This window comes from Vibrio sp. D3 (assembly GCF_043995865.1).
GTDB classification, from domain to species: domain Bacteria; phylum Pseudomonadota; class Gammaproteobacteria; order Enterobacterales; family Vibrionaceae; genus Vibrio; species Vibrio diabolicus.
This window is the reverse complement of the sequence record NZ_CP171886.1, coordinates 634,386-692,056: the sequence shown is the minus strand read 5'-3', so window position 1 is coordinate 692,056 and position 57,671 is coordinate 634,386. Positions and strand designations below refer to the sequence as shown.

General features: G+C 44.9%; 50 protein-coding genes (1 of these 50 only partly in view). 25 read left to right on the top strand and 25 right to left on the bottom strand.

Annotated features, from left to right (window positions below):
- Positions 1-63: 63 nt before the first annotated feature.
- The 3 genes from ACHFJ9_RS02875 to secF all read left to right on the top strand — a co-directional run bounded on the left by ACHFJ9_RS02875 (position 64) and on the right by secF (position 3,451).
- Positions 64-543 (top strand): hypothetical protein, encoded by a 480-nt coding sequence (locus ACHFJ9_RS02875; protein WP_104973502.1) that lies wholly within the window; start codon positions 64-66, stop codon positions 541-543.
- Positions 544-707: 164 nt separating this feature from the next.
- On the top strand, positions 708-2,546 hold the full coding sequence (gene secD, locus ACHFJ9_RS02870; protein ID WP_258686634.1) for a protein translocase subunit SecD: 1,839 nt from the start codon (positions 708-710) through the stop codon (positions 2,544-2,546).
- Between the two features lie 2 nt (positions 2,547-2,548).
- Positions 2,549-3,451, top strand: a complete 903-nt coding sequence (secF, locus tag ACHFJ9_RS02865; protein ID WP_395355150.1) for a protein translocase subunit SecF — start codon at positions 2,549-2,551, stop codon at positions 3,449-3,451.
- Positions 3,452-3,513: 62 nt separating this feature from the next.
- Here secF and ACHFJ9_RS02860 read toward each other — a convergent pair whose 3' ends face one another.
- Both ACHFJ9_RS02860 and ACHFJ9_RS02855 read right to left on the bottom strand, forming a co-directional pair.
- Complete coding sequence (locus ACHFJ9_RS02860; protein ID WP_395355369.1) at positions 3,514-3,780, bottom strand: hypothetical protein; 267 nt, start codon at positions 3,778-3,780, stop codon at positions 3,514-3,516.
- A gap of 16 nt (positions 3,781-3,796) precedes the next feature.
- Positions 3,797-4,417 carry a LysE family translocator gene (locus tag ACHFJ9_RS02855; protein WP_046875887.1) on the bottom strand — a complete coding sequence of 207 codons (621 nt, stop codon included), beginning with the start codon at positions 4,415-4,417 and terminating at the stop codon, positions 3,797-3,799.
- A 1,006-nt stretch (positions 4,418-5,423) separates the two neighbouring features.
- Here ACHFJ9_RS02855 and ACHFJ9_RS02850 point away from each other — a divergent pair.
- From ACHFJ9_RS02850 to phaC, 4 genes are all read left to right on the top strand, one after another.
- Entirely contained in the window at positions 5,424-6,164 is a 741-nt protein-coding gene (locus ACHFJ9_RS02850; RefSeq protein WP_005398281.1) for an SDR family oxidoreductase, read from the top strand.
- A 12-nt stretch (positions 6,165-6,176) separates the two neighbouring features.
- Positions 6,177-7,385 carry an acetyl-CoA C-acetyltransferase gene (locus tag ACHFJ9_RS02845; protein ID WP_395355367.1) on the top strand — a complete coding sequence of 403 codons (1,209 nt, stop codon included), beginning with the start codon at positions 6,177-6,179 and terminating at the stop codon, positions 7,383-7,385.
- 44 nt (positions 7,386-7,429) lie between these two features.
- Positions 7,430-7,777: a phasin family protein gene (locus tag ACHFJ9_RS02840; RefSeq protein ID WP_005398278.1), complete on the top strand. Its 348-nt coding sequence runs from the start codon at positions 7,430-7,432 to the stop codon at positions 7,775-7,777.
- Between the two features lie 80 nt (positions 7,778-7,857).
- Positions 7,858-9,633 (top strand): class I poly(R)-hydroxyalkanoic acid synthase, encoded by a 1,776-nt coding sequence (phaC, locus tag ACHFJ9_RS02835; protein ID WP_395355147.1) that lies wholly within the window; start codon positions 7,858-7,860, stop codon positions 9,631-9,633.
- 203 nt (positions 9,634-9,836) lie between these two features.
- Here phaC and ACHFJ9_RS02830 read toward each other — a convergent pair whose 3' ends face one another.
- From ACHFJ9_RS02830 to napF, 6 genes are all read right to left on the bottom strand, one after another.
- A complete protein-coding gene (locus ACHFJ9_RS02830; RefSeq protein WP_005373546.1) occupies positions 9,837-9,971 on the bottom strand; it encodes a TIGR02808 family protein in 135 nt (44 codons plus the stop codon).
- An 11-nt stretch (positions 9,972-9,982) separates the two neighbouring features.
- On the bottom strand, positions 9,983-10,561 hold the full coding sequence (locus ACHFJ9_RS02825) for a NapC/NirT family cytochrome c (protein WP_395355145.1): 579 nt from the start codon (positions 10,559-10,561) through the stop codon (positions 9,983-9,985).
- A gap of 28 nt (positions 10,562-10,589) precedes the next feature.
- Complete coding sequence (locus ACHFJ9_RS02820) at positions 10,590-11,045, bottom strand: nitrate reductase cytochrome c-type subunit (RefSeq protein ID WP_031780699.1); 456 nt, start codon at positions 11,043-11,045, stop codon at positions 10,590-10,592.
- Between the two features lie 78 nt (positions 11,046-11,123).
- Positions 11,124-13,613 (bottom strand): periplasmic nitrate reductase subunit alpha, encoded by a 2,490-nt coding sequence (gene napA / locus ACHFJ9_RS02815; RefSeq protein WP_006741149.1) that lies wholly within the window; start codon positions 13,611-13,613, stop codon positions 11,124-11,126.
- A complete protein-coding gene (locus ACHFJ9_RS02810) occupies positions 13,610-13,918 on the bottom strand; it encodes a chaperone NapD (protein WP_005398456.1) in 309 nt (102 codons plus the stop codon). Before ACHFJ9_RS02810 ends, napA begins: the two co-directional genes overlap by 4 nt.
- A 41-nt stretch (positions 13,919-13,959) precedes the next feature.
- Positions 13,960-14,445 carry a ferredoxin-type protein NapF gene (napF, locus tag ACHFJ9_RS02805; protein ID WP_269043586.1) on the bottom strand — a complete coding sequence of 162 codons (486 nt, stop codon included), beginning with the start codon at positions 14,443-14,445 and terminating at the stop codon, positions 13,960-13,962.
- 247 nt (positions 14,446-14,692) lie between these two features.
- Between napF and narQ the strand changes: the two genes are divergently transcribed.
- Positions 14,693-16,429 carry a nitrate/nitrite two-component system sensor histidine kinase NarQ gene (narQ, locus tag ACHFJ9_RS02800; RefSeq protein ID WP_269043587.1) on the top strand — a complete coding sequence of 579 codons (1,737 nt, stop codon included), beginning with the start codon at positions 14,693-14,695 and terminating at the stop codon, positions 16,427-16,429.
- A complete protein-coding gene (locus ACHFJ9_RS02795) occupies positions 16,416-17,048 on the top strand; it encodes a response regulator (RefSeq protein WP_005398453.1) in 633 nt (210 codons plus the stop codon). The genes narQ and ACHFJ9_RS02795 overlap by 14 nt, the downstream gene beginning before the upstream one ends.
- Positions 17,049-17,137: 89 nt before the next feature.
- On the opposite strand, the gene ACHFJ9_RS02790 is transcribed toward ACHFJ9_RS02795, so the two are convergent.
- The gene (locus tag ACHFJ9_RS02790) at positions 17,138-17,311 is read right to left on the bottom strand and encodes a hypothetical protein (RefSeq protein ID WP_005373524.1); all 174 of its coding nucleotides are present in this window, start codon (positions 17,309-17,311) and stop codon (positions 17,138-17,140) included.
- A 261-nt stretch (positions 17,312-17,572) separates the two neighbouring features.
- Between ACHFJ9_RS02790 and ACHFJ9_RS02785 the strand changes: the two genes are divergently transcribed.
- Together ACHFJ9_RS02785 and pepT are read left to right on the top strand one after the other, a co-directional pair.
- Entirely contained in the window at positions 17,573-18,436 is an 864-nt protein-coding gene (locus tag ACHFJ9_RS02785) for a DUF6279 family lipoprotein (RefSeq protein ID WP_104970553.1), read from the top strand.
- A 170-nt stretch (positions 18,437-18,606) separates the two neighbouring features.
- Complete coding sequence (pepT, locus tag ACHFJ9_RS02780) at positions 18,607-19,836, top strand: peptidase T (protein ID WP_047008127.1); 1,230 nt, start codon at positions 18,607-18,609, stop codon at positions 19,834-19,836.
- Between the two features lie 87 nt (positions 19,837-19,923).
- On the opposite strand, the gene ACHFJ9_RS02775 is transcribed toward pepT, so the two are convergent.
- Positions 19,924-20,388 (bottom strand): dCMP deaminase family protein, encoded by a 465-nt coding sequence (locus ACHFJ9_RS02775; protein WP_005373515.1) that lies wholly within the window; start codon positions 20,386-20,388, stop codon positions 19,924-19,926.
- 416 nt (positions 20,389-20,804) lie between these two features.
- On the opposite strand from ACHFJ9_RS02775, the gene vmeY reads away from it, so the two are divergent.
- On the top strand, positions 20,805-21,932 hold the full coding sequence (gene vmeY / locus ACHFJ9_RS02770; protein ID WP_005396140.1) for a multidrug efflux RND transporter periplasmic adaptor subunit VmeY: 1,128 nt from the start codon (positions 20,805-20,807) through the stop codon (positions 21,930-21,932).
- Positions 21,933-21,940: 8 nt separating this feature from the next.
- On the top strand, positions 21,941-25,093 hold the full coding sequence (vmeZ, locus tag ACHFJ9_RS02765) for a multidrug efflux RND transporter permease subunit VmeZ (protein ID WP_046875892.1): 3,153 nt from the start codon (positions 21,941-21,943) through the stop codon (positions 25,091-25,093).
- Positions 25,094-25,184: 91 nt separating this feature from the next.
- On the opposite strand, the gene ACHFJ9_RS02760 is transcribed toward vmeZ, so the two are convergent.
- Together ACHFJ9_RS02760 and arfB are read right to left on the bottom strand one after the other, a co-directional pair.
- Positions 25,185-26,954: a methyl-accepting chemotaxis protein gene (locus ACHFJ9_RS02760; RefSeq protein WP_074190491.1), complete on the bottom strand. Its 1,770-nt coding sequence runs from the start codon at positions 26,952-26,954 to the stop codon at positions 25,185-25,187.
- 101 nt (positions 26,955-27,055) lie between these two features.
- Complete coding sequence (gene arfB, locus ACHFJ9_RS02755) at positions 27,056-27,469, bottom strand: alternative ribosome rescue aminoacyl-tRNA hydrolase ArfB (protein ID WP_104970554.1); 414 nt, start codon at positions 27,467-27,469, stop codon at positions 27,056-27,058.
- Positions 27,470-27,545: 76 nt separating this feature from the next.
- Between arfB and ACHFJ9_RS02750 the strand changes: the two genes are divergently transcribed.
- Entirely contained in the window at positions 27,546-28,148 is a 603-nt protein-coding gene (locus ACHFJ9_RS02750; protein WP_031780520.1) for a beta-phosphoglucomutase family hydrolase, read from the top strand.
- Positions 28,149-28,235: 87 nt separating this feature from the next.
- Here ACHFJ9_RS02750 and ACHFJ9_RS02745 read toward each other — a convergent pair whose 3' ends face one another.
- Complete coding sequence (locus tag ACHFJ9_RS02745; protein WP_006741142.1) at positions 28,236-29,228, bottom strand: OmpA family protein; 993 nt, start codon at positions 29,226-29,228, stop codon at positions 28,236-28,238.
- Between the two features lie 461 nt (positions 29,229-29,689).
- On the opposite strand from ACHFJ9_RS02745, the gene aroG reads away from it, so the two are divergent.
- From aroG to ACHFJ9_RS02730, 3 genes are all read left to right on the top strand, one after another.
- Positions 29,690-30,742 (top strand): 3-deoxy-7-phosphoheptulonate synthase AroG, encoded by a 1,053-nt coding sequence (gene aroG / locus ACHFJ9_RS02740; protein ID WP_005396134.1) that lies wholly within the window; start codon positions 29,690-29,692, stop codon positions 30,740-30,742.
- A gap of 142 nt (positions 30,743-30,884) precedes the next feature.
- Complete coding sequence (locus tag ACHFJ9_RS02735; protein WP_047008131.1) at positions 30,885-32,057, top strand: MFS transporter; 1,173 nt, start codon at positions 30,885-30,887, stop codon at positions 32,055-32,057.
- Positions 32,058-32,268: 211 nt separating this feature from the next.
- Complete coding sequence (locus tag ACHFJ9_RS02730; RefSeq protein ID WP_048624841.1) at positions 32,269-33,831, top strand: methyl-accepting chemotaxis protein; 1,563 nt, start codon at positions 32,269-32,271, stop codon at positions 33,829-33,831.
- 141 nt (positions 33,832-33,972) lie between these two features.
- Here ACHFJ9_RS02730 and tkt read toward each other — a convergent pair whose 3' ends face one another.
- Positions 33,973-35,964: a transketolase gene (gene tkt, locus ACHFJ9_RS02725; protein WP_145534636.1), complete on the bottom strand. Its 1,992-nt coding sequence runs from the start codon at positions 35,962-35,964 to the stop codon at positions 33,973-33,975.
- Positions 35,965-36,087: 123 nt separating this feature from the next.
- Positions 36,088-37,038, bottom strand: coding sequence for a transaldolase (gene tal, locus ACHFJ9_RS02720; RefSeq protein WP_395186425.1), 951 nt, complete (start codon positions 37,036-37,038; stop codon positions 36,088-36,090).
- 466 nt (positions 37,039-37,504) lie between these two features.
- Between tal and ACHFJ9_RS02715 the strand changes: the two genes are divergently transcribed.
- Together ACHFJ9_RS02715 and ACHFJ9_RS02710 are read left to right on the top strand one after the other, a co-directional pair.
- Positions 37,505-38,506: a sugar-binding transcriptional regulator gene (locus ACHFJ9_RS02715; protein WP_005396112.1), complete on the top strand. Its 1,002-nt coding sequence runs from the start codon at positions 37,505-37,507 to the stop codon at positions 38,504-38,506.
- 131 nt (positions 38,507-38,637) lie between these two features.
- Positions 38,638-39,930: a glycoside hydrolase family 18 protein gene (locus tag ACHFJ9_RS02710; protein WP_395355136.1), complete on the top strand. Its 1,293-nt coding sequence runs from the start codon at positions 38,638-38,640 to the stop codon at positions 39,928-39,930.
- Positions 39,931-39,955: 25 nt separating this feature from the next.
- Here ACHFJ9_RS02710 and ACHFJ9_RS02705 read toward each other — a convergent pair whose 3' ends face one another.
- From ACHFJ9_RS02705 to moeA, 7 genes are all read right to left on the bottom strand, one after another.
- The gene (locus ACHFJ9_RS02705; RefSeq protein WP_395355134.1) at positions 39,956-42,247 is read right to left on the bottom strand and encodes an EAL domain-containing protein; all 2,292 of its coding nucleotides are present in this window, start codon (positions 42,245-42,247) and stop codon (positions 39,956-39,958) included.
- Positions 42,248-42,268: 21 nt separating this feature from the next.
- Positions 42,269-43,099 carry a sulfurtransferase gene (locus ACHFJ9_RS02700; RefSeq protein ID WP_395355132.1) on the bottom strand — a complete coding sequence of 277 codons (831 nt, stop codon included), beginning with the start codon at positions 43,097-43,099 and terminating at the stop codon, positions 42,269-42,271.
- Between the two features lie 39 nt (positions 43,100-43,138).
- The gene (locus ACHFJ9_RS02695) at positions 43,139-43,435 is read right to left on the bottom strand and encodes a hypothetical protein (RefSeq protein WP_258651155.1); all 297 of its coding nucleotides are present in this window, start codon (positions 43,433-43,435) and stop codon (positions 43,139-43,141) included.
- A gap of 140 nt (positions 43,436-43,575) precedes the next feature.
- On the bottom strand, positions 43,576-44,025 hold the full coding sequence (locus ACHFJ9_RS02690) for a hypothetical protein (RefSeq protein WP_150916921.1): 450 nt from the start codon (positions 44,023-44,025) through the stop codon (positions 43,576-43,578).
- 10 nt (positions 44,026-44,035) lie between these two features.
- On the bottom strand, positions 44,036-46,147 hold the full coding sequence (locus ACHFJ9_RS02685) for an LruC domain-containing protein (RefSeq protein WP_124007727.1): 2,112 nt from the start codon (positions 46,145-46,147) through the stop codon (positions 44,036-44,038).
- 185 nt (positions 46,148-46,332) lie between these two features.
- Entirely contained in the window at positions 46,333-47,082 is a 750-nt protein-coding gene (gene moeB / locus ACHFJ9_RS02680; RefSeq protein ID WP_109168985.1) for a molybdopterin-synthase adenylyltransferase MoeB, read from the bottom strand.
- A 9-nt stretch (positions 47,083-47,091) separates the two neighbouring features.
- Positions 47,092-48,327 (bottom strand): molybdopterin molybdotransferase MoeA, encoded by a 1,236-nt coding sequence (moeA, locus tag ACHFJ9_RS02675; protein ID WP_006741128.1) that lies wholly within the window; start codon positions 48,325-48,327, stop codon positions 47,092-47,094.
- 287 nt (positions 48,328-48,614) lie between these two features.
- Between moeA and folE the strand changes: the two genes are divergently transcribed.
- Both folE and ACHFJ9_RS02665 read left to right on the top strand, forming a co-directional pair.
- Positions 48,615-49,268: a GTP cyclohydrolase I FolE gene (gene folE, locus ACHFJ9_RS02670; protein ID WP_006741127.1), complete on the top strand. Its 654-nt coding sequence runs from the start codon at positions 48,615-48,617 to the stop codon at positions 49,266-49,268.
- A 275-nt stretch (positions 49,269-49,543) separates the two neighbouring features.
- Entirely contained in the window at positions 49,544-50,782 is a 1,239-nt protein-coding gene (locus ACHFJ9_RS02665; protein ID WP_054868071.1) for an NRAMP family divalent metal transporter, read from the top strand.
- A gap of 45 nt (positions 50,783-50,827) precedes the next feature.
- On the opposite strand, the gene ACHFJ9_RS02660 is transcribed toward ACHFJ9_RS02665, so the two are convergent.
- Both ACHFJ9_RS02660 and clcA read right to left on the bottom strand, forming a co-directional pair.
- Entirely contained in the window at positions 50,828-51,775 is a 948-nt protein-coding gene (locus ACHFJ9_RS02660; RefSeq protein ID WP_074190502.1) for a TDT family transporter, read from the bottom strand.
- Positions 51,776-52,036: 261 nt separating this feature from the next.
- On the bottom strand, positions 52,037-53,440 hold the full coding sequence (clcA, locus tag ACHFJ9_RS02655; RefSeq protein WP_317397486.1) for a H(+)/Cl(-) exchange transporter ClcA: 1,404 nt from the start codon (positions 53,438-53,440) through the stop codon (positions 52,037-52,039).
- A gap of 491 nt (positions 53,441-53,931) precedes the next feature.
- Here clcA and ACHFJ9_RS02650 point away from each other — a divergent pair, with 491 nt between their 5' ends.
- Positions 53,932-54,510 carry a hypothetical protein gene (locus tag ACHFJ9_RS02650; RefSeq protein ID WP_395355127.1) on the top strand — a complete coding sequence of 193 codons (579 nt, stop codon included), beginning with the start codon at positions 53,932-53,934 and terminating at the stop codon, positions 54,508-54,510.
- Here the strand turns inward: ACHFJ9_RS02650 and ACHFJ9_RS02645 are convergent.
- Positions 54,491-54,904 carry a helix-turn-helix domain-containing protein gene (locus ACHFJ9_RS02645; protein WP_005396084.1) on the bottom strand — a complete coding sequence of 138 codons (414 nt, stop codon included), beginning with the start codon at positions 54,902-54,904 and terminating at the stop codon, positions 54,491-54,493. The two genes, ACHFJ9_RS02650 and ACHFJ9_RS02645, sit on opposite strands and share 20 nt — an antisense overlap.
- Before the next feature lie 95 nt (positions 54,905-54,999).
- Here ACHFJ9_RS02645 and ACHFJ9_RS02640 point away from each other — a divergent pair, with 95 nt between their 5' ends.
- The 3 genes from ACHFJ9_RS02640 to ACHFJ9_RS02630 form a co-directional block, all read left to right on the top strand.
- Positions 55,000-55,908 carry an aldo/keto reductase family oxidoreductase gene (locus tag ACHFJ9_RS02640; protein WP_395355125.1) on the top strand — a complete coding sequence of 303 codons (909 nt, stop codon included), beginning with the start codon at positions 55,000-55,002 and terminating at the stop codon, positions 55,906-55,908.
- 367 nt (positions 55,909-56,275) lie between these two features.
- A complete protein-coding gene (locus ACHFJ9_RS02635; protein WP_005396082.1) occupies positions 56,276-57,280 on the top strand; it encodes a response regulator in 1,005 nt (334 codons plus the stop codon).
- Positions 57,280-57,671, top strand: the 5' portion of a protein-coding gene (locus tag ACHFJ9_RS02630) for a PAS domain-containing protein (protein ID WP_005396081.1). 46 nt of this gene lie beyond the right edge of the window; 392 of the gene's 438 nt are visible here — the first part of the coding sequence; it begins with the start codon at positions 57,280-57,282; its stop codon lies beyond the right edge, outside the window. The genes ACHFJ9_RS02635 and ACHFJ9_RS02630 overlap by 1 nt, the downstream gene beginning before the upstream one ends.

The following is a 57,671-nucleotide window of genomic DNA, read 5'->3' as shown; positions in this document are numbered from 1 at the left end:
ATAGGAATACTATCATCGAGTCGAGTGAAAAAACTCGACTCGTTTTGTTTTTAGTGAGTTCTTATGTCTCAGATTTGCTTGAAAAAATTGCTTTTTATGCTGCTTGCGATGGTATTGCTACCAGCGCATGTTTTTGCTGCGCAAATCGATCAGAAAGCTCATTTACCTTACTTTTCTAAGCTGCAACCATTTGTTGCGAGTATTGCTTTTGCAAATACCTCAATCGATTTTTCTGAAGTCTCAGAAGAAACGACGCAGTCTCCGATTTCTGAAAGTCATGCAAGACTCGATACGCTAGCTCTATTTAACACTCAACGTTGGGTTTCTCACTTACGTGAAGGCCTCGATGATGAGCATGTTGACGTTGTTGGTGACCTAAACACGCCTTTCTATGTTGACGCAGGTTATGCCTACAGCCTGATGGATATCAATTGGCGTCAAAACCAGTACACTTTTTATCATTTCACAAGCGATCATCGCATTTCTGGTTGGAAAGAGACCAACGCAATGTACGTCGCACTCAATAGTCAGTTTTCTGCCTAAACACCATCTATTTGCACCATTGTGCACTCTTAACACGACGATTGTATTCAACAGGGCGTAACCGTCCTGAGCATTTCATACCCTGAATTTATTCTGGGGGCATCTGTCGTGTGTTAAGCCTTGTTATTAAAAGCTTCACTTCGTAGTGAAGGGATGATGTTTACATGAAAAAAACACCAAAGCAGCAAAAGAACAGAAAGCTGATGAATCACTATTCAGCTTGGAAATATGTCGTATTAATCACGACGGTCATTATCTTAACGTTAAGCGCGATTCCGACTTGGTTCGGTGAGCAACCATCGATCCAGCTAACGTTTTCAAACCAAAACAGCAGTGAAATGTCGGTTGTTCAGTTGAATCAACTACTGAAAACCAATCACATCTCAGCAGACAAAATCATCGAAAAAGATGGCAAAACGACCATTGTATTCGATGATGAAAATGCGCAAAGCAAAGCTCGTGCGTTACTAAACAATGAGCTAAATAAAGAAGACAGCATTACCTTCTCATATGTGTCTGTTGCTCCAGAGTGGCTGAATGAGATGGGGTTTAGCCCAATCAAACTCGGTCTTGACCTTCGCGGTGGGGTACAGTTCCTCTTGAATGTCGACGTAAATAAAGCATTTGAGGAGCAACGTAATGCTTTGATCGATGAGATCAAAGCAAGCCTGCGAGATCAGCGCGTGCGTGGTGTACAAATTCGCGCAGAAAGTGGTAACCGCATTGCGGTAAACAGTGAGAGTGATACCGCCCTGGCTGAAGTAAATAAATTCTTGCGTCAAAACTATCCAGGTTGGGTGGCGAAAAGCTCGTCTCGCGGTTTTGTTCTTGAGCCAAGTGAGCAGAATATTCAAGAGTTCCAATCAACGACATTGCAACAAAACTTGAAGATTATGCGTGGTCGTATTGAAGAGCTAGGCATTACGGAAGCATTAGTTCAGCGTCAGGGTAAAGACAGCATTCGTATTGAGCTCCCGGGAGTACAAGACCCAGCACAAGCGAAAAACGTTATTGGTGCCACTGCGAGTTTGGCATTCTACGAAGTGAAAGATGCAGGCCAAGCGCGAAGCGGCCAAGATCTTGTGCTGAAAGATAACGATGGCCGAACTGTTATTCTGGAGAAACGACCAGTCCTAACGGGTGAGCACATTGTTAACGCTCGTGCAGGCGTCGACAATATGGGTATGTCTGAAGTTAACATCTCGCTTGACCACGCGGGCGGTAAAAAGATGAGTGATTTCTCTGCAACGCATATTGGCAAGCCAATGGCGACGGTTTATCGCGAATACAAGACAAACGATCGTGGCGTAACAGAGCGCAGCGAGCGCGTTATCAGCGTTGCGACTATTCAATCTCAACTTGGTAGCCAGTTCCGTATTACCGGCGCTGGCAGCATGGACGAAGCGCAGCAGTTAGCGCTATTACTTCGTGCGGGGTCGCTAACAGCCCCGGTTACTATCGTAGAAGAGCGCACTATTGGTGCTTCTTTGGGAGCTGAAAACATTGAAAATGGTTTTGCGGCACTTGCTTTAGGTATGGGGTTAACACTGACCTTTATGGCCCTTTGGTACCGCCGCTTAGGTTGGGTGGCGAATGTGGCGCTTTGTGCAAACATGCTTTGTTTGCTTGGCTTAATTGCCTTGTTACCAGGTGCGGTGCTAACGCTTCCAGGTATTGCAGGGTTGGTGTTAACCGTTGGTATGGCAGTGGACACCAACGTTATTATCTTCGAACGTATTAAGGACAAAATGCGTGAAGGCCGCAGTTTCGCTCAAGCGATTGATCTGGGCTTTGATAGCGCGTTCTCGACCATCCTTGATGCCAACATTACTACCATGATCACCGCCGTAATTTTATACGCCATCGGTAACGGTCCAATCCAAGGCTTTGCTTTAACACTCGGATTAGGTTTGTTAACCAGTATGTTTACAGGCGTATTTGCCTCTAGAGCAATGATCAATTTAATTTGGGGCCGAGATGCCCGTCGTGATGTGAGGGTTTAATCATGGTCGAAATGCTAAAACAAAATATTCGTAAAATTCGCCACTTCACTACGCTAGTTTCTATCGTTTTGACGGTGATCGCACTTGGTGCTCTGGGCTTTAAAGGGTTGAATCTCGGCTTGGATTTCACTGGTGGTATGGTGACAGAAGTGAAAGTCGATAAGTCGTTAACCAACCACGATCTGCTTGATGCACTACAACCAAAACTTGGTGAATCAACCTCTGTCACCCGCACAGGTGAAGATGGTCGTTGGCTCATTCGCTACTCCGCCCCTGAAGAAGGGCAAACTCTGCCAAGTGTGGAAGATGTATTAAAGCCAGTTTCACATCAAGTTGATGTCGTCAGCAACAGTATTGTTGGTGCTCAAGTTGGCCAGGATTTGTTTGACCAAGGCGGTTTAGCACTATTGATTTGTGTGCTGAGCATCCTTGGTTACTTGTGTTTCCGTTTTGAATGGCGCTTAGCGAGTGGCTCTGTATTTGCTCTGGCTCATGACGTAATTGTCGTCCTCGGCTTCTTCGCCGTTACCCAAATGGAATTCAACTTAACGGTTTTTGCTGCCGTATTGGCAATTTTAGGTTACTCATTGAATGATTCGATCATCATTTCAGATCGAATTCGTGAGCTACTGATCGCGAAACAAAGTTGGAAAATGGAAGACATCAATGACCAGGCTGTCATCGCGACGTTCTCTAGAACGATGGTGACATCAGGCACAACACTGATTACTGTTGGTGCACTATGGATTATGGGGGGAGCACCGCTAGCGGGTTTCTCAACCGCGATGTTTATTGGTGTGCTATCAGGTACATGGTCTTCCATTTCCATTGGTACCGTATTACCTGAACTGTTCAAACTAGAACCGAAGCACTACTTACCTGTCGAGATTGATACCGCGCCGTAAGGCGAGGTGCTGAAGGTTAAAAGTGCTTGCGCCACTCAGTTTGAGTGGCGTTTTACTTTGTGCTATTTCACACGCATCAGGCGGTGTTTGACGTGACCTAAATCGAACTCAATGATTTGAGAGCGCTTCATCGATTCAACCAGGCGCAGCATGGATGTGTGATAACATTTCTTTTTCATCCATTGCAATGGCTCAGAAAAGCTGTCTTCGTTTACAACGTAAGATTCGCCTTTGTGTTCTCCAGCATAAACGTTTACGACCCAAACTCGGGCCTGAAAATCTAATACTTCACTTATGTTTCGCGTAATTTTTCTTAGGATATTTTTCATCATTTCCAGCGTTGCTTTAGCTCAGTAATAGCCAAACACCAACCCCCATCATTAAAGTGCCCGCGATACGGTTCATCAGACGCACATTCTTTGATTGACCCAACACGCGTTTCAGTCCTTTGCCACCCGTGGCATACAGAGACATACAAATGAACTCAAAAAGAAGGATGATGGAGACAAGCACGATCAGCTGTGGAGCAAGAGCCGCATTTTGATCGATAAAAGGCGGCAGTAGAGAAATCATAAATGCCCAGCCTTTTGGGTTTGCGATAGCGGTAACGAAGCCTTGCATGATGAGCGCGACATTGCCACTTTTGGGTTTTTCTAAATTATCGACATTTATTGCTAACTTACCTCGAGATCGCCACATTTCTACACCAAGATAGAGTAAGTAGCCGCCACCAATAAACTTTAGTGCGATAAACATCCAAGGATAGTTGAGCATGATCGCTGCGATCCCTAGTACTGCCGAGACTGAAACCAGCGCGACACCGACGAGTTCACCAATCATCATCCATAATGTGCGGCGATAACCGATACTCATTCCTAGCGTTAAGGCGAGCGTCATGCACATTCCTGGTGTAATTGAGACAAAAAAGAAGGTAGGGATGAACATACTGAGCAATGCAAGATTCATGTTTGTTGATAACTAAGTGATTTGATAGAAGCCACAAAGATAGTGCAAATTGATAAAGGATACTATCCCCAAATATCCCCAAATAACCTCAAGGTGCTTAGGTTCAGCGAGAATGACTTGGCTCACAGGCACGGCAACGATTTGAAGATCTAGTGGTTCTAAATCAAAAATCGTTAACAAAGGCTGTGGGATAAGGAAACTCGCCCTGCGGAGCATGTCACTGACACGATTTCTGCATCTTGACGTCATTTGGGTATAACATCAATTTACTGGGTTAAAGAATCTAGATGATTGCTTTAGGAGATGGCACCATCGAATATTGCACCGTACCGGTACTTCAATAGATAAAAAGTGATTCGATACGTTAAATGCTAGTTAATTGATGTTATTTGGATATTTAAAATAAAACTGAAATTATTTTTTAATTGCTGCGTCATAATAGTGCGAACTGCACCAAAATGAGACGTTTTCTTCTATTGTTTACATTCTAAATATACCACTTTTCATAAGCGAAACTATAAATATAAAATTAAGTTTATACTGTCTTAAATATCATTTAAGTTAGTAATTAAATGATATTACTGACAATTGCTTATATTGATATTTGAATTATTATTCTAATCGTATTTATAGAGAACAACTCTGAGCATGAGAGTGGTATCTGAAATCATGAGATGATGTAACGTCCACTGTTCGGTATGTAACTTATTGATAAATAATGATTAAATTTATGTTCTGATAAGCTTGTGTTTAACTTTATTTTATTTAAAACAATGACTTATAAATAGTTAACCATTTTATAACATTTCATGTTTAATGAGATCTAAATCAATCTTATGCAAATGGATTAGTTTTTTATTTGAAATGTAATATTTCTGGTTTAACTTAAAATAAAAGGCATCACAGGATTGATAGCCAAAAGAATAAATAAACACGTCAGTTGGTGATTTATTTTATCAGTGTATTTAGTTTGCTTTTTTAAATGCCGTTAAGAATGGAGTCTTCGATGAAGAAAGTCGCTTTGATCACCGGATCAAAAGGCGGAATTGGTTCTGCTATTTCCTCTCAATTAGTGAATGATGGTTACCGTGTAATCGCTACGTATTTCACAGGCAACTATGAATGTGCGTTGGAGTGGTTCAACAGTAAAGGGTTTACCAAAGATCAGGTTCGCCTTTTTGAGTTGGACGTAACAAACACTGCAGAGTGTGCAGCAAAGTTAGCGCAATTGCTTGAGGAAGAAGGGACCATTGATGTCGTTATCAACAACGCAGGTATCACACGTGATGGCGTGTTTAAAAAGATGACTGCGCAAGCTTGGAATGACGTCATTAATACCAACCTCAATAGTCTATTCAACGTTACGCAACCTCTGTTCGCTGCTATGTGCGAAAAAGGCGGTGGTCGTGTTATTAACATCTCTTCAGTCAATGGCCTAAAAGGGCAGTTTGGTCAAGCAAACTACTCGGCGGCGAAAGCTGGGATGATAGGTTTCTCTAAAGCGTTGGCGTATGAAGGTGCTCGTTCGGGTGTGACAGTAAATGTTATTGCGCCAGGTTACACTGGTACACCAATGGTTGAGCAAATGAAGCCAGAAGTATTGGAATCCATCACGAATCAAATCCCAATGAAACGCCTTGCTACACCAGAAGAAATTGCAGCATCAGTCAGCTTCTTGGTCAGCGATGCAGGAGCCTATATCACCGGTGAGACTTTGTCGGTGAATGGCGGCCTATATATGCACTAAGGAGAGAAGATGATGGAAAAAGTATTTATCGTGGCGGCGAAGCGCACTCCAATTGGTGCCTTTGGTGGCAGTCTTAAAAATACCTCTGCTGGCAACTTGGCAGCAGTAGCGATTAAAGGCGCGTTAGAAGCGGCAAAGTTGACTGGTGATAAGATTGATGAGGTGATTGTTGGCAACGTTGTCGGCGCAGGTCAAGGCATGGGAGTCGGTCGTCAGGCGGCATTGTTCGCTGGGATTCCGGACGCGGTTCCTGCGTATGGCGTAAACATGGTTTGCGGCAGTGGCATGAAAACGGTCATGGATGCAGTTTCACATATCCGTAGTGGCGATACAGAGATTGTTGTTGCAGCAGGTGTTGAGGTCATGTCTCAGATACCGTTTGCCGCGCCAAGTAGTATTCGTGATGGCAACAAAATGGGCAACCTAGAGCTGAAAGACCTGCTCGTAGCGGACGGTTTAACCGACGTTTATAACCAATATCACATGGGTGTGACGGCAGAAAACGTTGCAAAAGAAATCGGCCTAACCCGTCAACAGCAAGACGAGTATGCGCTGTCTAGCCAACAGAAAGCGGTGGCGGCAATCGAAGCGGGTAAATTCAAAGACGAAATTGTGCCCGTAGAAGTAAAGCAACGCCGTGAAACGGTGCTATTCGATACCGACGAATACCCAAAGGCTAATGCGACTATGGAAGCGTTAAGCAAGCTGCGCCCTGCTTTTGACCGTGAAGGCACTGTGACTGCGGGGAATGCATCAGGTATTAACGATGGTGCGAGTGCAATTATCGTCGCGTCTGAGAGCGCAGTTAAAGCACATGGACTCACGCCTATTGCTGAGATCGTAAGCTATGCGCAATCGGGACTTGATCCGAAAATCATGGGTCTAGGTCCAGTGGAGTCAGTCAATAAAGCATTAGCAAAAGCGGAATTAACGGTAAACGACATTAACGTTTACGAGTTGAACGAAGCATTTGCTGCGCAAGCACTTGGCGTGATTCATCAGTTGGCGGAAACTAACCAAGTTCCCGTTAACGCGATTCAAGATAAAGCGAACTTTAATGGTGGTGCTATCGCGCTAGGTCACCCACTTGGTGCATCGGGCAACCGAATCTTAGTGACGCTTGTTCACGAGCTTCATAAGCAAAATGGTCAATATGGTGTTGCATCACTTTGTGTGGGCGGCGGCATGGGGACGGCTGTGGTTATAAAAGCAGTTAAGTAATTATTTAAACGGACATTTTTAATTCTTTCTCTAGGAGATAAACCATGTACACAGATTTCTTCAAAACCTTTAGCGATCAAACTGAAAAAAATCTAGAACCTTACTTGAAGTTCAACAAGCTAGTGACAAAAAACGTAGAAGTGTTGACTGAGCTTCAACTGAATGCAATTCGTACTTACAGCGAAGTAGGCCTGAACCAAATGAAAGCGGCATCAGAAATCAAAGACGTAACGTCATTGACTGCTTTCAACAGCCAGCAACTAAGCGTTCTTACTAAGCTTTCTCAACAAATGATGGACGACAGCAACAAGCTTCAAGCTATTGCAAAGGAGTTCAAAGAAGACGTTGAGAAAATGACTTCGGAAAATCTAAAGACTGTTACTCCAGCGTAATTTGTCCGATTCTCGCCGCCTTAGGGTCTCTAGACCCTAATTTGGGCGGCGTTGTTTTTTCCGAATATAGGAGTAAGACTATGTTTCAGCACTTCTTTTCGGACTATCTTGTACAGCTTCGACAAACCAATCAACAGTGGTGGCATGATTTCGAAGTGAACAAGGCAGTCGTGAACTCTCCTTTAAATAAGGCCATGCAAGAAGTGAACTTGGAAGACACTGCCAAACTCTTCGAACAAGCTGTAAATCAGCCTGCTGCGATCTTAAAACTGCAAGCAGAATGGTGGGAACAGCAGCTACAAATTTGGCAGAATGTCGCGTTGGCGGGTAACCAAAAACAGATCATTGAAGCAGAAAAAGGGGACAAGCGTTTTTCTAATGAAGCGTGGCAAAATGAGGTGATGTATAGTTTCATTAAGCAATCCTACCTGTTATTCAGCAAGACTTATTTAGATACAATTGAGTCACTCGAAGGTTTGGATGAAAAATCTAAAGAGCGAATACTTTTCTTTTCTCGTCAAGCCATCAATGCACTTTCCCCTTCGAATTTCATCGCGACGAATCCAGAACTCTTGAAACTGACACTTGAGCAAAACGGTCAAAACCTGCTGGCTGGCTTAGAGCAGTTAAAAGAAGACGTTGAGTCCAGTGCGGACATTTTGAAAATTCGTATGACGAACAACAATGCGTTCCGCGTGGGTGATGACGTGGCGACCACTCCGGGTGATGTGGTTTTTCAAAACGAATTGTTTGAGTTGATTCAATATCGACCTCTAACAGAGAAAGTGAATGCGACGCCACTGCTCATCGTTCCGCCTTTCATTAATAAATACTACATCCTTGACTTAACAGCGAAGAACTCAATGGTTCGATGGTTGCTAGAGCAGGGACATAGCGTATTTATGATGTCTTGGCGTAACCCAGGCAAGGCACAAGCGCATGTAGAGTTTGGTGACTATGTGACAGAAGGCGTCGTCAAAGCCGTCGCCGCAATTGAAGATATAACGGGCCAAGAGCAAATCAACGCGGCTGGTTACTGTATCGGTGGTACGGTTCTGGCGAGCACGGTTGCGTACTATGCGGCAAAACGTATGAAGAAGCGTATTAAGTCAGCGACTTTCTTCACCACATTGCTCGACTTTTCTCAGCCAGGCGAAGTTGGCGCGTACATCAATGACACCATTGTGAGTGCAATTGAGGCGCAAAACAACGCAAAAGGGTATATGGACGGTCGTTCATTAAGTGTCACATTCAGCTTACTGCGCGAAAACAGTTTGTACTGGAACTACTATGTCGACAACTACTTGAAGGGCAACAGCCCAGTCGATTTTGACTTGTTGTACTGGAACAGTGATAGCACCAACGTGAGTGCCGCCTCTCATAACTTCTTGCTTCGTGAGCTCTATTTAGAGAACAAGCTGGTGCAAGACAAAGGCGTCAAAATTGGTGGGGTATGGATTGATCTAAATAAGATCAAAATTCCTAGCTATTTTGTATCAACGAAAGAAGACCATATAGCGTTATGGCAGGGAACTTATCGTGGTGCCCTGAACACTGGTGGCAACAAAACGTTTGTTCTCGGTGAGTCGGGTCATATTGCGGGTATTGTGAACCCTCCAGCGAAAAATAAGTATGGTTATTGGTTGAACGATACTTTGGATGATTCGGCTGACGAATGGTTGAATAATGCCGAGCACAAAGAGGGGTCGTGGTGGACACATTGGAATGAATGGCTACTTCAATTCAATCCAAAAGAGCAAGTCGAACCATTCCCTATTGGCTCGGAAGACCACCCAGCAATCGATGAAGCACCAGGGCAATACGTCAAGCAGGTTCTGCCAGTAAAAGAATCTTAAACAACTCCCTATAGCAGTAAATTTTAGCGACCTTTATGGTCGCTTTTTTTGGTCGTTACTGGTTACCTTATTATACCGATTGAATATATGTATCGGTTGAGGAGATTTTGGGCCGAAAGTGACGGTGAATAAAAAAGCGCCGAGTAGATACTCAGCGCTTAGTGTCAACAAATAGGCAAGTTGACGGGTAGAAGTGCGTTACGTTACACCTCTTTATCCTTACCAAATGACAGCAGCCAGAGAGAGATTGCTGCTACTGCCACAAAGCCGGAAAGAATAATCACAGGCATGGCGCTATAGCCAAGGATATGCCAAATTACAGATTCTAAAGTACTCATGGTAAGTCTCCTTAGTGCCAGCCTTCAACGCCGCTCATGTCCGGTAGTTTGTGCGCGATGCCTTTGTGACAATCTACGCAGGTTTTCTCTCCAGAAGCTAGCGCAGTAGAGTGCTGCTCCGCTGCTCGTGAGCCTTGTTGAGAGTAATCCATGTAATCAAACTCGTGACAGTTACGACACTCAAGAGAGTCATTCTTTTTCATTCGCGCCCACTCTCGCTCAGCAAGATGTCCTCGACGCTCTTGGAACTTCTCTGGTGTATCGATAGTACGCAGAACATAGTGAGCGAATAGCTCTTTGGATGCTTGTACTTTACGAACGATCTTATCTGTCCATTCATGAGGAACGTGACAGTCTGAGCAGATGGCACGAACACCAGAACGGTTAGAGTAGTGAATTGTTTCTTGAATTTCAGCAACGATTGGTGCGTGACAGCCAGAACAGAACTCTTCTGTGTTGGTTGCCTCCATACCTGTGTTGAATGCGCCCCAAAATAAAAGACCGCCAGCAAAACCTAAGAACAAAACCACACCAGCGGCAGATTTACTTGGGTTCTTCAGCCTTTTCCAAAACGCTTTAAGTATTTTCATAAATAACCTCTTCGTACTCGCGTTTCAATTACTGAAGCGAATCAACTGCCTCGAACTTGTTTTCAACTAGTGGCTTAGCATTAGTTTGTGGCACGTGGCATTGCAAACAGAAGTAACGACGAGGAGACATATCCGCCAATACAGCATCTTCTCGGTTTACATAGTGCGTTACGCTAATTTTAGTCGCGCCTGACTCTTTTGCATTTTTCCAGCTGTGGCACGCAAGACACTTGTTAGCATTTAACGATACTTCGTAGTGACGGATGCTGTGTGGGATCAACGGTGGTTGATAAACAAAGCTATCTTCAACAATCTGGTCTTTTGGGAAGTCTTTGAACTCATCTGCTGGGCGTGTGTCTTCCAATTGAGACATTCCACGTAGAGACTCTAGACCGCCAATACCACCTGGATTATCTAACTCAGCTTGCGCAATGCCTGTCACTAAAGCACCTACAGATAAAAGTGCGACAAGTAATTTTTTCATCATTTCATCTCCGCCTTTATGGCTTAAATTCTTTATTAGGCCGCCATAGTGACGGCCGTAGCATTCGGTATCTGAAGGTTAAGCAATCTTAGTGATTTTGACTGGACACTTCTTAAAGTCTGTCTGTTTAGACAGTGGGTCAGTCGCATCTAGGATGAGCTTGTTAATCAAAATACGTGCATCAAAGAACGGTACGAATACCAAACCTTTTGGCGGACGGTTACGACCGCGAGTTTCAACACGAACGCGTACTTCGCCGCGTTTGTTTGCCATGAGTACTTCTTCACCACGACGAACGTTACGCGCTTTTGCGTCTTCAGGGTGCATGTAGCACACTGCGTCTGGTACTGCTTTGTATAGCTCAGGTACACGACGAGTCATGGTGCCTGTGTGCCAATGTTCAAGAACACGACCAGTACATAGCCACATATCAAACTCATCGTTTGGCACTTCTGGTGGCGCTTCATATGGTGCAGAGATAATCTTCGCTTTGCCGTCAGCATTGCCGTAGAAATCCCAACCAGAACCTTCTTTTGCGTATGGATCAGAACCTTCTTTAAAGCGCCATTGTGTTTCCTTACCATCAACAACTGGCCAACGTAGACCACGCACTTCATGGTAACGGTCGTATGGTGCTAAATCATGCCCGTGACCACGGCCAAACGTTGCATATTCCTCAAACAGACCTTTTTGAACATAGAAACCGAAGTGGTGGGCATCGTCATTCAGTTCGCGAGCTTCTTCGATAGGGAACTTGTCAACATTACCATTGCGGTATAGTACATCGTACATGGTTTTACCACGGTACTGAGGCGCTTTCGCTAGTAGCTCTTCAGGCCACACTTCTTCCATTTTGAAGCGTTTCGAGAACTCCATTAGCTGCCATAGGTCAGATTTTGCCTGACCGACCGTGCCCACTTGTTGGTACCAAGCTTGAGTACGACGCTCTGCGTTACCGTAAGCACCTTCTTTCTCAATCCACATTGCTGTTGGAAGAATAAGGTCTGCTGCTTGCGCTGTCGCTGTTGGGTATGGGTCAGACACAACGATGAAGTTTTCAGGGTTGCGGTAACCTGGAAGACGTTCTGTGTTGATGTTTGGACCCGCTTGCATGTTGTTATTACATTGAACCCAGTAACAGTTCAGAACACCATCGTTCAACATGCGGTCTTGCAATACGGCGTGGAAGCCAGGTTTTGGTGGAATCGTCCCTTCTGGCAGTTTCCAGATGTCTTCCGCAATCTTACGGTGTTTCGGGTTAGCTACTACCATGTCTGCAGGTAGACGGTGAGCGAAAGTACCAACCTCACGAGCGGTACCACACGCAGATGGTTGACCCGTTAGTGAGAATGGGCTGTTACCCGGAGTCGAGATCTTACCGGTTAGTAGGTGGATGTTGTAAACCAAGTTATTCATCCACACGCCACGAGTATGTTGGTTCATACCCATCGTCCATAGAGACATCACTTTCGTATTTGGATTGGCGTATTGCTTCGCAAGCTCGATAAGCTTCTCTTTTTCAACACCAGAGATTTCAGAGGCTTTCTCAGCTGTGTAAGGTGCAACAGACTTTTTGTACTCTTCGAAAGAGATAGACGTTAGTTTGCCTGAGTTAGGATTCTTCGCTGCTTTTTGTAGCGGATCATCGTCACGTAGGCCGTAACCGATGTCGGTATCTGCTTGAGTGAAGTTAGTGTGCTTGTTCACGAAGTCCCAGTTTACCGCATCGTTTTCGATGATGTAGTTCGCGATGAAGTTAGCAATCGCTAGGTCAGACTGTGGATTAAAAATGTAGCCGTGATCTGCCAACTCAAATGAACGGTGGTAGTAAGTAGAAAGCACGTTCACTTTAACGTGAGGGTGACTTAGGCGACGGTCAGTAATACGAGTCCATAGAACAGGGTGCATCTCTGCCATGTTCGAGCCCCATAGAACGAATGCGTCTGCGTTCTCAAAGTCATCGTAACAACCCATCGGCTCATCGATACCGAATGCGCGCATAAAGCCAACTACAGCAGAAGCCATACAGTGACGAGCGTTTGGATCAATGTTGTTTGAACGGAAGCCAGCTTTCATTAGCTTTGACGCAGCGTAGCCTTCCATTACTGTCCATTGGCCTGAGCCAAACATACCTACGCTTGTTGGACCTTTTTTCTCGAGGGAAGCTTTCCATTTCTCAGCCATGATGTCGAAAGCGTCATCCCAAGAGATAGGTGTAAATTCACCGTCTTTGTGGAATTTGCCATCTTTCATTCTCAGCATCGGCTGAGTCAGACGGTCTTGACCGTACATGATCTTAGAAAGGAAGTAGCCTTTGATACAGTTTAGGCCTTTGTTTACTGGTGCTTCTGGGTCACCCTGTGTTGCTACCACTTTGCCATTTTGAGTACCAACAAGAACAGAACAGCCTGTACCACAGAAACGACAAGGTGCTTTGTCCCATGTGATTTTGGTTTGATCAGAGCTTGCAATCAGGTTGGCTGCAGATGCTGGTAGTGTCACACCTGCGACAGCAGCAGCTGATGCAGCCGCGTTTGCTTTCACAAACGCACGTCTTGTCATTTTCATACTTCACCCTCGATTTGGGAATGTTGTGTTCCAGTGTCTTCTTCATCCGTTTCTTCAAGCCCAGTTTCGATTTGGTGATAAACCAATACCGTGCTCAAGACATTCGGTAAATTGTTAATGGCATCGATAGTGTCTGTGATAAAACCTTGGTTCTCGGTTTCAAGCACGACGATAATCTTGCCTTCTGGACTATCACCATAGATTTCCGCATTTTCATGTGCTTCGATCTGTTGTTTGATTTCGTCCAGATGTTCTGGCAGTACGTGTACTACCAAACTTGAAATATGCACTTCATTTAGTGACATATAGCTCTCTCATTTATTGCCTTTGGCCGACGACATACGGCTTAGGCTGTTATATTGCTCACATTGATGGATGAAGTCGGGCACACTGAAACACAGGCGCCGCAGCCGTTACACTCATCAAGGTCTAAATTGGGTTGTGCTACTTTCCCCAGCTCTAATTTGAACTGAATTGCCATCGGGTCGCACATATCCCCACAGCTTCGGCATTCGACATTTTGTTTTGCTAAGCAGCTATCGTTGATGCTTGCTTTCGCTTGCCAAGGTTGCTCTGTTTTTGGCAAGAAAAGGGGCTCACGACAGGCGTCTGCACACTGATAACAAAATGTGCATTCATCAATAGAAAAATCGACCGAAGGGAATCCGCCATCACTTTTAGTTATAATCTTTGTTTCGCAGGCCTCAATGCATTTACCGCAGCGAGTGCAATCGTCCGTAAACTGTTCTGGCTTGGCTAACCAAGGCAAACGTACGGCGTTGTCGGGGTGCGCTTTTCTTGCAAAGAGTCTTCTTCTGGAAAGGTCTACCACTTAGTCACCTCGAAACTTGGAACCCAAACTAAGCATAGTCCACAATTTTCATTAATAAACTGTCATTTAAACTAACGAAATTGTAGTTTTTGACATATTTGTATAAATACCTCTTAGGAGGTAAATGGGATGCAATATTGTTTTGGATCAATAAATTCCGTCGCAGGTGATCACATATTGATAAAGTTGAAAGGTAATGGGTTCATTGCACGTACAAATAGGGTTGTTAATGGGCGAGGAACTCAGATTGTTTAAAAATGTGAAAAAGTCAGTGACGCGCACGATTGCGTCCGCGATGCTTCTTATTTTGCTGCTTTCAGTTGCTACGACTGGTTTTGCAATTTTTACGTTAGCGTCAAGCTTGAATGATGCAGAAGCCGTCAATGTTGCTGGCTCAATGCGAATGCAAAGTTATCGTTTGGCACATGATATTCAGATTAAATCTGTTGATTACTCTTCACATATTGACGCATTTGAACATTCGATATACTCACCTTCCATGAAAGCACTCCAGCATTGGTCAGTGCCAGAAGACATTACTCATGATTACTACCGTCTTATTATGAGATGGCATGAGCTCAAGTCGGTGTTGAGAGGAGACAACCCGGCGGAGTACCAACTCCTAGTGGCTGGTTTTGTAAAGCAGATCGATGAGTTTGTATTTAAGCTGCAAAGCTTTTCGGAGCAAAAGCTGATTAACTTAGCTTGGATTGGCGGGTTAGGGTTAGGCGGTATCCTTTGTGTCAGTATGTTTGTTGTCCATTTTGTGCGCCTCGAAGTTGTACGGCCTTTGCGAGCTTTAGTTTTTGCTAGCGAGCAAATTAAGAATCGCTCATTTAATATATCGCTTGATGTATCCAGCGATAATGAAATGGGGATCCTGACTCGAACCTTTAATCGGATGGCGACGGACCTTGGTAAATTATACCGAGGGCTAGAACAAGCGGTTGATGAAAAAACGCGTAAATTACAGCATGCGAATCAGTCTTTAGAAGTATTGTATGACTCGTCGAAAGAGTTAACGGCTTCGCGTATTAATCAGGATAACTTCCAAGCCATATTGCAACATATTGCAAGTCTTGAAGGCATTAAAGCGGTCAAACTTGAAATAGAGCAATTGGGAGAACCGAGTTGGATATTGATGGAGGGGGAAGAGTGCTGCCACGAGTGTGATGAAGATTGCCACAGTAAGGCTCTAACGTTGGACGGTGAACACTTAGGCTATTTGTATTGGAAGGCCGGGTTACCTTGTCCGAACGAAGCTCTTATTGACAACTTTGTGCAGATTTTATCGCGTGCCGTGTATTACAATCGAGCCCAACGCCAAGCAGAACAAATCCTACTGATGGAAGAGCGAGCCACCATTGCTCGGGAACTGCATGATTCATTAGCTCAAGCACTCTCTTATTTAAAAATTCAGGTCGCTTTATTAAAGAGAAGCGTAAAGAATTTGCCTGATGAAAAAGCGATAGCTCAGGCGAATCAAGTCATTGCCGAGTTGGATACGGGCTTATCTGCTGCTTATACCCAACTACGCGAATTACTGACGACGTTTCGTCTTACGATTAAAGAGGGCAGTTTTGGCCAAGCATTGCAAGATATGGTCGAAACGCTCAACGAACAAACCGTCGCTGACATTACGTTAAAAAATAGACTTTCTTCAACTGAACTGGATGCACACCAGCAGGTTCATTTACTACAGTTGATAAGAGAAGCGGCAATTAATGCCATCAAGCATGCGCAAGCAGATAATATTCACATTCAATGTCTTGATAATGATGGAAAAGTCACAGTAACCGTTACCGATGATGGAATAGGCTTTGAACATCAAGACGAAAAATTAAATCATTACGGTATGAGTATCATGCAAGAGCGAGCCGCTAGGCTGCATGCCGATCTTCATATTGAAGCATCGATCAACAAAGGCTGTACCGTAAAACTAGAATTCCAACATAGTAAGGAAGTAAACAGTGACAGTGTGTAAAGTAATGCTGGTGGATGATCATCCACTCATGCGACGAGGTATTCATCAACTTTTAAGCTTTGAGCCTGAGTTTGAAGTCGTTGCAGAAGCAAGTAATGGCGCAGATGCGGTAGCGAAAGCGCATGAGCTGGAACTGGATCTTGTACTTCTTGATCTCAATATGAAAGGCATGTCAGGCCTCGATACCTTACAAGCGCTACGTGCTGATGGTTGTGAAGCTCGAATTGTTATCTTAACCGTATCGGATAGTCCTGCTGACATAGAAGCAATAGTTCGAAGTGGCGCAGATGGCTATTTATTGAAAGATACTGAGCCTGATGAGCTGGTTGAGTTGCTAAAACAAGCGCATCAAGGTGACAAAGCTTACAGCCAAGAAGTTTCTAAGTATTTGAGTGAGCGTTCAGGACAAGAGGACGTTTTTGATACGCTGACGGATCGCGAAACGCAGATCTTAAGAGAGGTGGCAAGAGGTTTCCGCAACAAGCAGATTGCCGATCGTCTTTTTATTTCTGAATCAACGGTTAAAGTTCATATGAAGAGTTTACTTAAAAAGCTTCAAGTTCCTTCTCGTACTGCGGCAACCGTTCTTTATCTTGAGCGCTTTGGCGACATCAAATAATACAGTTGAAGAACAATCCCAAACCACCAATGGAATCAATCGTTTAGCGTGATTTTAATAATAAAAAAACCGCCTTAAAGGCGGTTTTTTTATTTGTCTGGGCGAATAGAGTACAAGTCACTGTTGTGCTTACCGCACTCTAAATAGTACTGATAAGCCACTTTTTTGCTTTCAGCAATGACTCTCATGCAGTGCATTTTCCCCTGTTCAAAATATCGAATCTCATATTCTACACTGGTATCAAGTTGCTCAGCGGCTGCCATACTTCGCCTCCATAAACCATCCAAAAAACATCCATGCAAATTATATGCCGTTATAGGGAGCGTCGTTCGGTGTGTTTTTTAGCCGATAATTGCGCTCTAACTCACTTTTTTGCGGATAGTTGTGATCAAAAAGTTAATTTCAAACTCTATATATTATTAAGGTGGCAATCAATATTTGTCACACTGGTGTAAGTTTGCCGCAATATTAAGTGATACAAGTTGAGTATAGAACTTAATCAATAGAAAAGGGAATACGAATAAGTGACTAAATTACAGGGTGTATCTAATAAGGTGCTTGGTTATGGCCTTCTATTTTGTTTCGTATTTCTTCTTGCCGGATGTACGAAGAAGTTTCTATACAGCAATATCGATTGGTTCGTTATCGATTACATAGAGGATTATGTTTCTCTGCAAGGTGAACAAGAAGTCTTGGTCGAAGAACGCTTATTATTGTTAGCAGAATGGCATAAGAAAGAAGAGTTACCGTTATATATCGATCATTTAAAAGAGCTTGAGAGATTAAAAGCGAGCGATATAACCCTAAATTATTTGCAGGAAAATCGAGATAGAATGCGAGCGCATTACGATAGAGTGGTAAGCAAAGCAGCACCAGACCTTTTTGCTTTGAGTTTACAGTTAACGAAAGATCAAGAACGGGAATTTCTGAGTAATGTACAAGAGCATTATCAAGAGCGAAACGCAAAATATGCGGATAAAACGGAAGATGAAATACGTGAAATTATTCTAGATAACACAGAAGAATGGATGGAAGAGTGGTTGGGAAGCCTATCAGAAAGTCAGCGCCAATTAGCTCAAACGTTTTCTCAACAAGTCACTCTTAACAGTCCTTTATGGAGAGGTTATCGAGCAACGATATATCAAGAGCTCGAATATCTGTTCTATAACAAGTCCAATGCTGTCACTTATCAGGATATATTTATGCGCCTGTTGTTCGAGCCAGAGAGCTATTACAGTGAGCAGCTTTCTAAAAATATTGATTCTAACTTTGTGCTGGTCGATCAACTGACATTAGATATTTCTCAATCTATGACCGATAAACAATGGCGTCATTTTCGCGGTAAGGTAAAAGAGTGGCGAGTACTAGCTGAGGAATTATTAGATTAGACTCATACTTCAATTGACTAGGGGATGTGCAGTAGCCTTTCTTATGAAAAAATGATTCAAAGCAAATTCTTATTGAGCTAAGAGCGTAACATAGCTTGAGGTTTGATGAGGTAAGGTCAGCTTACTGATGGTTGATAAAGCCTCATCGTATAAAAACAATGAGAATAAATATGAAACATTTAGTTGAAAGATTTCTTCGCTACGTCACGTTCGATACCCAATCAAATCCACATGTTACGCTTTGCCCAAGCTCGCCTGGTCAGCTTGTGTTTGCTGAGTTGCTTAAGAAAGAGATGATCGAACTTGGCTTAAGTGATGTGACATTAGATAAAAATGGCTACTTGATGGCTAGACTGCCAGCTAACGTTGATTATGAGGTGCCGCCTATCGGCTTTATTGCCCATATGGATACCGCGCCTGACGCCTCAGGAAAAAACGTAAAACCGCAATTTATTGAAGATTACCAAGGCGGCGATATTGCGCTAGGGTTGGGGGATGAAGTGCTATCTCCGGTGCAATATCCAGATTTACATCATCTACATGGCCACAATCTTATCACCACCGATGGCACTACATTACTTGGCGCGGATAACAAAGCTGGTATTGCTGAGATTCTCTCTGCGGTCGCGCTGTTACTAGAAAATCCAGACATTCCACACGGCGACATTTGTATCGGCTTCACACCAGATGAAGAGATTGGCCGAGGCGCAGATTTATTTGATGTTGAAAAGTTTGGCGCGAAATGGGCATACACTATTGATGGTGGCCCGCAAGGTGAACTGGAATACGAAAATTTTAATGCGGCAAACGCCGATGTAATCTTTCATGGTGTCAGCGTTCACCCTGGTACTGCAAAAGGTAAAATGGTTAATGCGATGAACTTGGCTGCGAAATTTCAAGTTCAAATGCCCCAAGATCAAACTCCTGAAACAACAGAAGGCTACGAAGGGTTCTTCCATTTAAAATCGGCAGAAATGGGCGTGGCGCGAAGCGAACTTGGTTACATTATCCGAGACTTTGATCGTCAGGGGCTTGAAGAGCGAAAAGCCTTTATGCAGAAACTCGTTGATGATATGAACGCGGGCTTACGCCATGGTTCTGTAGAACTGAAAATAACAGACAGCTATTACAATATGAGAGAAATGGTTGAGCCTTACCCGCATATCATTGAGCTAGCAAAGCAAGCGATGGAAGCGTGTGATGTGGAGCCAATTATAAAACCTATTCGTGGTGGTACAGATGGCGCTCGTTTATCTTTTATGGGGTTGCCGTGCCCGAATATCTTCACTGGTGGTTTTAACTTCCATGGGATTCATGAGTTTATTTCGGTTGAAATGATGGAGAAGTCAGTGCTTGTCATCGTCAAAATTGCTGAACTCACCGCGAAAAAACACGGTTAACAGACCAGGTCGAGCGGTTCTTGTCGATTGAATGGGGAAAAATAGCCCAGAGTCATCTGGGCTATTTTTAAATTCAAAAACGAAACATTAACGTACGTCTTTGTCTTCAATTTCAATGTCTTCTAGTGGTAGCCAGTCGACTTTCACACCCGCTTGATCGAACATGTCTTGGCTGACTTGGATTTTATCTCCCCAGCGAGATAGAAAGTCTTCAGATTGCTCAGGGCAGTGCACGTGTGAGATCCCTGTTTGAATGATCTTTGCCGCGCAGTTAGGACATGGAAAATGCGTCACCCAAATATCACATCCGTCTAAGTCACGTTTTGAGAACAAAATTGCGTTCTCTTCTGCATGTAGTGTTTTTAGATATTTCAACTCGCGTTCATCGGTATCGACACTGTCAGAAACACCGTGCGGGTAGCCATTAAATCCAACAGATACAATGCGATTCTGTTTAGTGATCACTGCACCGACTTGTGTTGATGGGTCCTTACTCCATGACGCCACTAGTTCTGCCATCTGGTAAAAGCGTTTTGCCCATTTAGAAATCATAGTCATCCTCTCTGTCGAAGGCGTTGAATTAATTGAATGATAACCCATTTATATTAAAAAAATAGTCAAAATCGGGGTCTTGAGTATGAAGGCGTCATTTTTTGTCTTTTTAACCATAAAACGTTCTGATCTTGAGCACCGAATCTCACTTTCCGTCTTTATACGATATCTTAATTCGCGTTTCCTAGCGCCCTAAATGCACGATGCCTGAGAGTGTATATCAAATAGTTATGATTGAGCTGTTTGTATGTTGCTCATTAAATATCACTGTTAACTAAATTACTTTATTTTCTTTTTGTTTCTCATGTTTACATTTAGAAACATTTTGGGGGCTTTTGAGTGAAGTTTTCAGTTGCAGCAAGGAGTAAGGTTGATGGGAATTCAACAATATCCTGTTCTATAAAGACGGTAAATACATGCAAAAGAAACCACTTGTCGCACTAATGGCGGCTACAGCAATCCTCGCTGGATGCGGGGAAGCTAATAATGCCCAAAGGGAAGGCCAAGCGCCTCTCGTAGTGACTCAGGATGTCACGGTTATCGACTACCAACCGAGCAAGTCTTATATCGGTCGCATTGAAGCAGTAGAAGATACCAATATTACCGCGCAGATTTCTGGCTATTTAAAAGCTCGTCACTTTGAAGAGGGGCAAATGGTAGAAAAAGGGCAGCTTCTTTATTCTATCGAGCCATCTTCTTTTGAAGCACAAGTCGCGAGCGCTAAAGCGGCACTTGCACAAGCAAAAGCCGCGCTAAAAAAAGCGGAACTAGACCACACCCGAGGTAAAAACTTGTTGCCTCGCGGTAGTATCTCTCAATCTGAGTTTGACGCCTTAACTGCGGCACTTCTTGGTGCGAAAGCCGAGCTAGAAGCAGCAAACGCTCAGCTTAAGCTTGCTGAAGTTAACCTTTCTTATACTCAAATCCGAGCTCCGTTCAGCGGTCGTATTAGCGATACCAAAGTGAGTACCGGTGATCTTGTCTCCCCTTCATCTGGCGTGCTGACGACATTGGTGAGTTTAGACCCAGTGCATACTTCATTTAGTGTGAGTGAGCGCGAGCGCTTAGCCATGGGTATGGATCAAGTCAAAGGCGACGGCTCAGCAGAATCAAACAGAGTTGAAGTTCAGCTTGAGCTGGAAAATGGCCAGTTTTTTGAGCATCTCGGTAAGCTCGATTTCTTAGGTAATCGTATTGATACCAAAACTGGTACGATTGCAATGCGTGCGCTAGTGCCAAACCCAGAGCAGAAGTTACTTCCGGGTCAGCACATCAAAGTGAACTTGAGAGATAAGAACACGAAAGACGTTATTGTTATCCCACGACGTGCCGTACAGACTGACTTAGAAGGTGACTTTGTGATGGTGATGGCTGAGGGAAGTGTGGCAGAGCGTCGTAACGTCGAGCTTGGACCTCAGGTTGAACAAGGCATTATCATTCGAGAAGGCCTCGAACAGGAAGATACGGTTATTACACAGGGCCTACAGCGTGTGCGTAATGGTGTAGAAGTGCGCATTCAAACACCTGCTGAAGATAAGCAGTAGGGGGCACTATGTTAAGTCGTTTCTTTATTCAGAGACCTAAATTCGCGCTGGTTATTTCGATCATATTAACGCTAGCAGGCGCGATCTCACTGGCGATTTTGCCAGTGGCGGAGTACCCACAGATAAGTCCGCCATCAGTCAGCGTTTCGGCATACTACACCGGTGCGAGTGCGGAAGTTGTCGAGCAGGCCATTGCGGACCCCATAGAGACGTCGGTCAATGGCGTTGAGGACATGATCTACATGTCCTCAAAGAGCGCGAACGATGGCTCATACAGCCTAAACGTCACGTTCGATGTCGGGACCGATCCAGACATGGCGCAAGTAAACGTGCAAAACCGTGTGTCACAGATCGAGTCAAAGCTGCCTCAAGAAGTGCGCATGGTTGGTGTGACGGTGAAAAAGCGTTCACCTGACTTGCTGATGGTACTTAACTTCTATTCACCTGATGGCAAATACGATGATCAGTTCTTGATTAACTACATTAACTTGAATGTAAAAGATCAGCTGGCTCGTGCGAAAGGTATCAGTGAAGTTAACGTGATTGGTGGTGGCGAATACGCAATGCGTGTTTGGTTAGACCCTGAAAAAATGGCCAACCTTAAGCTAACTACGTCAGACGTATACGCCGCTTTGGCTGAACAGAACGTTCAAGTTGCGGCAGGGCGTGTAGGTGCTGCACCATACAACAATCCACAAGAAGTTCAGTTTAACCTTGTGACCAAAGGTCGCTTGGAAAGCGTGAGTGAGTTTGAGAACGTTGTCCTTCGAGCTAATCCCAATGGATCTACGGTTTATCTGAAAGATGTTGCTCGCGTTGAACTAGGCAAAAAGTTCTACGATGGTAACGGTAAATTCCGTGGTCAGGACGCGTCAATTGTTGCATTATCTCTTCAATCAGATGCGAACGCGTTAGAAAGTGGTCAGGCCGTCATGGAGCTGCTTGAGGACTTGAGTAAAAACTTCCCTGAGGGCATGGCGTATGAGACCAGCTACGATACAACCGTGTTTGTATCTGAATCGATCAAAGGGGTAGTCAAAACACTGATTGAAGCGATTCTATTGGTGATTGCTGTAACTTACTTGTTTTTGGGTAGCGCGCGCGCAACGTTGATTCCTGTTGTTGCGATCCCCGTTTCTCTGATTGGTACGTTTGCCATCATGCAGGCGACGGGCTTCACCATCAATACGGTCACTTTGTTTGGCTTGATCCTCGCGATTGGTATCGTGGTGGACGATGCGATTCTGGTTATCGAAAACGTCGATACCACCATGGCGAAAGACCCAACCATTTCACCCCGTAAAGCGACATTGCTAGCGATGAAAGAAGTAACGGGCCCAATCATCACGTCGACCTTGGTTTTACTTGCGGTATTCATACCAGTCGCGATGCTGCCGGGTATCACTGGTATCATGTATCGCCAGTTCGCTTTGACCATCTGTATTTCGGTTGTGATCTCATCCATTAACGCATTGACGCTGTCTCCAGCACTTTGTTCTTTGGTATTGAAGCAGGGTGGGGGCAACACCGCTAACTGGTTCCAGGCTTTCAACCGAGGCTTAGAGCGTATCACAACGCGTTATGGTCAGGTCGCTGGTTTCTTGGTGAAGAAATCTTTGCTGCTCGTGACGTTCTTCATAGTCGCTATCGCGGCGGTCACTTTCTTTGCGAAAACCACCTCAACAGCGTTTGTTCCTCAAGAAGATAAAGGCATTTTGCTGGTTAACGTTCAGCTACCAGATTCAGCTTCTTTATCTCGTACTGAAGAAGTCACCAATGATTTAATGAACATGATTGGTGAAGAACCTGGTGTTGATGGCGTGACGGTTGCGAACGGTTACTCGTTTATGACAGGCGCAGCAGCATCAAACGGTGCTTCTGTATTTATCAAATTGCATGATTGGGATACTCGTAACTCGTTGCAAGGGGAGCACTCTGCCAATGCCATCGCGGCGCGTATTAACGGTCGTGCTGCAACAGAGTTGCCTCAAGCGGTTGTGTTTGCGATGGGACCTCCGGCGGTTCCTGGTATGGGCGCTGCGTCTGGTTTTGAGTTTGTGCTTGAAGATACGCTAGGGCGAAGCCGTACCGATTTGTCGATGGTCATGGGAGAAATGATCCAAGCGGCCAACCAAGCCCCTGAAATTGCCTACACGTTTAGTACGTTCCGCGCGAATGTCCCGCACTACTACGTTGATATCGATCGTGAGAAAGCACAGCAGTTGGGTATTTCACTGTCGTCTATTTTCCAAACCTTGCAAGGCAACTTAGGTTCGCTTTATGTGAATGACTTCACCATGTTTGGTAAGAACTTCCGCGTAACCATGCAAGCTGATAGCCAGCACCGTAGCAGCATGGAAGATCTAGAGCGTTTCCATGTTCGTTCTTCGAACGGCGATATGGTTCCGCTAAGTACGCTAGTGAGCTACGAGCAAGTGTTCGAGCCTGATGTGGCATGGCGTTACAACATGTACCGCAGTGCTATCATTCAAGGCCAACCAGCTCCGGGCTACTCTAGTGGTGATGCGATTGCCGCAATGGAACGCGTTGCTGCAGAGGTTCTTCCGCAGGGCTACACGTACGAATGGACAGGTATGGCTTATCAGGAAGTACTTGCGGGTAACCAAGCCATTTATGCGTTTGCACTGGCTTTGATCTTCATTTACTTGTTCATGGTGGCACAATATGAGAGCTGGAGTATTCCATTAGCCATCATTTTGGTGGTGCCAGTAGCAACGTTAGGCTCCTTCTTGGCGTTGAATCTGACTGGGACACCGCTTAACTTGTATGCGCAAATTGGCCTTGTCTTGCTCATAGCCTTGGCGGCGAAAAACGCAATTTTGATTGTGGAGTTCGCCAAGCAAGAACGTGAAGAAAAAGATGCTGATATCGATAGTGCAGCGGTTAAAGGAGGCACGTTACGTTTCCGCGCTGTGAATATGACATCTTGGTCGTTTATCCTGGGTATCTTCCCGCTGATCTTCGCCGCAGGTGCAGGGCACGTGAGTCAAAACTCGCTCGGCGTGTCGCTGATTGGTGGTCTATTGTGTGTGCTTCTAGCAGGTACATTCTTGATCCCAGGCTTCTACGCTCTGGTGCAAAGACAGCGTGAGAAAGTTCATGGCGGCAACACCAAGCTGGTTCCTCTTGATGATGAGTAATCACACCCGCTGTGCACAGTAGAGCACGAAGTTAAAGTCGAAAAAAAGCCCGAAGCAATGATTGCCTCGGGCTTTTTATTTGTAGGGAAGGTTATTTTAGCGCGGTTTTAAATTGTGCAACGGCTTCGTCCATATCATGAGCTTGAGCAGAAACAGAGTTCACTTCGTGCAAGCATTCCTGAGCAGATTGCATGTTGTTTTCAGATATCGCGTTAAGCTCGGTGATTGAGCCACTAACTTGGTTCATCACGATACCTTGCTCTTCAATCGCTGAAGCAATGCGCTCCGAATTGCCCTGAATTGCATGCATGTCAGTGATGATCTGTTGCAGGCTAGAATCCAGTTTTTCAGAGGCATTAAGCGTTTGTTGTCCTTGATCGTTACATTGATCAATATCCGCCACGACCGTCGACATTTGAGCTTGAATATCAACAACAACTCGCGTGATTTCCTCGGTAGATTGATGAGTTCGGCTAGCTAGGGCTCGTACTTCATCGGCAACAACGGCGAAGCCACGACCTTGTTCGCCCGCTCGCGCGGCTTCAATTGCTGCATTGAGAGCCAGTAAGTTAGTTTGTTCCGCAATTTCTTGGATGATGTTCACCGCACCACCAATTTTATCTACATGTTGGTTCAACGAGCCAATCGACTGCTGACTGTTCGATAAAATACTGGTCAATTGACCAATGTTGGTTACAGTAGTTTCAACAACACTTCGGCCTTGTTCGGCATTATTCGCGGCTTGATGTACACCCTCTACCGCAACCGACGTGCTTTCCGATATTTCGCCTATCGTTGCCACCATTTGCTGAACCGCAGTAGCCATCGATGCAGTGTGGTCAGTTTGAGTATGGAACTGCTCCATAACCCCTTCTAGCTCACGATGCATATTATCGGTACTGGCCGTTAACTGCGCCGATTTTTCTTGGGTGCCACTAATTAACTGCTCAAGCTTATCCAACAGATCATTGAGGTGGTGGCTGATATCAAATAGCTCATCTTTGCCTTTCAAGTCAGAGCGCAGTCCCATGTTGTTTGTTTCGCTAATGCTTCGAATGGTGCCAAGCAAGCTGTTTACTCGTGTATTGATTGAGCGAGAGATCTGCCAAATCAATGCGAAAATAACACCTAAGATCAGGGCAGTAATCACTTGCTTGATGGTCGACATTTGTTCATCACGCTTTGCAGCAGCAGAGCTAAGGGCTGTCGAAAAGGTTTCAAATTGCTCTTCTACAGCATGAGATAATGCGCGAGTTTCACCAAGTAGGCCTTGGTCGTAAGCGACCCCTACAACTTGTTTTTGTGCCGCTACTAGCTTACCTGTTTTGATGAGCTCCGGAGCATATAGCCCAACAAGCAAATCACTATTGAATTGACCTGATTTGACTGCAGAGTCAAAACGAACCAACGCCAGCAATTGCTGGTGGTCGGAGCGTTGCTTGGCTTCTAACAGTGCTTGCTCGTAACCAGAAAGAAGGCCACTCTTTGCATCAAGTCCGTAGCGTTGGTAAGCACTGACCAGATTCTGAAAGCCCTTTTGGTATGCAAGAAGGTCTTGTTTGAATCGTTGACTGGAAGGTAATTCATTGCTCGTGAGTATGCTCGCAAGCTCTTTTTCGGTATTTAGAAACTTATCAACATTCGCATCAAATTTGTTTAAGTATTTGTCATTACTACGCAGTAAGAAATCTTTCTCGTTTCTGCGTAAGTTGAGTAAACGTATTTCTAGATCGCCAACGAGTTTGATGGCGTGGTTAAGTTCATTGCTCTTATTGGCGAAATGGGATGACGTACCCAAAAGGGCCACGATGCCTAAAATGGCGATAACTCCGAGGAAGTAGAGTTTTTGCCTAATAGTCATATTGTTGTTTCCTGAATAAGTAACTAAAAAGAGAAATCCAATGAGATTTCCCAAGGGCTAGCAAACGTTGTTCAACTAACATGTCGAGAAAACGACATGCATTAATACAGCACTTTCTTACGTTGCTGCTTTTTCGCTCCATGCTTGTTCTTGGTATCAAGTCTTCGGCGTTGAGAAGCGCGGGTTGGTTTCGTTTTAATACGCTTCTTCTCCTGTAAGGCGGCAGCTTTAATTAAAGCTTGAAGCCGATTCAGGGCGTCTTCCTTATTTTGTTCTTGCGTGCGAAATTGTTGCGCTTTGATGATGATCACGCCATCTTTAGTTATACGACAGTCAGAAAGAGCAAGTAATCGTTCTTTGTAGAAGTCAGGTAAGCTGGAATGTCGGATATCAAAGCGTAAATGTATAGCGGACGCTACCTTGTTAACGTTCTGGCCACCATTTCCTTGAGCTCTAATTGGGGATAATTGAATTTCCCACTCTTGAATTGTGACGGAGTTCGAAATTTTGAGCATGATAAGTAAATGCCGGTAAGGACGATTGAAAGAGCTGATAAATTAACATCACAGATGTACAAATAGAAGAAAAGACATGAGCACGATTGATTTTAGGCCCTATGAGGGATTCATATTTGATATGGATGGTACTTTAATAGATACCATGCCAGCCCATTTGGCTGCTTGGCAAGCAACCGCAGATCGCTTTGATTTTCCGTTTTGTCAGGAGTGGTTTCACAGTTTAGGGGGCATGCCGAGCTTTAAAATTGTTGAGGAGCTAAACCGTGTGCATGAGCTTTCATTAGATCCTAAAACCGTCGCTACATTTAAAATGGAAACGTTCGCTGCTATGGAGCTGCACGGGGACGTTATTCCGTGCACTAATATCGTGTTAGAAGAATATTTAGGCCACAAGAAAATAGCGGTCGGAACTGGCAGTCAACGAGAAAGTGCAATGCGCTTACTGAGCCACTCCGGTTTATTGGACAAGTTGGATGTTGTGGTAACAGCAAGTGATGTAGAGAATCATAAGCCTTTTCCGGATACCTTTTTGGTGGCGGCCGAGCATCTCGGGTTGGAAGCGTCACAATGTCTTGTATTCGAGGATACCGAGCTAGGTAAACGAGCGGCGCATGCAGCGGGTATGGATTGCGTTATGGTGCAAGATAACGAGTTAATCTTTTTTCCAAAACCATAGTAAAAAGAGCGATAAAGCGAGATCAAAATGGGGTGCAAACGCACCCCATTAACTTTTACAACATCATAGATAAAGTATCATAAATGTTTATTCAGGTTGAACTAGCTCTTGGTATTCAAACGAAGGAACCACAACCTCTACGCGACGGTTTTTCTCACGACCTTCACGAGTGCTGTTGTCAGCAACTGGGTTTTCTTCACCCATGCCTTTCACAGTTAAACGATCTGAGTCAATGCCTGCAGCAGTTAGGTAATCCGCAACAGATTGAGCACGACGCTCAGACAGTTTTTGGTTGTAAGTCGCAGGACCAGAGCTATCCGTGTAGCCAGTGATCTCTACTTGAGCTTGAGGGTATTCGTTCAAGAATGATACGAAATTGTCTAGACGCTCCGAAACAGACTCTGTTAGCTTAGCACTGTCGAATTCAAACGTACCTGTACCGTACTCTTCTTTGTGCACTTTGCTCATCATCACTGGTTCTGGATCTGGCTCAACCACTTCTTCTGTTACAACTGCCGCAACCACTGGCGCAGCCGCAAATTTGTAGTTAAAGCCGATACCGAAGAAGTTAGCGTCCATGTCGTCCCATACGTCATCAGACAGGTCTTGATAGCGTTGATATTCTGCGCGTACGCTCCAGTTTCTGTCGATAGTGTATTCAGCACCTAGCGAGCCAGTTGGAACGAAATCTTTTTCGTCATCAGACATCATGTAAGCACCACCTATCTTAGCGAATAAGTTCCAAGATTCGTTCAAGTGCCAGTTAAATTTAGGTGCGAGAGTTAAAGCCGTTAAATTGCCGTCGATCGTATTAACTGTATTAGCCCCTGACTTAAAGTTAGCTTTGTAATCGCCTAAGAAGTCGACACCATACTCTAGCCCGATGATATCGGTGAAGTCATAACCGATATGTAGTCCAGCACCAAAAGCTTCATCATCACAAGGGCTATTTAGATAGCAAGCATCGTCAAGTGTAGTCATGCCTACTTTGCCCCCGATATACATTTCAGCTTGAGCAGAGTTTAAAAGCGCGCTACTACCAGCTACCACTGCTGCTACTGCAATTGCTACTTTGTTCATAATGTTTCCTTGTATTGATTGCATATTAACTTCTACTTCGTTTTATCAAAAAATTAGAAAAAACCAGCGTTTATAAGAAATTAGTTTAATATTCTAATCATTTCATATCAAGCAACAATATCTTTGAACTTGATCAACATTTACTAACCAATAACACCTCACAAACTTCTGATATTTCTTACATTGTAGTAAAGATTTTTGGGGTCATAAGAAAATTGATGATTATTTTGAACTTTTTTTCGTAAACTTTATTTTACATTGTGCGCGGTAGTTAACGGGTGGTTTTTATTTGCATTTATTTGCAAAAACTGATTGCAAGTCTACGCCTAAGCCGATAAGTTACTTAAACGCTAGACAGAAAATGACCAGAGCCCTTGATGCTGCTCGCTTTGTGAACAATGTTGCAATGAGTTCAGTTGGCAAAAAATTGGGTCGGAAATAAAAACCAGGAAGTAGAAGTAATGTTTCAAACTGATGATGTAAGAATAAATAGAGTAAAAGAGTTATTGCCACCTGTAGCAGTATTAGAGAAGTTCCCAGCGACTGAAACCGCTTCTTCGACCACTTTTGATTGCCGTAATGCCATTCACAATATTCTTGAAGGAAAAGATGACCGATTACTTGTAATTGTTGGCCCGTGTTCCATTCACGATCCTGCTGCTGCGGTTGAATATGGTAAAAAGCTAAAAGTATTACGTGATGAACTTGGGGAACAGTTAGAAGTTGTGATGCGAGTTTATTTTGAGAAACCGCGTACAACGGTAGGATGGAAAGGTCTGATCAACGACCCTTACCTAAATGATACCTACAAGCTGAATGATGGTCTGCGTATTGGACGTAAGCTTCTTCTTGATCTTACCGATATGGGCTTGCCGACCGCGAGTGAGTTCCTAGATATGATCACGCCTCAGTACGTGGCGGATCTGATCAGTTGGGGGGCTATCGGTGCTCGTACGACAGAATCTCAGGTTCACCGTGAGCTTGCTTCTGGCCTTTCTTGCCCTGTTGGGTTTAAAAATGGTACAGACGGGAACATTAAGATCGCGAGCGACGCGATTCGTTCTGCAAGTGCTTCTCACCACTTCCTATCAGTAACAAAATACGGTCATTCTGCGATCGTAGAAACCGCTGGCAATCCTGATTGCCATATCATTCTCCGTGGTGGTAAAGAGCCAAACTACAGTGCAGCGCATGTTGCTCAAATTAAAGATGAGTTAGACGGCGCAGGGCTACCGAAAAAAGTGATGATTGATTTTAGCCACGCTAACAGCTCGAAGCAGTTTAAACGTCAAATGTTGGTATCTGATGACGTATCAGAGCAAATCGCTGGTGGCGAAGAAGCAATTTTTGGTGTGATGATTGAGTCTCATTTAGTTGAAGGTCGCCAAGACTTAGTGGATGGCAAAGCGGCCACTTATGGTCAGTCGATTACCGATGCATGTATCGGTTGGGAAGACACGGAAACCGTACTTCGTCAGCTTTCAGATGCAGTAAAAGCGCGCCGTAACAAATAAGCTCAACAGAAAGAACTTTTTTAAAGAGCCAGAGGCATTGTGCCTCTGGCTCTTTTTTATTGAGAATTACTCGCATCTCTTTCTATTGTTTCTGCTTTCCTATATGTTATCTGTATGCGCTGTAACCAAAAGGAATTTGGAATTGAATCGTAATGTATGGCTATTATCCCTTTGCCAAGCCCTATTAATGACAGGGAATATTTTACTCATATCTGTTATTGCCCTTATTGGCAAAACACTTGCGCCGTCATCAAGTTTTATTACGTTGCCCGTTGCGCTGCAATTTTTAGGACTGATGGCTGCGACGATCCCAGCATCACTGATTATGGGCAAGTTAGGACGTCGCCTTGGGTTTAGTCTCGGTAATGTTATTGGCATTTTGGGTGCCAGCCTAGCGACGTATGCGTTAAGTCAACAGAACTTCTATCTATTCTGTGTTTCTACCTTTTTGCTCGGTGTTGGTATTGGCTTCGGTACGCTATACAGATTTGCTGCTATTGAAGTGTGTGAAGAGTCGGCAAGACACAGGGCGATTTCGATATCTATGGCGGGAGGGGTACTAGCGGCGATACTTGGCCCTAATTTGGCGGTGTATTCGCAGCAATGGTCAAATGATGGTTTGTACATTAGTGCTTTTGCCGTGCTTATTGGACTTTATATAACTGCGTTGATCGTGCTGCAAACGATTCGTTTTCCACCAGCACACACGCAAGTTCTACATACTAAAGCGGATAAAGTGGGGGACATTATCCGTCGACCTAATTTCATGCTAGCGGTTATCGCCGCAATGGTTGCGTATGCGGTAATGAACATTTTAATGACAGCAACGCCTCTGGCGATGATTGGTTGTGGCTTTGATTTTGACAAAGCGGCAGGAGTGATCGAATGGCATGTGCTGGGCATGTTTGCACCGGCGTTTGTCACGGGACGCTTGATAGAGCGGTTTGGCGCGAAGAATATGATTTTAGCCGGTGGATTGCTATTTGTTGCTTGCATTGGAATTAACATACACGGAGTGTCCATTTGGCACTTTAGTCTTGCTTTAGTTCTGTTAGGCGTTGGTTGGAACTTTATGTTTATCGCGGCAACTGGGTTATTTAGTCAAAGCTATGAAGCGAAAAACAGGAGCAAGGCTCAAGCATTTAATGAATTCTTCGTGTTCAGTTGTGTCACTATCACTGCATTACTATCTGGCTGGCTTGAATCCACCGTAGGTTGGCAAAACCTTAATTTGTACGTTCTTCCTTTTGTGTTGCTCGTCATCGTGATGTTTGCTTTGAAAACGAACAAAGAAACGGAATCCCAAACGGCTTGATTAGATCTTCTATACATGGCCCGGCATAACGTGTCGGGTTTTGTTTATTAGCTCAAATCCACAACTTCTTCTTTATATTTTTATTGATAATGTGAATTCCCACACTAAAAATGTCGATTTGATAAGACTTTTTATCTAACTTTTTGTAATAAAAATAAAAATACTGTATATATCTTGCCGAAAATCAATAAAAACTACAGAAGTTTCGTCTATGTCAGCCAATATTTCTCATAAAGCTCAAGAAACTCTCGTGAGGGAGTCTGAGGAACTCGTCTCAACAACGAACCTACAAGGTGTTATTACGTATTGTAACGAAGCCTTTTGCCGTGTTGCTGAGTACACTCACGAAGAACTCGTCGGTCAGAATCATAATATCGTTCGCCACAATGACATGCCTAAAGCCGCTTTCGGCGATATGTGGGCACGTCTTAAGCAAGGCAAAGCCTGGCGCGGCATGGTTAAGAATGCCACTAAGTCGGGCGGTTACTATTGGGTTGATGCCTATGTCACCCCTATTTATGAAAATAACCACGTTGTTGGTTATCAATCTGTGCGCGTGAAGCCAAAGCGAGAGTGGGTTGATATAGCCACGAAAGCCTACAAGAGTATGCGCGCCGCCGAGAAGTCAGGTCGTACTTGGTCGTTGAAACTCAATGAAACCATTCGCTATGCGATTCTACTTGGCGCATTGACCGCACCTGCTGCCGCATATGCATTGTCTATTGAAGGTCCATTGGCTTGGCTTGCAAGTGCACTACCTGCGAGTGTTCTAGCGTTGTTATTCCGCCAAGAGTTAATTGATACGCCTCAACAACTGAAAAAGTTACAAAAGCAATACGACAGCGTGAGTCGCTTGATCTATTCCGGCAACACGGCGTTTTCGATTGCTGATTTCCATATCAAAATGCTGTCCGCTAGAATTCGAACCGTGTTGGGAAGAATGACAGACTCCGCACTGCCGTTGCAGCATTGTGCTGAAGAGTTGAGCCAAACCACAGCAGAAGTTTCGGCTGCATTAAATCAGCAAAACACCGATATTCATCGCGTACGTGATGCGACTCAAGAGGTGGAGTCTTCGGCGAATTCAGTCTCTTCTAGCACCAATGATGCCCATATGCTAATTGATGACACCTTGAAGTCATGCTTGATGGCGAAGGAAACCATCGATCAAACGCACACCAATCTAACGCAGTTGAGCCTTCAAGCTGAAAAAGCGACGGAAACGACGTATCAGCTGAGTGATCAGGCGCAGAAAGTGAATCATTTGATGGAAGAGATTGGTGGGATCGCAGAACAAACCAATTTACTGGCACTTAACGCGGCAATTGAAGCGGCGAGGGCGGGTGAGCAAGGTCGTGGTTTTGCTGTTGTTGCCGATGAGGTGCGCGCGCTCTCTGGTCGCACATCCAATGCAACTGAACAAATCCAAGCGTCTATCTCTGCTATGTTGGCGACGATACAAAGTTGGCAAAAAGACATTCTGGCAAACAAAGAGCAAACGGATACATGTTCTCAGGTTGCCGAACAAAGCGCGCTTCGTTTGTCTGAGGTTGAACAGATGATGCAAAGCATGAGTGGGTTGATGGTCGATGTGGCGGAAGCGGCGAATAACCAGCTGAAGCTATCCAGCGATGTAAATCAGCATATTCACTCTATTGCTTCTACGGCAGAGCAAAACTTGGCAGCAACGCACTCCGTAGAGCAAAACAGCCGTCAGTTGAAAGAGCAAGTACAAGATTTCTATCAGCTCGCGCTTCGATTTGAAGACAAATAGCCGTAACGAAAGTCGTTGTGTTCACTTTCTGGCTGTGTTTACACAAATAGGGGCCAGATAAAAGAAAGCCCCGCCATTGCTGGCGGGGCTTTTCAGTTTTCACATTCGCAATAGAGAAAACTGATTATCTTTTTACTGCAATTACGCTAGTAGTTCTTTTGCTGTATTTACTACGTTTTCAGTAGTGAAACCGAACATTTTGAATAGTTCACCTGCAGGTGCAGATTCACCGAATGAAGTCATACCGATGATGCGACCGTCGAAGCCTACGTACTTGTACCAGAAGTCAGCAATACCTGCTTCGATAGCGATACGAGCTGTTACGTCTGATGGTAGAACGGCTTCACGGTAAGCGGCGTCTTGTTTGTCGAATGCATCTGTTGATGGCATTGAAACAACGCGTACTTTCTTACCTTCAGCAGTTAGCTGTGCTGCTGCTTCTACTGCTAGCTCAACTTCTGAACCTGTTGCGATAAGGATTAGCTCTGGCTTGCCTTCGCAATCTTTCAGGATGTAACCGCCTTTTGCGATGTCAGCAACTTGTTCAGCTGTGCGCTCTTGTTGCGCTAGGTTTTGACGAGAGAAGATAAGCGCAGTTGGTGCATCTTTACGTTCAATCGCTAGTTTCCAAGCCACTGCTGATTCAACTTGGTCACATGGACGCCATGTGCTCATGTTTGGCGTTAGACGTAGCGATGCCATTTGCTCAACCGGTTGGTGAGTTGGGCCATCTTCGCCAAGACCGATAGAATCGTGCGTGTATACTTGGATGTTCTGAATCTTCATCAGAGCCGCCATACGCATAGCGTTACGAGCGTACTCCATGAACATTAGGAATGTCGCGCCGTAAGGAACGAAACCACCGTGTAGCGCAATACCGTTCATGATCGCCGTCATACCGAATTCACGTACACCGTAGTGGATGTAGTTACCAGAGAAGTCACTTGCTTCTAGAGACTTAGAACCAGACCACATGGTTAGGTTAGAAGGCGCTAGATCAGCAGAGCCGCCCATGAACTCAGGTAGTAGAGCACCAAATGCCTCTAGAGCGTTTTGAGATGCTTTACGTGATGCAATGTTTGCTGGGTTTGCTTGAAGATCGGCAATGATTTGGCTTGCTTTCTCTTCCCACTGTGCAGGAAGCTCACCGTTTACGCGGCGTTTAAATTCAGCTGCCAGCTCAGGGTACGCTGCTTCATAAGCTGCAAATTTCTCGTTCCACGCTGCTTCCTTAGCTGCGCCTGTTTCTTTCGCTGACCATTCTGCGTAGACTTCTTGCGGAATTTCAAAAGGACCGTGCTCCCAACCTAGTTCTTTGCGTGTTGCTGCGATTTCTTCTGCACCTAGTGGCGCACCGTGACAATCGTGTGAACCAGATTTGTTTGGTGAACCAAAACCGATGATTGTCTTAGTACAGATAAGTGTTGGACGTGGATCCGCTTTCGCCGCTTCGATTGCTGCGTTGATCGCTTCAGAATCGTGACCATCTACTGCCGGGATTACGTGCCAGCCGTACGCTTCAAAACGCTTAGGCGTGTCGTCAGAGAACCAACCTTCAACGTGACCGTCGATAGAAATGCCGTTGTCATCCCAGAATGCGATCAGTTTGCCTAGACCTAGTGTACCAGCTAGAGAACATGCCTCGTGCGAGATACCTTCCATTAGACAGCCGTCGCCCATGAACACGTAAGTGAAGTGGTCAACGATGTCGTGGCCTTCTTTGTTGAACTGTGCTGCTAGCGCTTTCTCAGCTAGAGCCATACCAACCGCATTAGTGATGCCTTGACCTAGAGGACCCGTTGTTGTCTCGATACCTGGCGCGTAGCCGTACTCTGGGTGACCTGGAGTCTTAGAGTGAAGCTGACGGAAGTTTTTCAGATCATCGATAGATAGCTCGTAACCGCTCAAGTGCAGTAGAGAGTAAATTAGCATTGAGCCGTGACCGTTAGACAGTACGAAACGGTCGCGGTCTGCCCACTCAGGGTTTGATGGGTTGTGGTTTAGGTGAGAGCGCCAAAGAACTTCAGCGATATCAGCCATGCCCATAGGTGCACCTGGGTGACCAGAGTTAGCTTGTTGAACACCATCCATGCTTAGTGCACGGATTGCATTTGCTAGGTATTTACGATCCATAGTGATTACTTCTCGATAAGGGTTTAAATAGAGGGAACTCGTCGAAACAAGTTCAAATAGAAAATCTTGAATAAGCGCTGATGGTAAAAGCGAGTAGACGGGCTACTCGCTTTTGGTAAGCAATTAAAGCTTAGCTTCGATCATCGCTTCTAGTTTACCTTGGTCAACGGCGAAGTTGCGGATGCCTTCAGCCAGTTTCTCAACCGCCATTGGGTCTTGGTTGTGTTCCCATAGGAACTCAGAATGAGTCATTGGTGCAGGACGCTCAGTTGCGCCTTTAGAATCAACTAGCTTCTCAACCACTTCACCTTCTGCAGCTTCTAATTCTGCAAGTAGAGCAGGAGCGATAGTTAGACGGTCACAGCCAGCTAGTTCTAGGATCTCACCGATGTTACGGAAGCTTGCGCCCATTACGACAGTTTTGTAGCCGTACTCTTTGTAGTAGTTGTAGATCTTAGTTACAGACAGTACGCCTGGATCTTCTGAAGCTTCGAAGTCACGGCCTTCTTTCGCTTTGTACCAGTCCATAATACGGCCAACGAATGGAGAGATTAGGAATACGCCAGCTTCTGCACAAGCACGCGCTTGAGCGAATGAGAATAGAAGCGTTAGGTTACAGTTGATGCCTTCTTTCTCTAGGATTTCTGCTGCGCGGATACCTTCCCAAGTAGACGCTAGTTTGATAAGGATGCGGTCGTTAGTGATGCCTGCATCGTTGTACATTTTTACTAGTTGACGTGCTTTCGCTACGCTGCCTTCCATATCGTAAGATAGGCGCGCGTCAACTTCTGTAGAGATACGACCTGGAATAGTTTTTAGGATTTCTTTACCGATGTTTACTGCAAGCATGTCACAAGTGTCTTGAACTTGTTGAGCTTTGTCGTTGCTCTGTGCTTTAGCATATTCGATTGAAGCATCGATTAGAGGTGCGTACTCTGCGATTTGAGCGGCTTTCAGGATAAGAGAAGGGTTAGTTGTTGCGTCTTCTGGTTGATACTTTTTGATTGCATCAATTTCGCCAGTGTCTGCTACTACAGTCGTTAGTTTACGAAGTTGCTCTAACTTGTTGCTCATAATCGATCATCCTATTTAAATGGGCTTAAGCGTGATTTTTGTTATCACAGCTTGTGCATTTGCAAGCGAGTTAGCTAATCGTCTCATCGCATTTAATGAGACATCTGCTCAGCCAACTACGGAAAATTTCGTTACCGAACAAATGCAATGAACATTTGATCGATAGCTGAGTAAATGATGTGTCCATATTTATCCTATCTATGCTGAAAGTCAATCGCTGAAATCGACTTATAGTGAACTTCATCAACGTTTTTTTACTGTGTGTGTAGTGGTTAACCCAAATAAACGTTTGCCCTTATTGTTCAAAGGTTGAGCGTTGTACGTGAGGGTAAAAAATTGTAGTGAGAAAATGTTATTGCGATGAGCAAATGTAGCGTTTAAATTGATAAAGAACATATACTAAGTCGATGAGCATATGCTCACTTATTGCATACAATATCGATCCTCTTAAAGGGCGAGAGAAACCATGAGCAGTTCTAATCAAGATATTTCCATTGAAAACACGGATTTGTTGACAGAGATTTCCGTCGCGTATTATCAAGACGGTGCGACTCAGGAAGAGATATCGAGAAAATTTGCCATATCACGCGCAAAGGTCGGGCGAATGCTCAAGCAGGCGCGTGATGAAGGCATCGTTGAAATCACCGTTAAATACCACCCGGTGTTTAGCGCCAAGATTGAGCAACGTTTGATCGAGCGATTCGGCGTTAAGCGTGCGCTTGTCGCTCTTGATCAGCCAAATGAAGAGGCACAGCGACTACAGGTGTCGGGATTGGTGTCCAATTATCTCACCAGCACGCTTAAAAACGGCATGGTGGTGACCGTTGGACAAGGGCGTAACGTATCTTCCGTCGCTCACCATATTGGTGTTATTACGCCGCGTGACTGTAAATTTGTATGTGGTATCGGCGGTATTCACCCACGTGGTGGTATGTATAACGCCGATCACATTTGTCGTCAGTTAGCGAAAAAGTACGGTGGAACGTCCGAAACTCTCTATGCGCCGGCTTATGCAGAGAACAGAGAACAGAAGTTGGCTTTCATGCAAAATGCAACCGTGAAACAAACGCTCGACCTAGCACGTAAAGCTGATGTCGCTTTGGTCGGTATTGGTGACATGAGCGAAAACAGCTACATGGTGGACTTAGGTTGGTTTACGCCTGATGAAGTGGTTCAGTCGAGACTTCAACAAGGCGTGGTCGGGGACTTTGCAGGTTATGATTTCTTTGATATTCACGGTAATGTTGCCAACACCGTAATGAGTGACCGAGTGATTGGCCTTGGTATTGAAGAGTTTCGCCCAATATCGGAAGTCATCGCGATTGCAGCGGAGAACAGTAAGCCGCTCGCCTTACTTGGAGCATTAAGAACCGGAGCGATAGACGTGATCGCCACAAGCGTCAGCAATGCATTAACGGTACTCAACTTAGATGAGCAAATGCACGGCAACGCGGCATCTGAGAGTTAGCACAAATAATATGCAACTTATGTAATCAGGCTGCGAGGAGTTATAAATGACTCGCAGCCTGATTTCGTTTTCAAGTTAAAAATATTCTCTAGGAGTAGCTTTAAATTTGTACATCTACTCTGGAGAACACAATGAAAAAGACACTTCTTGCTGCACTGATTATGGGGCTGACTGGTGCGGCGCAAGCTGAGCAAAAAGTCGTGGCGGGTTACTTTGCGGATTGGCAGTACGCAAATGCAGAAAACCCATACACGGTGAACGATATTCCCGCCGATAAGCTGACACACGTGATTTACGCGTTTCTTAGTATGTGCGGCCCTCATGCCGGTGCTTCTGAAACGGTACAAAAACTGGTTGCCGAACAATGTGAAGGAAAAGATCCGTATACGGCGATCATTGTCGATACAGAAGCGGCACTGGAAAAGAACTTTGGCGCTGTCTCCGTTAACGTGCCATACAAAGGCCACTTCGCTCAACTTGCTGAAATGAAGAAACAACATCCTGATCTCAAAATTCTCCCTTCTTTTGGTGGTTGGACAATGTCCGAACCGTTCCATGCTATGGCAAAAAACAAACAAGCGATGGATCAATTCTCAAAAACTGCCGTTGAGTTGATTGCTCAATATGATTTCTTTGATGGTATTGATCTGGATTGGGAATACCCTGGTGGTGGCGGTTTAACAACGTCGCCTTGGAACCCTGACACCAAGCTTTCTGATGAGCAAAAAGTATCTGAGCGTGAGGCCTTTACCTATTTGGTGAACACCATGCGTGCAGAATTAGATGAACTCACAAATCAAACCAAACGTGAATACGAGCTCTCTACTGCTGTTGGCGTTGGTCCAAAAGCAGCAGGTATCGATTGGAAAGCCGCGGAGCCGTACCTAACTAACATGTTTGCGATGACGTATGATTTCCTTGGTGGTTGGGGGCAGCAAACCGGGCATACTACCAACTTGCATGCGACTGAGCGAAGCTGGTGGGGCATGGGCGCAGACGTGTTCATCAATCAGATGATTGAGCTCGGTATTCCAAGTGAGAAGCTGGTGATTGGCGCTGCGTTTTACGGGCGTGGCTGGCAAGGCACCAAAGACTTCTCGGGTGGTTTACCAACGCAAGATCTTGTATCCGAGCAAGGAGCGCAGTTTGGTACGGGTGAGAACGGCTATTTCATGTTTTGGGATTTGGTGAAGAACTATGGAGCGGAGCAGGGCTACGAGTACAAGTATGATGAGCAATCTCAAGCGCCTTACTTGTGGCATCCTGTAAAGAAAGTCTTTATCTCTTACGAAGATCAACGCTCGATCAAAGCCAAAGCAAATTGGGCTAAACAGGCGAACTTAGGTGGCATTTTTACCTGGGAATTATCAGGCGACCCGAAAGGCGAGTTGGTGGAGGTGATGTACCAAGAAATGAATAAATAAAACCTTCTAAGCAAAGCGATCGTAGTTATTCAACTACGGTTTCTTTGCTTTGGTTCTGCTTCGTAAAAGCGATCAAGTCTTCAAGCGATAAAGGTTTAGAGTAGAAGTAGCCCTGAATCAAATCACAACCGCAAGCTTTTAACTCATTCAGTTGTTGCAGCGTTTCTACTCCTTCAGCCAGTACTTTCATTTCAAAGTTTTTGCCGATAGAAATGATATTCTTAACCATGTTCAGTGCTTTTTTGTCATGCTCAATGTGATCGACAAAGCTCTTGTCAATCTTCACCTCGTCAATAGGTAGCGTACGCAACATGCTTAATGAAGAGTAGCCAGTCCCGAAATCATCGAGCGAGATTTTAAAGCCAAGAGCATGCAAGCGCTCGCAAATTGGTGCGAACTTTTCAAGATCTTCAATAAACAGGTTTTCGGTGATCTCTAGGGTAATCTTTGAACATTCGATGCCGCGTTTCTCAATAGCATTCATAAAATTAGTAATGAATTTGGCGTGAACAAACTGTTTGACCGAGATGTTAATAGACATCTGGATAGGTGTATCAATATTACCAGTCAGTTTAGCCATATCTGTCAGGCTATTTTCAATGATTTGTTCACCAATACGAACCATCAACCCAGTGCTTTCTGCGACGGGAATAAATTCACTTGGTGGGACTAAGCCGAGCTCATCATCACTCCAACGAATAAGCGCTTCGACACCATAAATATCGCCTTCTAGGTTTAACTGAGGTTGATAAACCATATGAAGCGCTTGCTTATCTATCGCGAGCCTCAGGCGTTGCTCAATTTTCATTTTACGCAGATGTGTAGCTTGCATCTGTTGATTGAACAGGCTGTATACGTTGCGTTGTTTTTTCGCTTGATACATCGCAATATCGGCTGACAGGAGCAGTTCATCTAATGTTTCACCATGGTGTGGATAGCAGGCAATACCAATACTGCAACTGAGCAGGAACTGACTGTCATTGACTTCGTAGGGTTCTGATAGCGCATTTATTAAGTCGCTCGCTAGTCTTTTAACGCTTACTTCATCAATTCGATTCGTTAGAAAAATAAACTCGTCACTGGCTTCACGGATGATTAATCGGCCATCGTTAACAAAGGTGTTTAAGCGGATAGATATTTGTTTTAGAACTTCGTCGCCAAAGTCATGACCATGTGTGTCGTTGACTGATTTGAAATTATCAATATCGATAAACATCAAAGAAAAAGGATTCCCTTTCCCAGAAAGCCAGTGTCGAATGTTTGCGCGTAGGTACTCTCGGTTTGGTAATCCAGTGAGATGATCGTGGTTCGCTTGATAGAGCAAACGCAGTTTTGTTTTATGTTCATTGTTCGCAATGGAGCGGAATAAAGCGTAAAAAGCACCTTGGACGATAAGAAAAACAATCGAGTACAGTGAAAACTGTTCGTAAAATCCGCGCTTAATAAAATTCAAATCTGTCGAGGAAGAGGCCCAAAGATGATAATCAGGAAGGTATCTCAATGTGATTAACTCACTCAGGCGAGAATTGTCGACAACAATATTGAGCGCTCGTGTGAGCTCTTTTAGTTGCGCCATATCCCAGCCTGAATCTTTTGTGATTTGAGCCATAACGGCTTTTATATCTAAATCATTGGCAGGTTTTAAGTAATCTTCTAGGGTTGTGTCTTCTGACGAGCTAAAAGTAAGGTAGCCATCACTGCGGATCAATGTGACCCGGTTGTGCTCATTGGCATGGATGTCGTTACGAAAAACCGAAGATGAATTCATATTAAAGCCAGCCGTCATCACTGCTTGTACAACACCATCTTTATTTGGAATTGCTTTTCGGATCGGAATCACAAGTGAATCTTGAGCTGGCATAAAATACGTTCGACCTATAATCATTCGGTCGGAGTTGAGTGCTGCCAAAAAGGTATCACGAGTCAGTGGATCTTGTTTTAGATTATGCAGCTTTGCCAAGATCAAATTGGAGCTTACGGCGATGTAGTCTCCATCGGGGTTAGTTAGGCCGAACCCAATAATCGCCGGATGGATACTGAGTAGTTTGTCCAGCATCGGGCGAGTTTGAACTGCGGCTGTACGAGTAAAGTCATTTCTCTCGACCAACTGATGACCAATGACTTCAAGTAACGATTCTTGTCCTTTCAGAAGTGATTCGACAGAAGAGGCAAACAGCTCCAATTGTAGGAGCTGCTTATCTTTGTACTTATTCAGGGTTGACTCATAATGGTAGCGGCCAAACAACACGAACAGCACGGCGCTTATCGTAAGTAGCGCCATGTATAGTGTCCAAATGTTCTTCTTTAACCTGACCATGCCGCTTCGATAGCTCCTAGATTAGCGAGTAATGGGTAATGAGTGGTCTGCGCCCCATTCTGTCCATGACCCGTCATAGACCGATAAATCACGCCAACCTAACTGGTATGCTGCTAGCAGCAAAATACAGGCCGTTACACCTGAGCCACAACTGAAAATGATTGATTTATCATTATATAACGTTAGTGCACTAAATGCTTGTTTCAATTCCGAGTCTGCCTTTATAAAGCCATTACTCAACAATGTTTGGAAAGGGAGGCAAACAGAATTAGGAATATGACCAGAACGCAGTCCTTCTCTTGGCTCTGGTACCTCGCCTAAAAAACGTGCACGTGAGCGAGCGTCAACAATGTTTGCACTGCAATTGTTTGAGTACTCTAATATTGCATTTGCGTCCAAAAAAGCATGTTTATTTAATTTCCCGGTAAAGTTTCCAAGCTGCTTAGCTTCTGACAAGACATCCGTGACAGGCAGTCCAGCCTCAATCCAAGCCGGGAGGCCACCATTAAGCACTTTGACATTATCGTGTCCTATTGCCTTAAACATCCACCATGCGCGCGGAGAGGCGAGTGTTCCGGAGTTGTCATAAACAACAATAAGGTCTTCGTTGTTCAGGCCAAGTTTCCGAGCGCTGTTATTAAATCCTTCTTCTGTTGGCATCATATGAGGGAGATTGGTATCTGGGAGACAAAAGTCATTGTCGTAGTCGAAACGCAATGAGCCTGGAATCCACTTATTGGTGATCTTTTTCCCTTCGGAAGGAATTTGAAAACGAATACTCGCGTCTAGAAGTTTTACATTTGGTTGGTCTAATAAAGCATGAAGTTCTTTGGCATCGATCAATGCTTGCATGGTTAAATCCTTCTGATTTGGGAAGTCCGCACAGTATCTTTACTCACAGCGAATGAATGAAAGGGATGAGTCAAAACTTGAGCGGGATGCTTGGTGGAACAACGCAATAGAGCCCACTGGACAAGATGCGGACACTGGAACCGTCACTCGTTGTTGCTCTATCTCAGGTGAATTGATAGTGAGGTACCGACGTTGACCATCAAGGGACTGAGTTAAAGTGTTGCTAATGACGGTGGCTGAAACCGTGTTTTCATCCGTCTGCTTAATGAGCAACAAGAGCACAAGTAGGGCAATGAAACTGCTGAAGACCAACATATAGGTTTTGGGATTATCCAATTTGCGCTCCATTGCTATTGTTTCAAGTAATCATTTTGTTTTACAACAAAAAAATCGCATGTTCAAAGAACGATGCGATTTTGTCTTAAAACCTGTGGCTTGCGCCAGTCCCGAGTATCAATGCTCACCAATAGAGCATCTTACATGCGCCATGTCGTATTTCCGGTTGAGACGACTTTTTGCAGAGGTTCTGAGCCATCGTAGAACCAAATTTCGACTAACAGGTTATCTTGGCTATCCGAGGTGGAGAAGTCTAAGTTAGCTTTCCCACTCGTCAGCGCAGCAGAAGCAACATTGCTCGAATATTTCGCTTGGTAGGTTCCAGAGGCATCTTCACGGTACTCCTTATAAATGCTCAGATGTGCGCGCTGTAAAGAGTAACCACTAATATCTACCGCAAGTGAGCTTTCTAACCTTGGGTCATAATCGAACCCATCTGGTACGTCTAAATTTTGCATGCTTGGCTCTTCAACAATAACGGTAGTTTGAGCTGGAGGTGGAGTAGCGCTATCGTTGCTTTTGTCTCCACCGCCGCCACCGCCGCAGGCTGTTAACGCTAATCCCATGATGATTGTGATTAAGTTTTTCATGATGCTTCTCCTATGGAATGTAACGTTTGTTTGCTTTAGGTTGGGTATGCCAGTTTGCTCCTTCTCGCCCACCAGACTCGGCGTAGGTGGCAAACTCTGGGTAAGCGTCAACTAAGTCAACTTTCTCTAGCGGCCAATTCCACTCTTCGACGATAAGCAATGCCCAAGGGAGGTTGTTCGCTGTTTTGAAGTACACGCCTCGAGCCGGGTCACTTGCGTCTACGCCCACGCCATATAGGTTTGCGTCATCAAACTGCTCAGTTGGTGCTTGGTCTGGCAAATGTACTTCCCATTTTCTACCTGGTTGAAAGGTGATGCCATCGCCGTGATATGTATTGGGGGTGGCAAAGATAAATGGGTCATAAGGCATGGCCTGTAGCGCTGAGCGGTCGGCTCCTTCCTTAAAGTAGATGGTCAGTGTGAAAGACAACGCGACGTTATCATTACAACCCGTTTGGGTTCGAAAATACGCACATTGACTTTGCGCATACTGACTGAGGTCGTCACTGATAATGAAGATGGCTTCTTCTGATATCGCTTCTAGACCGTTGGTCGGTTGTTCTTTGCCATTAAACGTTAGCTTTGTTAAGCCGTTTTCAATGCTTGCTTTCGAAACGCCAGGTAGACGAATAGCAAAGCCATTTTTATAGCCAGCCCCATAGGCGGCCAGATCTCCGCTAATTTGGATATTTTCCACCGTGCCGTCCATACGTGTTTCAGTCATACGGAACTTAATGACTACGTCATTCATGTCGTAGTCAGCGGTGTAAGGCCAGTTGTCTTCATACGCGACCGTTGCGTAGGAATCGGCACTTGGGAAGTGCTGTACGGATACGCCGTTTTCAGTGATTGTGATTGGGTAATCTTCTACTTCACCTGATGTTGATCCGCCATCAAAGTTCAGACCAGTTTGTTGGCTAAAGCGGAATCGGCTCCAGCTAGGACCTGCGGTTGCTAGTTCAGAGACGACAAATGGAAGCGTATTGCTGCCTGCAGAGAGTAACTCATCGGTGAATACTTGCTCACCTTCGTCAGCAAAGTCACCATCTCGGTTCCAGTCAAACCAAGCTGACAAGTAGCCGGATGTGGATGCAGTTACGTTCACTAGTGAACTTAACCCTGGGTCGAGTGCGGTAACAAAGCCGACGCCATCTTCATCTGCTGTACCAACTTTGTTATCTCCAGACGGAGCCACTTGTCCATCGGCATCACCATCTGGCGCAATGGTGCCAAGCCAAGTTATACCATCAACAGCGTGGCGTGGTCCGTTAGAAGAGAGCAAGGTAGCGTAAGTGTCAGGTGCGTCACCAAAGTCAATTGGCTCGTCTTCGTCAATAACAGGAGCGTTCGCGCATCGGGCACCGTCATTTTGGCTGGAACTTGGACCGTTAGACACAAACTCTACAGCAGGAACAATGCCCGCAGCGATATTGGCGGCATTATTTTCTGATAAGTCGACGCGATAAATTTTGCCGTCCTGGTTACGCGATACGTAGTAGTTTCCGTTTACATCAAAGTAGCCTGCACCAAAGGTACCCGTTTCCCCTGTATTGCCGATCGCGGTTGCTTGGCCTGTTTTTGTATCGAATTTATACAATACGCCAGACCCATTATCGATACCATAGAGCGCACCGTCGCCAGGGTGGAACGCAAAATCGGTTAAACTCACACTTGCATTTGATGTGATTTTATTCAGGGTTAAGGTAGCATTTGGGTCCGTATCTAACGGCGACAGATCAATGGAAAACAGCCCTTTACCTTTGCGATACAAGTAGTATACGTGGTTGTACACGTCACCGACAAAAAACGTATGGCTAGGAAGCCCTTGTACGTTGAGAGTTTCTGCTTGAAAGTCCTGGCCTAGACGTACGATTTTCAAGTTGGTTGTATCGTAACCATAGATGTATCGATCAGTGAAGTTGAAACCGACGCCGTTAATACCAGATGCTAAGCCCACATCGTCGGTCAGTAACTTGGTTGATCCGGTAACCAGATTAACGCCGTAAACTTGCACTGGGGTCGATTGGAATAAATATGCTTTGCTCGGACAAGTGTCGAATGGCGCTGCGCTTACGTATGCGCTTGCGAACAGAGATCCAAGTAATAGTGATGTCCTTTTCATGATTCGCCCTCTCATTGGTTTGTATGATATGCAATGAAAGGAATGTGCCAGTTTTTAACTTGCTGTTTATAATGAATTTTATATCGGTAAGTTATTTGGTTCGAAATATGAATCTCAGAATAAGAAAAAGCTCAACGTTACGTTGAGCTTTTTGAGAATCTTCATTGATAAGCTGACAGCGTTACTTAGCCACAAACAGGGCAGGTCGGCATTTTCATCAAATTCATTTCCCGCCAGGACATGCTAAACGCATCGAGAATGAGGATCTTCCCTTTTTTGGGTTGGCCGTAATTTGCAATCACCTTGATGGTTTCCATCGCTTGTACAGCGCCAACAATACCCACAACAGGCGCCATTACGCCAGCTTCAACGCAACTTAATGCACTGCTGCCGAATAGCGCGCTCAAACACTGATAGCACGGTTGAGTTGGGTCGTCGTACGTAAACACACTCACTTGGCCTTCCATACGAATGGCTGCACCAGAAATAAGCGGTGTTTTTGTTGCAAAGCAGAGTCGGTTGAGTTGATTGCGAGTGTCGACGTTATCTGAAGCATCGACCACCACAGTGTGTTGTTCAATCAAAGCTTGAAGTTGAGCATCATCGAGACGTTTAGCAACGGTGTTTACTTCGATATGAGGATTAAGTTCCCGCAACGCATCCGCCGCGGAATCAACCTTTTTACGGCCAATATCGGCGTCGTGGTGCAATACTTGGCGTTGTAAATTGGAGAGCTCAACAATATCGTCATCGATAAAAGTAATATTGCCAACACCAGCCGTGGCAAGATATTGGCTAGAAGCGCAACCTAAACCGCCAGCACCCAAAATAAGCACCGAGCTTTGTTTGAGCGCTTCTTGCCCCTCGAAATCGAACTGACGAAGAATGATCTGGCGGTTATAGCGCAGCATCTCCTGGTCGGAAAGAATATCCACGGTATGTTCCTAGTATAACGTTGAGTTAAACAGTTGGATTTGAACCGTTTCGCCAACTTCCACACGGCCACGCTCACGTTCCAACACAACAAAGCAGTTTGCCAAACTCATTGAGCGAAAGGCTCCTGAACTTTGGTTGCCAGTGGTTTCAACGACAAATTTACCGTTTTCTAGAGTATAGATACCGCGTTGGTAGTCTGTACGTCCCGGCGCTTTCTTAAATGCAGTTTTAGTCGTAGCAGGGATAGACTCAGGTGCTTTCCATTCAGTGTGGCCAGCCAATTTAGCCAACATTGGTTGAACAAGTACGTACATGGTTAGCACTGCAGATACAGGGTTACCTGGTAGCCCACAGAACCAAGCAGTACTTAACTTGCCAAATGCGAAAGGTTTACCCGGCTTGATTGCCAGTTTCCAGAAACCGATTTCGCCAAGTTCTTCAAGAATGTCTTTGGTGTAATCTGCTTCACCAACGCTGACGCCGCCAGACGTTACAACTACATCCGCGAGAGTTTGTGCTTTTTCGAATGTTGCTTTTAGTGTTTCTGGGCAGTCAGGGATAATGCCAAGATCAATCGCTTCACAGCCAAAGTTTTCGATTAGCGGCTTAATACCGTAACGATTACTGTCGTAGATTTGACCCGCCTTGAGTGGCTCACCCAATGGTTTAAGTTCATCACCTGTGGAGAAAAATGCCACCTTTGGCTTACGCACGACGGTGACATGGCTGACACCAAGAGAGGCAATCATTGGAATATCGCGTGGTGTTAGGCGCGCGCCTTTTGCCAATACGATATCGCCTTGCTTGATGTCGTCACCCGTAGGGCGGATGTTATTTTGTGGCTTCACATCCGTTTGGTTGAACTGAATACCAGCGTCGGTCACTTCCGTATTTTCTTGCATGATAACGGCATCACAGCCTTCCGGAATTTTCGCGCCAGTCATGATTCGAACACAAGTGCCTGCCGGCCATTCACCCTCAAAAGGCTGACCTGCGAAGGATTTACCTGCCAGAGGCAACACTGTAGACACTTCTAGGTCTTGAATACGAATGGCATAACCGTCCATCGCTGAATTGTCGAAAGGGGGCACGTGAATTGGTGATAAAATATCTTCAGCCAGCACAAAACCCAGAGCGTCAGCAAGAGGAAGAGAAAGTGTCGTTTGGATAGGTTTGATTCGCGATAGCATCTTATCCATCGCTTCTTCAATTGGCATCAAGCCAGGTGCGTCGCAGCAGCCCATTGAGATAATCCTATGTTCTTTTGTTTTGTGGCAACTCTACCATAAAAGGGGACCGAGTAAGAATGTCCACCTATAAAATATGGGTGTAATTATTCAAAAATCCGAGTATCCTTGTCACCCATCCGAAAGGGGTAAAGTTCCTACGGAGCATGAGAAAATAGCTCAGTGTATTCTTGTTATGTGCCTTGGCGTTATAAACATCGGACTGAGCGACTTTAACGCTACGGGATGAAAACACGGCAATTGTATTTCACACCGAGAGTGGTAGTTACAAAAGAGGAAGTGGAATGTCAGGTCTTAGCGAGTCAGCAAAGTTAGTGAAAGAAGCGCTAGAGCAACGCGGGTTAGAAACACCAATGCGCCCTAATGCCGTTAGCCGTGAAGAGAAGAAGGAAAAGATTGAATACCACATGCGTGAGATTCTTGGTCTGCTTCAGCTCGACCTTACGGATGATAGCTTAGAGGAAACGCCACACCGCATTGCAAAAATGTACGTGGACGAGATTTTCTCTGGTTTGGATTACTCCAACTTCCCCAAGATCACAGTTATCGAAAACAAGATGAACGTGAGCGAAATGGTTCGCGTGAAAGACATTACTGTGACCAGTACGTGCGAACACCATCTTGTGACAATCGACGGAAAAGCCGCTGTTGCTTATATTCCTCGCGGTAAGATCATTGGCCTGTCTAAGATCAACCGTATTGTTCGTTTCTTTGCGCAACGCCCTCAAGTTCAAGAGCGTATGACCCAGCAAATCCTTGTTGCTTTGCAAACATTGCTTGAGTCTGACGATGTAGCGGTGACTATAGACGCGACGCATTACTGTGTGAAATCACGCGGTGTGATGGATGCCACCAGTGAAACCACGACTACAGCGTTAGGTGGTATTTTTAAGAGCAACCCAGCGACCCGTGCTGAATTTCTGCATGGTCTGCGTTAATCAAATCGACAAATAAAATTGAGAGAGGATGGCGAGTTGCCATCCTTTTTTATATCTTTTATATCCAAATCATCGTCAAGTGAGTCGCAATAAATAGTAATTATGCAATTGTGTATTGACAGTCACATTCGTTACTCTTAATATATGCGCCCAATGAACGGTTACAACTTGTAATCGTTTGTTTTAAAAAGAGATATTTCTCTAAGTTCAGCTGATCTCGGTCAGTTGTCTTTCTATTTTCTAATAATAGAAAGACAACAAATTTGGGACTCGGCATGACTACACAAAGCACTATCAGCACCTCCTCTATTTCAGCTCCAGTTACAGAAAGCAGTTGGCAAAAGAAAGCCATGCTTAGTGTCGCTTTTTTGATGGCGACAACCTCTGTGGGTCCCGGCTTTTTGACTCAAACCGCAGTCTTCACAAATATCTACAAAGTCGACATGGCATTTCCTGTTTTGGCTTCCATTTTTATCACGTTTGGTATCGTGATGAACTTGTGGCGTATTGTCGGCGTTTCTGGCATGCGAATCCAAGACATTGCGAACAAAGTGGCACCCGGCATGGGTTATGGTGTTGGTATTCTCCTTGCGCTTGGTGCAGTGGCGTTTAACTTTGGCAACGTGAGTGGCGCAGCGTTAGGCATCAATGTGCTAACGGGCGTGGACACAACATGGGGCGCACTGTTTACCGGTGTCGTTGGCTGTTTGTTGTTTGTGGTTCATAACGCCTCCAAGCGAATGGACCAAATGGCCCGCTACCTTGGCTTGTTCATGATTGTTCTGATTGCATACGTTGCAATGACGAGCTTACCTCCGATGGGAGAGACACTAAGTGCAGCGGTGATGCCTATGGATGTTGGTAGTTTGCTTCTGCCTACGTTGACTATCGTTGGCGGTGCAGTTGGCGGTTACTACACGGGTGCACAACGCCTAGTAGACATCGGCTTGAAAGGCAAAGAGAACGTGCCTTCCATCACCTCAACAGCGTGGGCTGGTATTTCTATCGCGGTGGTTATTCGAATCCTACTGTTTTTGGCGGTGTTTGGCGTTATCGCGACAGGCGCAACGCTGGATACGGCTAACCCTGCGGCGGATGCTTTCCGTCAAGGTGCTGGCCAGCTTGGTTACTTCATCTTTGGCTTAGTACTGTTTGTAGCTTCCATCACGTCTGTGGTTGGCAACTCTTACATGGCTATATCATTAATTAAGACGCTTTTCCCAGTTGTGGCGCGAAACGAGAAAGCGTGGTGTGTTGGTTTCATTATCCTAACCTCGCTAGGCACGGTAACCATGGACATGCCAATTCTTCTTTTGATGCTAGCGGGCCTAGTGAACAGCATTATTCTTCCTATCGTTTTGGGCACTGTATTGGTTGCGACAAAGCGCAAAGATATTGTCGGTGACTACCAACACCCAATGTACTTAACGCTAACTGGAGCAGCGATTGTTATCGTAATGGCGGCATCGAGTTTGACTAACATTGGGAACTTCATGGCGAAGTTTGTGGGTTGATGTCTTATTGATGAGATGAACAGCGGCCTCAGATGAGGCCGTTTTTTATGCTTGTTTAGAGGGCGACTTAACGATTTCTGGCCAATACATTTTGACGTAACCTGCCGATACCCAAACCACCAACACAGTCGCAATGCTGAGCTCTAAAAAGCCAAAATCGTGTAGCCAGTGCCAATGTGGATGCGATTCGGCAAAAAAGGAGGTTAAGCGGTGCATCGCAATGGCACTGATCACGGAAGGAAAGGTTACCGCCGCGATAGAAGGTTGAAACTTCAATCGAAGTAAGCGGAAGTAACACAGGTAGATCAATAACGTCATTGTGATAGCAATCCCTGCTAATGCGCCAGTCAGTATCGGATCGGGCAGGGGAAAGTTCACCAAGTATGCCGCCAATGACAAGTTTACCGGTGCGGCCATAATTGCGAGGGTCGGCCTGGCTCGTCTCGGTAGAGATCCGAAAAACACCAAACGATAGAGCACCAGCGGTAACATAAAGAAATAAATGCCAATGCACATCATCGCTAAGGTTTCAGAGAATAGGTTGTGACCCAATTGGGAGCCTGCTAATGAGCTGCTGATCAGTCCCACTGGATAGAGAAACCAGCTAGGTACAATATTCGACATTTTGAAGTTCATTAGCTGAAAGCTAAAAAACAGTACCATCATAGTAAAATGCAGCAAAAGTGCCATAAACCAGAGTGGATAAGCAATGATTGGCGCTACAGAAGCAAGATAATCTGCAAGGATCAGTAACGCCATACTCATGGGGGCCATTAAGCTACCGCTCAATGGGTGACGAATGTCGACCATAAATAATCGTGGATTCGTGGCATATTTTATCAGCACAGGGGCGAGTAAAAGCGCGCCGAGTGACGCTAAAAATGGGCGTATTGGTTCACCAATTTCAGGGACATAGAGTGCCCAAGCTTGTCCTAAACCTATCATACCTAGCGCTAACGCGGCTTGAGACGGCGGAACGCTATAAAACTGCACAAGTCTTCTCCAGTTCAAATCTACTCCATTTGATTTTTGCCTGAATGAAACGAAACGTGATGATTTGGATGAAATGCTCTATTTGAGTAGCGAATACTAGCAAGTTTAGAGAGTGCTTACTCATGAAAGGTGGTGAGGAAATATCAGAGAATGGTGTTTTTGTGAGTTTGGTATCGAATATTTTGGAAAAGATGTAAAAATGTAGAGTTTATCGCTCCAAACCCTTCGATAGTCTGGAGCGAAGTAATAACCAAGCGAGAATTATGTCGATTGGTTTTCAGGAAGATCCTGCTGACGTAACTTATCGTTTTTGATTGTACGATGTAGCAACTGGCTGTAAATCGGTTGTCCGCCAAACAACTGAGCAATAATCACGGCACCTAAACAAGTAATGATAAGTGGTAGAATTAAGTAGTAGTTATTGGTCATTTCAATCACCAACAAAATGCCCGTGATCGGTGCGCGTACCGTTGCAGCAAACAGGGCCCCCATGCCCGCAATAGCAAATACGCCAGGTTCGATATCAAGCGTAGGAAGCAACACATCAGCACTCGCTCCGAATGCATAGCCAAACAAGGTCCCCAGAGCAAGCATAGGTGCAAAGATACCACCCGGCGCACCAGAGCCAAAGCATAGCAACGTCGTGATGACGCGACCAAAGAAAAGCAGAACTAAAACGGATACCGAGTAGTTGCCATTGGTAATATCAGGAATAAGGCCGATGCCGCCGCCAGTTAGCTGCGGCACGTATAAGAGAAGCAGACCAAAAATGCCACCAAGTAGTGAACCCACAATTAAATAGCGTTTACGATCGTTTTTGTGAATTGCGACAAAACTGTCTTGTGCCACGGTAATCAATTTATTGAAGATCACTCCGAATACGCCAAACAATGCGCCAAGCAATAAAAATAACCAAAGGGACTGAAGCTCTGGAGAGTGATATTGCGGCATTGTGATGACAGCGTCTTGCCCGTTGATGGCACGAAACACAATATTGGCCATAATAGCAGAGATGATCACCGCGCGAATTGAGATCAGAGAATAGCGAAACTGAGGTCGCATTTCCTCCACAACGAACATAATGCCAGCGAGTGGGGCATTAAAGGCGGCAGCCAAACCACCAGCGGCACCTGAAGCGAGTAGGGAATGACGAGTATCGTCATCTTTCACACGGAAAATATCGGTCACCATTCGACCGACAGCACCGCCCATTTGCACCGTTGGGCCTTCACGACCGAGCACCATTCCGGAGCCAAGTGCGCCCATGCCGCCGAAGAATTTTACTGGCAGGACTCGCCACCAACGCACAGGGCGAATGTTGTCCATCGCGCCTTCAATTTCAGGGATACCTGAGCCCGCCGCCTCTGGGGCAAAGCGGTGAACAAGAAAGTAGCCAATAAAAGCAAGCAACGCGCTGATCAGCACCGCAGCAAGCCAAAGAGGAAGTACGCTACCGATTTCGCTTCTCAGCCATTCGGTACGGGTTTCAGAAACAAAATGAACCGCAAGTTCGAAGTAAGTGCCGACAAAACCAGCTAGTGTGCCAACGATTGCGGCCATAATCAGGACAGAAAATGATGTGGACCCTCGAGAGACAAACTGGTTAATCGCATCTTTCGGTACGTGCGCTAACACAGATTTCACAATTCTCTCTCGTTTGGTCATTAACAAGTTCTCCTGTTGCTGGTGGAAGGGACGCGAGAAAGTATACGCTTCGCAGAGTCTAGACCTAATCAATAAAGATGCAATTTAGCTTTTCACTATTGAGTGTTCGAAGTGTCGCGATATCATTCATTCACCAAAACTGTGCTATTACTCTCATAATTTGGGATAAAAAACTTGTTTTTTGAGCAAAATGAACCATGCTTTAGGTGTAAAGCAACATGACTGCTTCAGAAGGAGGGATGTGAGGTTTTACACACAATTTGGATGGATTCAAACCCTACGGTAAGTCCTCGTTTTATGTTCGGGATGCATCAATAGACATCTTCGATTCGCACACTCACGATTGAGTAACGAGGTAGAGGCGCACGCAAATGTGCGCCTTCTTAATTTCTGCTCTACAACTTTCCGCACTACCTGCCACTATTTTTATCTTGAACAATTTCTACTAGTCGGTAATGTCTGGGTTCGATGTTAATCAACCAGAGTAATTCATGCGCTTTTATCCTCGAGTCCTGTTTTCTTTATGTTGTTTTTCGGTAACGTTTCCAGCATTTTCGACGCCGAGTTGGTGGCAGGACACGTTGTCTTCAATGCCGTACTCCAATTTAAAAGGGCGTATAGAGACAAGGGGAAGCTGGTATCGCTGTGACGTGCAGCAGCAAGATGTTTCAACGTATATCAGCACATTTTGTTTGGACGATTTTTCGTACTATCAGCAGCATCTGTATGGTGAAGTTGTTTTGGGAAAGGACAGTGCTCAGTTCTCTTTTTTGACCGAATATCAATGGCAAAGTCTCAATGACTTAATCCTCAATTTAAGAAAAGACGGATTAGTTTTACGCAACATAACTATCGGACAAGAACACTATGGCGTCGTTGAAGCGCTGGAAAAGAAATCTTCTGAGCTTGTCGATAAAGAAGTTATCTTGTTGATAAACCGCTATCCGCAAGAAACGATTCGAAGCTTATTTTGGGTAAAACCGGACGAGTTTGCGTCGCCATCACCGTCTTTAAATGTGGAATTGCACAGCGATGGCGAAATTATCGATGTTAAAGTGACTCGTTTTTAGATTCTTTATGGAGAGATAGGAAGGTCGCCATCGCAGACTCGTCCAAAAATCCATCCGATTTTTTGTGCGCACGCAGGTATTGATAGCCAGCGATGAGCTTACGGTGCTGTTCTTCTGCCTCATCTGGCAACGGCTGATTCATAACGTGTTGAAATGCAAGTTTGTACGCATCCATATCTACGACTTCAGCGCGGCGATATAAATAACCACATCCGGTCGCTAACCATTCAAGAGAGCAGTTGGCTCGCATCGCAATTTGATTTGCTTTCGTTAGGCTCGGTTCACTGCCTTTTAAATATTTGCGTATTAAAGCTTCAGACACATCAACGCGTCGTGCAAATCCGCTGATGCTTTCTTCTCCGATCAAGGTGGCTAGGCGTTGGGCAAAAGACATATTTCGTACTCCAGTTCGAATTGCCAAAGTTTACCCGTTGAGCCGATGTGAAAACAAGACTACGATGAACGCAGATCAATTGAAGGAGAAAAACCATGGTTGCAAAAGTTGTGACTGCACCAAAAGGCCCTGAATTCTCAGAGCTGGTCCAAGGATATTGGCGTGCAGTTGATTGGGGCATGACTGCTCAAGAGCGTTTGTCATTCCTCAAGCAACATATTGAGTTAGGCATTACCACGGTCGATCACGCAGACATATACGGTAATTACGAGTGTGAGAAATTGTTTGGTGAAGCACTTGCTCTCGATAAGAGTGTGCGAGAGCAGATTCAGATCGTCACAAAGTGTGATATCAATCTGTGCGGAGATAAAACACCAGAGCGTAAGATTAATCACTATGATACGAGTTCCGCTCACATCTACCAATCGGTGAATAACTCGCTTGAGCGTTTGAATGTGGACGAAATCGATGTGCTTTTAATCCATCGCCCTGACGTGTTAATGGATGCCGATGAAGTGGCTGAAGCATTCTCAGAGCTACACAAAGTGGGTAAAGTGAAGCACTTTGGTGTATCTAACTTTACTCCACGTCAGTTTGAATTGTTGCAATCCCGTTTAGGTAAGCCTCTTGTGACTAACCAAGTGGAAATTAACCCGCTTAATTTTGAAGTTGCACATGATGGAACGCTTGATCAAATGCAAATGTTGCGCACGCGACCAATGGCTTGGTCTTGCCTCGGTGGTGGCTCAATCTTCAGTGGTGACAGTGAGCAAGCCGTTCGTGTTCGCAACGAATTAGAAGCGATTCGCGAAGAAGTGGGGGCGACTAGCATTGACCAAGTGATTTACGCTTGGGTACGTCGTTTGCCATCTAACCCAATTCCAATCATTGGCTCTGGTAAGATTGAGCGTGTGCAAACGGCAGTAAATGCGCTGAATATCGAATTGACTCGAGAGCAATGGTATCGCGTATGGGTGGCTTCTAAAGGTCACTGTGTGCCATAGACGTGACATTTTATTGATGAATACATTATTCAAGGCACCCTATGAAAGGGTGCTTTTTTATTGCTACGCGATACCGATTTACCCAGTACTCATACTGAGCAGATAGAGTGGGAGTAAAAACGGATTTTTAATTTAAAATGCAACTTTGTGCTTATTTTTAATGGAGGCGTTTTATCCATGTTTGTTTCATGTCACTAAACAGCGAATGGGATGTTTGCTTTTTCGCCATTTTGTTCACTCATCCATTCATATTGCGTATGCTTATTGAATAAAAAAAGAAATAAAAACTCGTCAGTTTTCTCGTATTACATGCTGTAACAATCTGTTAGACTCCGGCGCAGATTGTGGAATATAAAAAGGTGATTGAATGTCTTTTCCCGTACTCATCTGTGATGATTCAGCGTTAGCACGCAAACAGATGGCGAGATCACTACCAGCCACATTGAATGCCGATATTACGTTTGCTATCCACGGAAAAAATGCGCTAGAAGAACTCGAAAAGAACGAGTTTAAATTGATGTTTCTTGATTTGACCATGCCAGAAATGGATGGCTTTGAAACACTAGAAAACATGCAGCGGTTAGGGAATAAAACTCCCGTGGTTGTGGTGTCGGGGGATATCCAACCTAAAGCGAAAGAACGTGTGTTCGCACTGGGTGCAAAAGCGTTTATTCAAAAACCGATCGCCAAAGATGAACTCAAGAATGCGCTTAAAGAGTTGGTTGAGCCAGAGCCTCGTCCTCAAATTATCACGCCAGTTTCTATTGAGTTACCGATTTTACGTCGTCGCGATATTTACATGGAAGTGGCGAACGTCTCTATTGGTCGAGCCGCAGATGCATTGGCGCGTCACTTTGATGTGTTTGTGCAGTTACCGCTTCCGAACGTTAATATCTTCGAAGTGAGTGAACTACACATGGCTCTCCGTGACTTAGCGTCGCATGACAACGTATCGGGCGTTTGTCAGGGCTTTTGTGGCGAAGGTATTGCGGGTGAAGCGCTGGTGATTTTGAGCGATTCGAGCGTATCGGATCTCAAGAAGTTGATGAAAGTGCCAGCTGATAGCGACGAACTGGAAGAGCTTGAGCTGCTCATGGATATTTCCAATATCTTGGTGGGGTCATTCTTAAATGGCTTGGGCGAACAATCTGAAGTGCGATTCTTCCAAAGCCCTCCAGTGCTTCTTGGTCAGCATATATCAATTGATTCGATCATTGAGTCTACGACGGGCGCATTCAGCCGCACCATGACATTCGAGGTGAGCTACAACATTGAGGGAACGTCAATCCGTTGTGATTTATTGTTTATGTTCGTCGATGAATCTTTGCCGCTGCTCGATAACAAACTGTCATATCTAATGGAGGAGTTCTAATGTTGAATATGCCAGCAGAGTTTGAACAATTCCATTGGATGGTAGACATGGTACAAAACGTCGACATGGGGCTCGTCGTCATTGACCGAGATTATAATGTGCAAGTGTGGAATGGGTTTATGACTCATCACAGTGGTTTGCAATCTCATGATGCAATTGGTCGTTCTATCTTTGATATCTTCCCTGAAATCCCGCAGGAATGGTTTAAGTTAAAAACAAAGCCCGTGTATGATTTAGGTTGCCGCAGCTTTATTACGTGGCGCCAGCGTCCTTACTTGTTCCGCTGCCGTAACGTACGTCCTGTCACTCAGCAAGCGGAGTTTATGTACCAGAACGTTACGCTGAACCCCATGCGTACACCGACTGGAAAAATTAATTCGTTGTTTTTATC

Bases quoted from the DNA above. Each gene is read 5' to 3' on its own strand.
- ACHFJ9_RS02830 (WP_005373546.1), bottom strand. From the start codon at position 9,971: ATGAGTACTTTAGAATCTGTAATTTGGCATATCCTTGGCTATAGCGCC.
- ACHFJ9_RS02730 (WP_048624841.1), top strand. From the start codon at position 32,269: ATGTCAGCCAATATTTCTCATAAAGCTCAAGAAACTCTCGTGAGGGAG.
- ACHFJ9_RS02855 (WP_046875887.1), bottom strand. From the start codon at position 4,417: ATGAATCTTGCATTGCTCAGTATGTTCATCCCTACCTTCTTTTTTGTC.
- ACHFJ9_RS02775 (WP_005373515.1), bottom strand. From the start codon at position 20,388: ATGATTTCTAAATGGGCAAAACGCTTTTACCAGATGGCAGAACTAGTG.
- ACHFJ9_RS02845 (WP_395355367.1), top strand. From the start codon at position 6,177: ATGGAAAAAGTATTTATCGTGGCGGCGAAGCGCACTCCAATTGGTGCC.
- ACHFJ9_RS02650 (WP_395355127.1), top strand. From the start codon at position 53,932: ATGCGCTTTTATCCTCGAGTCCTGTTTTCTTTATGTTGTTTTTCGGTA.
- ACHFJ9_RS02640 (WP_395355125.1), top strand. From the start codon at position 55,000: ATGGTTGCAAAAGTTGTGACTGCACCAAAAGGCCCTGAATTCTCAGAG.
- ACHFJ9_RS02810 (WP_005398456.1), bottom strand. From the start codon at position 13,918: ATGTCACTAAATGAAGTGCATATTTCAAGTTTGGTAGTACACGTACTG.
- ACHFJ9_RS02685 (WP_124007727.1), bottom strand. From the start codon at position 46,147: ATGAAAAGGACATCACTATTACTTGGATCTCTGTTCGCAAGCGCATAC.
- ACHFJ9_RS02860 (WP_395355369.1), bottom strand. From the start codon at position 3,780: ATGAAAAATATCCTAAGAAAAATTACGCGAAACATAAGTGAAGTATTA.
- ACHFJ9_RS02790 (WP_005373524.1), bottom strand. From the start codon at position 17,311: ATGGCAGCCGCTGAGCAACTTGATACCAGTGTAGAATATGAGATTCGA.
- vmeZ (WP_046875892.1), top strand. From the start codon at position 21,941: ATGTTAAGTCGTTTCTTTATTCAGAGACCTAAATTCGCGCTGGTTATT.
- napA (WP_006741149.1), bottom strand. From the start codon at position 13,613: ATGAAAATGACAAGACGTGCGTTTGTGAAAGCAAACGCGGCTGCATCA.
- secD (WP_258686634.1), top strand. From the start codon at position 708: ATGAAAAAAACACCAAAGCAGCAAAAGAACAGAAAGCTGATGAATCAC.
- ACHFJ9_RS02705 (WP_395355134.1), bottom strand. From the start codon at position 42,247: ATGGTCAGGTTAAAGAAGAACATTTGGACACTATACATGGCGCTACTT.
- ACHFJ9_RS02750 (WP_031780520.1), top strand. From the start codon at position 27,546: ATGAGCACGATTGATTTTAGGCCCTATGAGGGATTCATATTTGATATG.
- pepT (WP_047008127.1), top strand. From the start codon at position 18,607: ATGAAACATTTAGTTGAAAGATTTCTTCGCTACGTCACGTTCGATACC.
- secF (WP_395355150.1), top strand. From the start codon at position 2,549: ATGGTCGAAATGCTAAAACAAAATATTCGTAAAATTCGCCACTTCACT.
- aroG (WP_005396134.1), top strand. From the start codon at position 29,690: ATGTTTCAAACTGATGATGTAAGAATAAATAGAGTAAAAGAGTTATTG.
- ACHFJ9_RS02715 (WP_005396112.1), top strand. From the start codon at position 37,505: ATGAGCAGTTCTAATCAAGATATTTCCATTGAAAACACGGATTTGTTG.
- arfB (WP_104970554.1), bottom strand. From the start codon at position 27,469: ATGCTCAAAATTTCGAACTCCGTCACAATTCAAGAGTGGGAAATTCAA.
- clcA (WP_317397486.1), bottom strand. From the start codon at position 53,440: ATGACCAAACGAGAGAGAATTGTGAAATCTGTGTTAGCGCACGTACCG.
- ACHFJ9_RS02710 (WP_395355136.1), top strand. From the start codon at position 38,638: ATGAAAAAGACACTTCTTGCTGCACTGATTATGGGGCTGACTGGTGCG.
- ACHFJ9_RS02825 (WP_395355145.1), bottom strand. From the start codon at position 10,561: ATGAAAATACTTAAAGCGTTTTGGAAAAGGCTGAAGAACCCAAGTAAA.
- ACHFJ9_RS02760 (WP_074190491.1), bottom strand. From the start codon at position 26,954: ATGACTATTAGGCAAAAACTCTACTTCCTCGGAGTTATCGCCATTTTA.
- tkt (WP_145534636.1), bottom strand. From the start codon at position 35,964: ATGGATCGTAAATACCTAGCAAATGCAATCCGTGCACTAAGCATGGAT.
- ACHFJ9_RS02645 (WP_005396084.1), bottom strand. From the start codon at position 54,904: ATGTCTTTTGCCCAACGCCTAGCCACCTTGATCGGAGAAGAAAGCATC.
- ACHFJ9_RS02690 (WP_150916921.1), bottom strand. From the start codon at position 44,025: ATGAAAAACTTAATCACAATCATCATGGGATTAGCGTTAACAGCCTGC.
- ACHFJ9_RS02875 (WP_104973502.1), top strand. From the start codon at position 64: ATGTCTCAGATTTGCTTGAAAAAATTGCTTTTTATGCTGCTTGCGATG.
- phaC (WP_395355147.1), top strand. From the start codon at position 7,858: ATGTTTCAGCACTTCTTTTCGGACTATCTTGTACAGCTTCGACAAACC.
- tal (WP_395186425.1), bottom strand. From the start codon at position 37,038: ATGAGCAACAAGTTAGAGCAACTTCGTAAACTAACGACTGTAGTAGCA.
- moeA (WP_006741128.1), bottom strand. From the start codon at position 48,327: ATGGGCTGCTGCGACGCACCTGGCTTGATGCCAATTGAAGAAGCGATG.
- ACHFJ9_RS02840 (WP_005398278.1), top strand. From the start codon at position 7,430: ATGTACACAGATTTCTTCAAAACCTTTAGCGATCAAACTGAAAAAAAT.
- ACHFJ9_RS02745 (WP_006741142.1), bottom strand. From the start codon at position 29,228: ATGAACAAAGTAGCAATTGCAGTAGCAGCAGTGGTAGCTGGTAGTAGC.
- folE (WP_006741127.1), top strand. From the start codon at position 48,615: ATGTCAGGTCTTAGCGAGTCAGCAAAGTTAGTGAAAGAAGCGCTAGAG.
- ACHFJ9_RS02635 (WP_005396082.1), top strand. From the start codon at position 56,276: ATGTCTTTTCCCGTACTCATCTGTGATGATTCAGCGTTAGCACGCAAA.
- ACHFJ9_RS02850 (WP_005398281.1), top strand. From the start codon at position 5,424: ATGAAGAAAGTCGCTTTGATCACCGGATCAAAAGGCGGAATTGGTTCT.
- ACHFJ9_RS02700 (WP_395355132.1), bottom strand. From the start codon at position 43,099: ATGCAAGCATTGATCGATGCCAAAGAACTTCATGCTTTATTAGACCAA.
- ACHFJ9_RS02820 (WP_031780699.1), bottom strand. From the start codon at position 11,045: ATGAAAAAATTACTTGTCGCACTTTTATCTGTAGGTGCTTTAGTGACA.
- ACHFJ9_RS02665 (WP_054868071.1), top strand. From the start codon at position 49,544: ATGACTACACAAAGCACTATCAGCACCTCCTCTATTTCAGCTCCAGTT.
- vmeY (WP_005396140.1), top strand. From the start codon at position 20,805: ATGCAAAAGAAACCACTTGTCGCACTAATGGCGGCTACAGCAATCCTC.